Genomic DNA, 43,226 nt, shown 5'->3' with positions numbered 1-43,226 from the left:
CGAACACTTCGCTCTTGTTGCTCCACTCCCAGATCGAGACATTCCGTACCGGATCGATCACCACGCGCGGCGTGCCCAGATGATCTGGTTGGACGTAGGCCAACTCCGGCACGCCGGTGCCAGGCACGTTGATCAGCGCCACCGGGTAGTTGTCCAGCCAGATGGCCTGCTGTTGCGCCTGGCCCGTGGCCGAGTAGTTGCCCAGCCACTGTCCTGCCTCGTCGTACAGCGTGATCTGCGCCGCGCCACCGGCCGGGGTGCGCAGCACGCGCTCACCGCGATGGTTGTAACCGTAGCTTTCCAGCACGGCATCACCCTGCCTCACCGCGTTCATGCGGTTCGCATCGTTGTAGATGAACGTCTTGCTGCCGATGCTGGTGGTATTCCCCGCTGCGTCATGGTTGCGCACCTCGCCATCCACCGCAGCCAGGCGATGGCTGGTTGGGGGATAGGTGTAGCTGGCGGTGCCTGCCGAAGTGGTCAGCGGGGTGCGATTACCGGTGGAGTCAAAATTCTCAAGCCCCCTCTTCGAAGAGGGGGCTGAGAAGGCACGCTACTCTTGTGATCCACCAGCCAAATGCTGCTTTCTCCTCAAGGCAACGAGAAAGAAGGCTGTCGCAGCTAGCAACGCGCCACACGCATCCCAGATTCGGTCAAGCCACAGCATCAAAGTGAAAATGGCCAGCCACATTACAGATAGTGCAAGAAACCATCCGCGCGTCAGCTTCATAGGGCTCAATACACAGTTTGAATTCCAACCATAGCGCAGACGATACCCAATGCAACCTAATAGATTGCCGGCATCCCTTCCTCCAACTGCTGCAACGCCGGCGACAAAGGGCAAAAGCAGCGTCAGATCCGACGCACCAGATGCCGGCAAGGTCAGCCGCGTTGATGGGGGGGGGCGGAAGAACCAGCAGCGCAGGCGCAGCGACCTCATGCACCATGACTTCCTGCACAGGGAGTAGGTGTTATACCTCACTACATTACCAGCACGACCCGTCGCGAGGTCGGCAGGCTGTGGCACTCCGCTGCAGACCTGACCCATCGGAAGGGCTGGCACGCGCACGGCCCAGGGGAACGGCAATGAAGAGCAGCCGAGTGACGTTGTGGGCGCTGGCCGCGATGATGGCCGCAGTGGGCACCGCGCACGCAGGGGAAATCCAGGTGGATCGAGGCGCTTACGCACTGCAGGCCGAAGAAACGGGGTCAGGCCCGATCACCGTGGTCTTTGAATCCGGTTTCGGCCAGGGCGCGGGCGCCTGGAAGGAGGTGGTTGCGGGTCTGGGGCGCGACTACCACAGCATCACGTACGCCCGTGTGGGACTCGGCAAGTCCGGCAGCGACGGTCACCCCAAGCGCATCGATGCGCATCTGGCCGACCTCACGGCCGTGATCGATACGCTCGCCCCCGGTCGCCGCGTGGTGCTGGTGGGTCATTCCTATGGCGGCCTGCTGGCCACGGAGTTTGCACGCCGCCATCCGGAGCGCCTGCAGGGCCTGGTGCTGGTGGACCCGGCCACGATGGGGCAGCGCCATGCGTTCAAGCAGGCCGACAGTGCACGCGTGCAGGCAGACGATGCCCAGCTGCGGGCGATGCTGCCGCCAGCCATGGCCGCCGACTACGCCGTGCTGACCGAACAACTGGATGCACCCGGTGCGGAAACCCCGCGCACGATGCCGGACGTGCCGGTGGCGCTGCTGACTGCAACGCGGCTGGCTGCCGAGCCGCTGTTCTTCGAGGAAACCGCAGGGGGCAAGGCGCTCTGGAAGGCACAGCACGCCCTGCTCTTCTCGGGGTTCACGCGCGGCACGCATCGCTACCTGGCGACCGGGCACACCCTCCAGCGCGAGGATCCTGCTGCGGTGGTGGCCGCGATTCAATCCGTCTCCGGCACCTTGAAGTAGCCGTTCCAGGCAACGGCCTTCCGGGTTGTCCCGGCTACTGCCCCCGCAGGCGCACCGCAAAATAGCGCGCCGGGGAAAGGCCAAGCGCCTTCTTGAACATCGTGATGAAGGCCGTCACCGACTCATAGCCCAGCGTCTCGGAAACGCGTTGTACCGGTGCGCCCGTGGCAAGTTCCCGAATGGCGATGAGCAGGTGCAGCTGCTGCCGCCAGCGCCCGAAGGACAAGCCCGTTTCCCGTTCGATGAGCCGGGTCAATGTGCGCTCGCCCAGGGCCAGGCGCACCGCCCACTGGCTGATGGTGCTGCGATCTGCCGGATCCGCCGACAGCGCCGCCGCCAGCGCACGCACCTTCGGGTGATGGCTGACCGGCAACGACAGATGCTCGGCCGGCATCTGCACCAGTTCGTCCAGCAGCACCCGCGCCAACCGGTCGGTGTGGCTGCCATGCGGGTAGTCCAGCGGCGCGTCGGCCAGGTGCAGGATCATCTCGCGCAGCATCGGCGAGATCGCCAGCGTCACGCACTGCGCCGGCAGGTCGACGACGCCGGGCTCGACGAACAGGTAGCACAGGCGCGCGTTGGCGGTGGCGCGATTGCTGTGCGGCATGCCACCCGGAATCCAGACGCCACACTGGGGCGGCACGATCCACAGCGCATTGGCCACTTCGCAGGTCACCGCGCCATGCAGCGCAAGAATCAGTTGACCCTTGCGGTGCTCATGCACGGGAATCTCTGCGTCGTGCTCGGCCACCTGCAGGCGGCTGGCAACCGCCGGGCGATCGGTCTCGTCCGGGTCGAGGTCAAAGCCGGGGAGCGAAATGCGAGCCATTCTCACATTGACCGGTTTTAGCGATTGATTGTCATTGTAGCGAAATTCGCCATGGCGGCCGATCACTAGCATGAGCCGCATGCCCTCCCCTACCCCTTTCCGTCCCCATGTGTTCCAGGCATTCGCCCGGTTGAAAAGCCCTGCCCTCAGGACCGACCAGGAAGCAGTGCTGTTCTCGCTCAAATGCCTGCTCGCCACGTCGCTGGGGCTGTATGTCTCTCTGCGGATCGGCCTGAATCGCCCGTTCTGGGTGATCGGCACGGTCTATCTGGTGTCGCAGCCCCTTTCCGGGGCGACACTGAGCCGCGGCCTGTTTCGCCTGCTCGGTACCGTGGGCGGGGCCGTCGCCACCGTCGCGCTGGTGCCACGCTTCGCCAATGCACCCCTGGTGCTGAGCGCCGCGCTCGCCACCTGGATGTCGCTTTGCCTGTATCTGGCAATGCTCGACCGCACGCCGCGTGCCTATGCGTTTCTGCTGGCCGGCTATACCACCAGCCTGATCGGGTTTCCTGCGGTGATGGTGCCGGCAGACGTGTTCACCATTGCCATCACGCGGGTGCAGGAAATCGCCATCGGCATCCTGGCCGCAACGCTGGTCCATGGGCTGGTGCTGCCGCGCCGGGTTTCGTCGCGCGTGCACGCACGGGTCGCTGCCGTGCTGGATGACGCGGAACGATGGACGAGGGACATGCGCGCCGGCGCATCGGACACGGTGCTGGCGACGGACCGCTCGAAAGTGGCAGCCGACCTGCTCGAGTTGCATGTGCTGTCGATCCACCTGCCCTTCGACAGCGCCCACGGCGTGGCCCAGGTACGGATCCTGCGTGCCGTGCATGACCGGATGCTGGACGTACTGATGCTCTCCAGCGCGGTGGAAGATTCCATCGACCGGCTGCGTTCACCACAGGCCGGCGCGATGGATGCAACGGGCTGGCGCGATCTGCTGCAGGCCGGCCTCGCCGCGCAACAGACCGAGCTCGACCTCGCCCACGCCGACTGCCGCGTGCTGCAGGCACAACTATGCGCTGCCCGGCCCGACTGGCGCCGGCATGTACCTGCTCGCCTTGCGCGATATGCGCAGGGTGCGGTACTTCACCGGGATCATCGGCTTGCCCTGCGCAGCGCGCTGGGCGCGTTCGTCGGCATCCTGCTGAGCTGCGTTCTGTGGATCGTTACCGGCTGGTCGGACGGCGCCACGGCGGTGTCCATCATCGGCACGGCGTGCGTGCTGTTCGGCACGATCGAAGCGCCTGCGCCGCATGTCATGCGCTATCTGGTGGGGTCGTTGATTGGCGTTGCCGTCGGCCTGCTCTACGGTCTGCTGATCTTCCCCGCGTTGTCCGATATCACCGGCCTGATTGCCGCGCTCGCGCCGGTGCTGCTGCTGTGCGGATCGTTCCTGGCCCGGCCGCCCTACATCATGGCCGCGCTGGGCGTGGTGCTGACCTTCCCACTCATCGCCGGTCTGGGTGCGACCAATGCGATCAACATCGTCGGCGCACTCAACAACAGCGTTGCGTTGTTCGTCGGTACGACGGTGGCACTGTGCAGCATGCAGCTGTTCCAGACCGCCGATGCGGGCCGCAACCGCGCACGGCTGGAGCGTTCGATCCGTCGGGATATCGCACGACACGCCGCCGGACAAGGTGGCGTGACCCGCGCTTGGCTCAGCCGCATGCTGGATCGAATCGGGCTGCTCGCTCCCAGGCTGCAGGGCCTTTCCAGCGCCGCGCACGACGTGCGGGCATTGTTTGCGGATGTTCGTGCGGCACGTGCATCCAGCCAACTCCGCGCACTGGAAAGCTGCCTGGACAATCCGCAGGTCCGGGCGCTTCAAGCACTGCTGATCGAACGCCTCGCCGAGCATTTCAGGGTTCGTGCTCACCCGCCGCGCCCTATCGACACCCATCTTCTGGAACTGCTGGACCGAATGCGCGAAGCAGTGGTGACCAGCAGCGGGGCTGATCGGGAGCATCTGTCGCACCTGCTCTGCGGGTTGCACCGCGACCTTCTCGTACCTTTGTTCACCCACCGGCGCTGACCTCATGCTTCCTGATCTTTCGATTGATGGCGTGCTGATCCCCGGCCTTCTCGCCGTGGCCGCCGCCGCGCTGGCGCTGTCGATGCTGACCTCGCGCCTGCTCGCCAGTCTCGGCCTGTACCGCTTGTTCGCCGCGCGACCACTGGTGGGCCTGTCCCTGTTCGTGATCCTGGCGGAGCTGATGATCCGGCTCGCGCCCCTGTTCGAGAAATGAGATGAAACACACGCTTGCTGTCATCGGGCGCTGGAGCGCAACCCTGGTTGTATTCGCGATTGCTGTCGTTGCCGCACTGTCCATCTGGAAGCGTTACGAAACACGCCCGTGGACGCGGGATGGACGGGTGCGCGCCGACGTGGTGCGCGTTGCATCAGACATGGGGGGGCTGGTCACCCAGGTGCTGGTGCACGACAACCAGCGGGTGAGCGCCGGACAGCTGCTGCTGGTGCTGGACCAGCCGCGCTTCGCTGCCGCACTTGAGAAGGCCGACGCAGCGGCCAGCAGCGCACGCGCCACGCTGGCGCTGGCCCGCCGCGAATCGACGCGGGACAACGCACTGGGCAACCTGGTCGCTTCGGAAACCCGCGAACGCAATGCCGCCAAGGTCGATACCGAGCTGGCAGCGCTGGCGCAGGCACGGGCCGAACAGCGCGTTGCCCAGCTCAACGTGCAACGCACCGAGGTGCGTGCGACCACCGATGGCATCGTCACCAACCTGGACCTGCACGCGGGCGACTACCTGCAGCCGGGGGCACAGGCGCTGGCGCTGATCGACACCCGCAGCCTGCGCATCGAGGGCTATTTCGAGGAAACCAAGCTGGCCTGCATCACCGAGGGCGATGCCGCCGTGGCCCGGCTGATGGGCGACGACCACGACGTGCGCGGGCACGTGGATACCATCGCCGCCGGCATTGCCGACGATCAGCGCTCAAGCACCCACAACCTGCTGCCGGCGGTGGCACCGACCTACACCTGGGTGAGGCTGGCACAGCGGATCCCGGTACGCATCCGCATTGACGATGCGCGGCCGGATACCCGCCTGATCGTCGGTCGCACTGCGAGTGTGACCATCACGCCCTCGGCACAGGGAACCTGCAAGTGAGCCTGCGAACACTACGCGGTGGGCTGCTTGCCCTGCTGCTGCCGATGACGGCCTGCGTCTCCGGCCCCGACTATCACCTGCCTGCGAATGCCGTCGCTGCCTCCACACGCGCGGCGCAGGCGTTCGTCTCGGGCAAAGAGGCATCGTTCAGCCACGACCCACCACCGGATCGGTGGTGGGAACTGTATGGCGACCCCCAGCTTGACGCCTACGTACACGATGCACTGGCGGCCAATACCGACCTGCGCGCCGCCGATGCCAACCTTCGGCGCGCCAGCGCTGCCGTGCTGGAGTATCGCGCGCGCGGTGCCCTGCAGGCCGACGTGGATGTATCGGGCACGCTCACCCATGCCGGTGGTTACACCCTGGCGTCGGCCGCGCCGCAGTCCTATGCGCTGGGCCTTCACCTCTCCTATCCACTGGATCTTGCAGGCGGCATCCGCCGCGGCATCGAAGCCGCCAACGCCGACGCGCAGGCCATCGCTGCGGCACGGGACCAGGTCCGCGTGGTCGTCGCTGCGGCTGTCACCCGTGCCTATCTCCAGATCTGCACAAGCAATCACACGCTCGCTGCGACCCGGCATGTGCTGGCGATACAGCGCGCCACGCTGGAGGCAACCCGTCGCCTGGCTGCAGGCGGGCGTGGAACGGACTTCGATGTCAGCCGTGCCGGAGCCGCGGTCAACCGCAGCGCGGCGGCGGTACCGCACCTGCTGGCAGAACGCCAGGCCGCACTGTTCGAACTGGCCGCACTGATGGGCAGGGTCCCGGCAGACTATCCCAGGGAGGCCGAAGCCTGCCCCCAGCCCCCTGAGCTGGAGCAGGCGCTGCCGGTCGGTGACGGCTGGCAGCTGCTCCAGCGGCGCCCCGACATACGTGCCGCGGAGCGTAGCCTTGCCGCGGCCACAGCGATGATCGGCGTAGAGACTGCGGAACTTTATCCGCGGGTCACCCTGGGCGCGTCCCTGGGCACGGCGGGCATGCGACGGCAGCTGCTTTCCGCCGACAGTTTCGGGGCGAGCGCCGGGCCGCTGCTGTCATGGCACTGGCCCAACCGCCGCGTGGCCAAGGCCCGCATCGCAGCGGCCGGTGCCAATGCAGATACGGCTCTTGCTTCCTTTGACGGCGCGGTGCTGCAGGCACTTCGCCAGACCGAGACAGCGCTTTCTGCCTGCACCCAGGCGCTTGAACGCGAGCGCAGCCTGGCACAGGCGCGTGGGGACGCAGCGCGGGCCGCGGGACAGGCGCAGCAGCTCTACCGTTTCGGCAGGATCGATTTTCTCGATGTGCTTTCGGCCCAGGCCGCGCTGGCAGATGCGGAGTCCGCATTGGCCGCATCGCGCGCGGACCGGATCGATCGCCAGATGGATCTGTTCCTGTCACTGGGCGGCGGCTGGGGCGCATTGGGTCCGGCCCCGGACGGGGCCCGTTGATCCGTTCCGGGGCGGCGACTGCACGTCACGCTGTGTGTTCAGGAAAGTGCCACGCACACCCGTATTCATTCACACTGACTGCCCTATATTCCCGCCACAGCGCCGCATGCTGCGGCCATGACGGAGGCATCCCCATGAAGACCACACGTTTGCTTGCCATCGCATTGAGCGCAGCCACCGCGTTGGCCGCGGCCCCCGCCTTCGCCGATCCGCCGCACCACGCCCGCGGCAACGGCCCGCCGCCGCATGCAGGTGGCCCGCACAACCGCGATGCGCCGCCGCCGGGCTGGCAGAAGAAGGCCTGGCGTCGTGGCGACCGCCTGCCTTGGGCCGAAGTGGACCGCCGCTACTGGGTGGACGACTACGCGCGCTATGACCTGCGCGAGCCGGGCCGCGACCGGCGCTGGGTCCGGCAGTCCGATAACGAGTACCTGTTGGTGGAGATCGCCACCGGGCTGATCATCGACGCGCTGCATCGCTGACACCTCGTGCGGTGTCCCTCCGCGCGGCAGAACGCCGCGCGGAGGGATACTTCACGACCTGGGCTGTGACGATCGGCGGCGCTTATGCCCCCGACGCTGTACCTGCCTTCGCGGCCGCCCGGCATGCATGCCCTCCCGCAGTGCGATATACGCGCACATCAGCGCTGTGGCAAACAGTCCCATCGCCACCAGCAGTTCGTATCCCCGATCACCGAAGAGCAGGCGGAGGGAGACCTCCAGTGAGCACAGCCTGCCACAGCGCAGGCCCTGCTCGTTGAAGCCATGGATGAGCACCAGCACGCCCATCAGCCCGCACAACGCCATCAGGGCCAGGCTTGCGATGAAGATGAAAGGTCGATGGATGCGCATGCGTTCGTCGCGGTCTTCTAGGGTGACGTCAAGCGCGACGTTGTGAGCACGCGATCGGAAGCATCCAGCTCCACCGACCAGGCTTCGGTATCCAGGCCCAGCCGGTTCTCATACCACCATCGCTGCGCACAGCGACCACTGCATCCACGGCTGGCATAGCGGGTAAAGGGAGCACCGGCGTGCTCCACCACGTCAGGTTGCCCCAGCGCCTGGAGTACTTCGGCCTTGCCCGCCCCGGCCGAACCGAGGCAAGCGCGCGGGAATGCCACGCCGAGATTGCCGAGCAACCGGCAACGTACGCCAGGAACAGGCCGGCAAGCCCCCACATCAATGTCCTCATTGACAGATCCCCTCCTGCGCCGCGCGCCCGCGCATCATCCGCGCAGACCTTCCTCAACGTCAAACCGGCCTGTTGCGGCGCCCGTCATCCGTGCTAGCGTGCGCCGACCGATGATTCAGGATGAACACAGGGACGCCCGTCGATGGCAGGCAAGGGCCGGAAGGACAGGATCGCGCAGGAGATCGGCCTGTTCATGCAGCAGTACGCGCGCAAGGCGCAGCGCCATGCAGAACCCTGCGACCGGCCGTACGACCGGGGCTGGAAGCGCGGCTCAAGCGCTTGCCGCCCTAAGAAGTGGGTAGGCTGCTTTCCGCAGAGCATGACGACGATGACCAGCCCCGTTGCATGGGCCAGGCGCGCCATTGTCGTGACGTTCTGTAGCGCGCTATGCGCCTGCGGTATGGTGATGGACAGTTCGTTCGACACCCTGCAGGAGGCGCTTGACTCCGACAGGGTGAACAAGGGGTGGATTCCCGGCTGGGTGCCGCAAGCGGCGACCGATCTGCGCGAGGTGCACGACCTCGACTCCAACACCAGCGCGCTGGCCTTCACCAAGCCCCCTGCGATACCACTGCAGCTGCCTGCGGATTGCCAGGCGACCACATTCAACAACAGTGATCCTGTTGCATTCAATCGATACTGGTGGCCTGGCAACGCGACGCTCAGTGCGTCGTACCGTGTCTTTCGCTGCGCGCCCGAATCCGGAAAATCCGTCTTCGTCGCCGTCAACACGGCCGAAGACCACGTGCTTTTCTGGCGAACCTACGCGCGCTGATGCGCGAGCGCCACCTCAATCCTCCCCAGGACCCCCATGATGCCCAACGCACGTGCACGCTTCGCCGCCCTCGTCCTTCTGCTCCCGGCGTGGCTGCCGGTCTTAGCCGCGCAGAACGCCCCTGCCGATGTCAAGGCCATCGAACAGGTGGTCGAATCGTTCCGCACCTCGCTGATCAACAAGGACAAGCCGACCTACATGAGCCTGTTCTTCTCTGACAAGCCGGAAGATATCGGCTGGCAGTTCGTTTCCGAGGACGCGCGCCTGCAGGACATCCGCAAGGCCAAGCCCGATGCGATCAAGGCGCGGCAGATTCCCGCCAACAACTTCATCGCGCTGATTGACGGGGCGGTGGCCTCGCCGAAGCTGAAAGAAGAGACATTCTCCAACACGAAGATCGAGACGGACGGCGATGTGGCCTCGGTAGCGTTTGACTACAGCTTTCACGACGATGGGGTGAAGACCAACTGGGGCAGGGAAATGTGGCAGCTGGTCCGCACCGAACAGGGCTGGAAGATCTTCTCGGTGATCTATTCGATCCGCGATTCACGCAGCCCGGCCGGCTGAACGTCTTGAGGACGCCGAGCGCGGATTGCGATCCATTCAGCCAGGGCATTGGCATCCGGCAAGGGATCGGGCAGAGTTCGGCCACGTGCAAGGACGCTCGCAATGACCCGCCTGCTGATCATCGAAGACAACCCCGAACTGGTTGCCAACCTGTACGCCTTCTTTGAGCCGCTCGGCTATGTGCTGGACGACGCCCGTGACGGCGCCAGTGGCCTGCGTCGGGCCACGCAGAACGACTACGATGCCATCCTGCTGGACCTGATGCTGCCACGCCTGGACGGGATGGCGCTGTGCCGGAAGCTGCGCCAGGAGTTCCAGAATCCGGTGCCGATCCTGATGCTGACGGCGCGCGATCCGGTCGAAGACCGCGTGCAGGGCCTGGCGCTGGGCGCGGATGACTATCTGGTCAAGCCCTTCTCGCTGAAGGAGCTGGATGCGCGGATCAAGGCCCTGGTGCGACGCGCCCAGGGCCGCCAGGTCGACAGCGTACTGGCGTGGAAGGACCTGCAGGTCGATACGCGGTCGCCGCAGGCCTGGCGGCAGGGACGCTGCATCGCGCTGACGCCCACCTCGCACAAGCTCCTGTTGTGCCTGGTACGCGCGGCACCCGCCGTGGTCCGCAAGCAGGAGATGGAATACCTGGTCTGGGGCGACGAGCCACCGGACGGCGGCGCGCTGCGTACCCACATCCATGAGCTGCGCCTGCAGGTGGACCGCAGTTTCGACACCACGCTGATCGCCACGGTGCACAGCGTCGGCTGGCGCATGCCGGCGTGACCCCCGCCGCTCTCTACCGGCGCCTGACCCTGCGCACCCGCATCACGATTTCGTTCGTGCTGCTGATGGCCGGCGCCATGGGCTTCATCGTTCTGGCCGAACAGGTGGACTACGACCAGGTACGGGCCGCCGTCGTTGGACGCACCCAGGACAGCCAAGTACGCCGCCTGCAGGACGAGCTGGCTCGTGGCCAACGCCCCGCCCTGCCCTCCGGCAGCGCACTGTACGATGCCCGGAACGTACCTGTGGTGCTGCGCCAGTATGGCCTGGGCTACCACGGCGAAGCAGCACCCAACGAGTGGCACCTGCGCGTGTTCGACAGTGGCGGACAGCGCTACTACCTGCTGCAGGACGCGGCGCCTTATGGCTATCTGGAATACCTGATCAACGCCTTTGCAGCGCTGGTCATTTCGATCTGCGTGCTCGGCGCCTTCCTGATCGGTCGCAAGGTGGCGTCGCACGTCATCGCGCCCATCACGCAGTTGGCCGATGCCGTGCAGAGCGGGCGGAAGCCCTTTCCCTGCCAGGACGCACGCGACGAGATCGGTGTTCTGGCCCGCGCCTTTGCCCGGCACAGTGATGAACTCGAGCGTTTCCTTCACCGCGAGCAATGCTTCAGCGGCGATGCCAGCCATGAGCTGCGTACGCCGCTGGCCATCATCGGCGGCGCTGCGGAAACCCTTGCCTGCCAGCTTCCTCCTGACAGCCATCTGGTTCCCAGCGCGGAGCGCATCCTGCGTACCACCCAGGAGATGCAGCGCCAGTTGTCCTGCCTGCTGTTGCTCTCACGTTCCCCCGGCTCAGTCCCGCGCAGCGAGGTGGCTTTGCGTCCGTTGATCGAGTCCTGCGTGGAGCGCTGCCAGCCCTGGCTGGCCGGCAAGCCGGTCGGCATCACCGTTGATCCCGGTCGCGAGGTAACGATGCACACCAGTCCGGACCTGGTACACAGCGTGATCTGGAACCTGACGCGCAACGCCTGCCAATACACCGAACAGGGCAAGGTCCGGATCACCCTGGACACCACCGCACTGATCATCGCAGACACCGGCCCCGGCCTGCCCTCCAGCATCGACCCGCAGCAGTTCCAACGATTCGTGCCCGGGGTACCGCACAGCGGCGAAGGATTGGGACTGTCCATCGTGCAGCGCATCGTCGAACACCTTGGCTGGACAATGACGGTACAGTCCTCGGAGCGCGGCTGCCGGTTCGCCCTGCACTGGCCTGCGGCCCGCATCTGACGTATTCCTGACAGTGGCCTGCACATGCTCGGGGTTGTCCCAACCTCGAGAACGGCATGCAGCACCCCAAGCACAGCGGCAAGTATCCGCACGGCAAGACCGGCCTGCGCCGCATCTTGCACACCCTGGTCCATTCGCGCGATGGCTTCATCGCGACCTTCCGCGGCGAGGCCGCCTTTCGCCAGCTGCTGCTGCTGCACGCGCTGTTGATCACTGCGGCGTTCGTGCTGGACATCAGTACAACCGAGCGCGCGTTGGTGCTGGCGGTCTGCTTCATCAGCCTGCTGGTGGAACTGCTCAACTCGGCAATCGAGGCCGTGGTTGATCGCATCTCGCTGGAGCAGCACCCGCTGTCGAAGAACGCCAAGGACATGGGCAGCGCCGCACAGACCACCGCGTTGTTGATGGTCGGCGCGGTGTGGGGCGTGATCCTGCTGGGCTAGGCCGGCAATCCTGACAACTTCCTGATAACGCCGTTTCGATACTGCGCGCACTCCTGTTCCGCGGACCCTGCTCGTGCGTCAATGCCTCCGTTTTCCACGGCCCCATCCGATCATCCTGGTCTGGGCCGCAGCGTTTTTCTTCACCACGATTGGAAACATCGCCCTCTGGAAGTCGCTGTGGGAACTGATCGATCTCAACGGTGTGCGCAGCATCCTGTTCCTGGCCAGCCTGCCGCTGGTGTTGTTCTGCCTGTTCAATCTGCTGCTGACGCCATTGCTGGCACTACCCTTCGTGCGCAAGCCGCTGCTGGCCGTACTCATCGTCACCAGCGCCGGCTGCAGCTATTTCATGCTGCACTACAACGTGCTGATCGATCGCAGCATGGTGCAGAACGTGTTCGAGACCAATCAGGCCGAACTGAACGCCTATCTCTCGCTGCCGCTGCTGTTGACCCTGCTGGCGCTGGGCGCGATGCCCGCTGCAGGGCTTGCCCTGGTGCGCACCGCCAGCGGAGCGGGTTCGATACGGTCGCTGCTGGTGTGGCCGGCCAACGTTCTGGCGTCACTGGTAATGCTGCTGGTGATCGGCTTTGCGTTCTACAAGGACTACTCCTCACTGCTGCGAAATAACCGCTACATCCGCGACCAGGTACTGCCGTTGAACGTGATGCGCCATACCCACGGTTACCTGAAAAGCCTCCATAGCCCCCGCCAGCAACCGCTGCGCCCGATCGGCACGGACGCGCGGCGCATACCCGGCCCGCGCCCGAAGCTGGTGGTCATGGTCGTCGGCGAGACCGCGCGGTCACAGAACTTCCAGCTCAACGGCTACCCACGCGCAACCAATCCCCGGCTCTCACGCACGGAAGGCGTCATCAGCTTCAGTGATGTCTCCTCGTGCGGAACCGCAACGGCCATCTCGGTGCCGTGCATGTTCTCGCAGATGACCCGCCAGCAATACGACGACGTTCGCGCGGCGACCGAGGAGAACGTGCTCGACATCCTGCAGCGTACCGGCGTCAGCGTGCTCTGGCGCAACAACAACAATGGCGGCTGCAAGGGCGTGTGCGAGCGCGTGCCGACCGAGGACATGCCTGCGCTGAAGGTGGCGGGCCAGTGCGTCAACACCGACAGCACCTGCTACGACGACGTGCTGCTGCACCAGCTTGGCACACGCATCGACGCGATCAACGGCGACGGCCTGGTCGTACTGCATCAGCTGGGCAGCCACGGCCCGACCTACTTCGAGCGCTATCCGGCTGCCTCGCGGGCCTTCAGCCCGACCTGCGACAGCAACCAGATCCAGCATTGCAGCAACGAGGCGCTGGTCAACACCTATGACAACACCCTGGTGCATATCGACCGGGTACTGGCGGAGACCATCGACCTGCTGCAAGGCTACTCGGACCGGCGCGACGTTGCGCTGATCTATGTGTCCGACCACGGCGAGTCGCTCGGCGAACGCGGCATGTACCTGCATGGCACGCCCTACTTCATCGCCCCGCGCGAACAGACCCAGGTGCCGATGGTGATGTGGCTCTCAACGGAGTTCAGCCGCAACGCGGGCCTGGACATGGCCTGCCTGCGTGGGAATGCGCTGCACCGGGCGCACAGCCACGACAACATCTTCCACTCGCTGCTGGGCCTGTTCGGGGTCAGCAGCACGGTGTACCAGCGTAATCTGGATGTGTTTGCCGGATGCCGCCCGTCGGGTTCGCCGGCTGTGGCCGCCACGCCGGCGAAGAAGCGGCACCGGCTGATGCCGGTCACCGCCCGCAACGTGGCGCGCTACTGCGCCGCCAGGGCGAAATCCAGGCCCGCACACACCGCCGCCACCTGGGCGTCGTTGCATTCCTGCGGGTTGGTGCGCGGGCTGTCCGGGTAGACCTCGGTGGTGGTGGCAAAGCGTGCGTCGGTGAAGCCGGCGCAGGCGCCGATCGAACGCGACTCGCCCCAGACCACGCCCGGCGACTGCAGCGGCAGGCCGACCAGGTTGCCGTCGGCATCGGCCGGGGCGATGTGGGTGATGGGCGCCACTGCGGCAATCAGGGCCTTCTGGAACTCGGCCTGCGGATCTTCGCTGTTGCCGATCACATAGAAGCCATCGGGAATCGTGTCGCGCTCGAACGGCTTGCCGTCGCGCGCGCAGCGCGCCGGATCGAACTCGTTCAGGTCGCTGTCGGTGGTCTCGTGCAGGTCCAGGTGCACCAGCAGGTTCGCCTTGCGCTCGCCCACCCAGGCCATCAGTGCGGCGGCTTCCTTGATCTGGCCGCCGTCACGGAAGCTGCGGTTCGGATCGATCGCATCCGGGTTCCAGCGCTGGATGCGCTCGTAGCCCCACGGGCTGACGCACGGCGCGACGATCAGGTTCAGCCGGCCCAGGTAACCCTCGGCCTGCTGTTCCAGGAACTGCAGGGCGCCGTGCACGCCGCTGGTTTCGTAGCCATGCACGCCGCCGGTGATCAGCGCGGTCGGCAGCGCCGGGTTCCAGTCGTGGTTGACCACGGCGAACAGCGGGTAATGGTCCGGTGCATAGTCCAGCTGGCCGTACTGGATCACGTCGAAAACGCTGTCGTCCAGGCGCTCAAGGGCGGCCACCACGTCATCGTGGTAGCTGCGCTGGCGCTGCTGGCGGGCCCGCCACTGTGCGCGTTCCGCGTCGCCCCAGGGCTGTCCGGGGGTGCCGATCGGGTAGAACTGCGCAACAGTCATGGGGGTACTCCAGGGGTCGAACGGGTGGATGCAGCCGGACATTCTAAGCCTTGTCGCGTCTGCGGGTACCGCCACCCAGGCCCCGCCTTCATCCAGCCAGGGTCATCTGGTTGTAAAATCAACGGTTTTTGGCCCCTCACCCCTTGATGGCGAACGCAGCGCAGCCGGTCCTGGGTGGACCGGAGTTCCTCCGCCTGCTCGCCCGTCTCAGCGACGGCGCGATGCCGGCCAGCAGTCCCGCCCTGACCGATCGCCTCGGCCAGTGGGTGGACTGGAGCCGTGCCGTGGCCCTGTCCGGCGCGTTGGGCGGACGCCTGCCCGAGCCCGGCGAAGCTGCCGAGGGGTCCGAGGATGTACTGGCCGACTGCGCCCAGGCCCATGCCAGCCTGCTGGCCTCGATCCGCGAGGACGCCGAGGCCGAGCGCCTGCTGGACCTGGCCGAGGCCGCTGCCGCACCCAACTTCGCTTCGCTGCGCCAGCGCTACCGGGTGCTGCAGCAGGCCATCCAGACCGCCACCGGGCGCCTGCGCGGCCGCCTGCGCGACCAGCTGGTACAGGTCTCGCCGGAGCTGGCGCGACTGGCCGAGGTTGATGCGGTGATGGAACAGACACTCACCCCGCGCGAGCACAGCCTGCTGGCCACCGCGCCGGCGGTGCTCGGCGCCCGTTTTGAACGCGTGCATGGCCAGCCCGGCTGGCGCGCGGCCTTCCGCCATGACATGCGCACGCTGCTGCTCGCCGAGCTGCAGCTGCGCTTCCACCCGATCGAAGGGCTGCAAGACGCCCTGCGCTCCCACTGACCGGAACACCATGTCCAGAACTGCTCTCCATGTCGTTGTTTTCCTTGTCGGCCTGCTGGCCGTGTGCTGGATCGGCATTGGCTACGTTTCGGTGCATCCGCTGGGTGCAGCGGTGGCGGCAATCATCGCGGCCTGCTACATCGCCGGCGGCGTGGAGCTGTACCGCTACCGCCAGGCCAGCAACGGCCTGCGCGCCGCACTGAATGACCTGTCCAGCGCGAAGGAAAGCCTCGCCCCATGGCTGGAGCGCGTGCCGGTAGGCCTGCGCAACGCCGTGCGCCTGCGCGTGGAAGGCGAGCGCACCGCCCTGCCCGCACCGGTGCTGACCCCGTACCTGGTCGGCCTGCTGGTGCTGCTGGGCATGCTCGGTACCCTGCTGGGCATGATGGACACGCTGCGTGGCACCGGCCTGGCCCTGCAGAGCGCGACCGACATGGCCGCGATCCGCGGCTCGCTGGCCTCGCCGGTGCAGGGCCTGGCGGTGGCCTTCGGTACCTCGATCGCCGGCGTGGCCAGCTCGGCGATGCTCGGCCTGTTGGCTGCGCTGCTGCGCCGCGACCGCCTGCAGGCCGTGCAGCAGCTTGACCGCGCCATTGCCGGCGACCTGCACCCGTATTCGCAGGCCTGGCAGCGCGCCGAATCGCTGCGCCTGCTGCAGGCACAGTCCGCCGCGCTGCCGGCGCTGGTCGACCGCCTGCAGGCGATGACCAGCACCTTTGAACAGCACAGTGCGGCCGCCAATGAGCGCCTGCTGGCTGGCCAGGCCGAGTTCCTGACCCAGAGCCAAGCGCTGCAGGAACGCCTGGCCCTGTCGCTGCAGCAGTCGCTGCGCGAAGGTGCCGAAGCCAGTGCCGCGGCCATCGGTGGCGCGCTGCAGCCGATGGCTGAAACCACCCTGGCCGGTCTGGCTCACCATGGCGAAGCGTTGCATGCCCGTGTCGAGCGCGCCGTGCAACAGCAGCTGGCGGGCCTGAGCGACGGTTTCGAACGCAGCCGGGTCGCCACCGAAGCCAGCTGGGCCAAGGTGGTGAGTGAACAGACCCAGGCGCAGCAGGCGCTGGTGAGTGATCTGCGCCAGCACCTGCAGGCCTTCAGCGATGGCCAGGGCACGCACGCCGAAGCACTCGTCGCGCGTATCGGCGAGCGCCTGCAGGCCGATGCCAACGGCAACGCCGAGGCCTGGCGCGCCGCCATCGAGCAGCAGCAGGCACTGAACAGCGCGCTGGTCGAGCGCCAGCAGCAGGCGCTGCTGGCGGCCGGCCAGCAGCTGGACGAGCGTGCGCAGGCATTGCTGCAGGCACTGGAGCAGCGCCACGACGCCAGCCAGTCGCTGCTGCAGGACCACGAACAGCAGCGCTCGCAGCAGTGGCAAGCCGCCCAGGCTGCCGCCGCGACTGCGCACGCCGAACTGCAGGCCAGCCTGGACAGCCGCGAACAGCAGCGCCAAGCGCGCTGGGACGCGGTCAGCGCCGAACTCCAGCAGGCCCACGCCACCCTGCATGCGCAGCTGCAGGCTGGCGACGAACAGCGCCTGCAGCGCTGGAGTGATGCCCTGCAGCACGTTTCCACCGAGCTGGCCGAGCGCCTGCAGGCCAATGGCGAACGCCTGGCTGCACAGCAGCAACAGGTCTGCGACACGCTGGCGGCGACCGCACAGCAGATCGGCGAGAACGGTCGCGCGCAGGCCAGCGCCACGCTGGCCGAAGTGTCCACCCTGCTGCAGACCGCGGCAGCGGCACCGAAAGCTGCTGCCGACGTCATCAACGAGCTGCGCAGCACGCTCTCTGAAAGCCTGGTGCGTGACAACGCGATGCTGGAAGAACGCGGTCGCCTGCTGGCCACCGTGCAGACCCTGCTCGATGCGATCAACCACGCATCGCACGAACAGCGCACCGCGGTGGACGCACTGGTTGGCGGTTCGGCCGAGCTGCTGGAACGCGTCGGCAACCGCTTCACCGACCATATCGCCGCCGAGACCGGCAAGCTGGATGGCATTGCGGCAGCACTCACCGGCAGCGCGGGTGACGTCGGCCAGCTGGCCGGCGCCTTCGGTGAAGCGGTCGCGCAGTTCGGCAGTGCCGCCACCGCGCTTTCCGGCCGCCTGGAACAGATCGGTGGCGCACTGGATGCCTCGCTGGCCCGTAGCGATGAGCAGCTGGCTTATTACGTGGCGCAGGCGCGCGAGGTGGTCGACCTCAGCCTGCTGTCGCAGAAGCAGGTGATGGAAGAACTGCAGCAGCTGGCCACGCGCCGCGGCAAGGCCGGTAGCGCATGAGCGACGAGCTGGAGGTCGATGGCGGCTCGCACGCACCGATCTGGGCCGCCTTCGGCGACCTGATGTCGGTGCTGCTGGGTGCGTTCGTGCTGATCCTGGTGGGTGTGGTCGCGGTGCAGCTGGAGCTGTCGCAGCGGCTGGACCAGGAAATGAAGCAGCGCCAGGCCGAAGCCAAGCGCCTGCAGACCCTGGAACAGGCGCTGGCCGGCCCACTGGCCGCCGGTCGCGTAACCCTGGTCGATGGCCGCATCGGCATCAGCGGCAGCGTGCTGTTCGCACTGAACTCGGACCAGCTGCAGCCGGAAGGCCAGGAGCTGCTGCGCAGCCTGGCCGCACCGCTGGCCGCCTATCTGGGCAGCCGCGAAGAGATCCTGATGGTCAGCGGCTTTACCGATGATGCGCCGGTGCGCGAAGGCAACCGCCGCTTCGCCGACAACTGGGAGCTGTCCGCGCAGCGTTCGCTGACCGTGACCCGCACCCTGATCGCCGATGGCGTACCGGCTGACGCCGTGTTCGCCGCCGCGTTCGGCAGCGAGCAGCCGGTCAGTTCCAACGCCAATGAGGAAGGCCGCGCGCGCAATCGCCGTGTGGAAATCGCGCCGATGCCCAAGCCCAAGGCAGCGGATGGCAAGTAAGCCGCCCGCGCTGGAAGGCCTGCGCGCATTGGTGCGTGACCTCGATGCGGGGTCGCGCTCGCTGCCGCATTACCCACAGGTGCCGATGCTGCAGCAGGTGCAGCGCGAATGGTCGGAGCTGCGCAGCGAACTGCAGGTGCGCCGCTCGCTGCGCGCCGAGGCCCCGGCCGATGGCGGCCCACTGAACTCGGCAGTGCTGGTGCAACGCATGCTCGACACGATGCAGGCCACCAGCCCCGGCTACCTGCGCCACTTCATCGACTATGTGGACACGTTGTCCTGGCTGCAGGCGCTGCAGGACAGCGCCGCCAGCGGCGGTGATACCGCAAAGCCGAAACGGACACGCAAGCCGCGCAGCGCGGGTTGAACACGTTACGCCGACCTCGTTCGGCGCCCCTTGGACACGACAATCCTGATCCACGCTGCTGGTTACGCCAACATTGCTTGGCGCTTATCGACTCCCAGCAGCGCTGCTGTCCAATCGCTACCGCGAGCCAACCACGTCAATGGTTGACCAACTTGAACAGACTGAGGCGACTGTAATTGACGTGGAAGGAAGAATTCCCCAGTGTTTGACTGCCCCCATTGCACTTGAATTCAATCCCAGCAAATGCAGCTTTCAGTAGAAGCCAGACTTCTCAAGCTTCGCGCGAATCTCAACGAAGCCGAGATGTACCTTGGCCCTCCAATTGAACGTCCTGACATCGACGCACTCCAGAGCTCGGCGCTTTCTACCCTAGGCATCGTCCTGCCAGAGTCCTATCTGGGCTTTCTTTCACGCCACGATGGCCTGGCAGCAGCGGGAGTCTTCCTCTACTCGAGTACTTCACGCTCATACTGCGATGGTGGGTCAGCCCTTGCCCTGGTGGAAATGAACCTTATCGCTCGCGGCCAGGGATCCCTGGGCGGCTATGTAGAACTCGGAGAGAGCGATATGGATTGCTACGTCTTTGAATTCGCAACAGGGCGGTACCAGGTCCGTGACAAAGTAGCGTTCGATAATGTCTACGAAGAATTCACTTCATTGGATGGCCTACTCGGTCACATCATCGGTCTGATCGAACAGCATTGCTGAACAAACAGATTCAAGAATGCCCATGCCACGCCGGGTTGGCATTCACAGCTACACCGGTTGCCTTCTGAATCAGCCGAGTCATGGGTTCGGCTCTGAGGGGCTCAGCCGCGCAGGGTGGCGCCGCCGTCGACATACAGATCGGTCATCGCCACGTGCCCGGCCTGCTCGGAGAGCAGGAACATCGCCGAGTGCGCGATGTCTTCCGGGGTGGCCAGCTTGCGCAGTGGGATGCCGGCCTTGTAGGTCTCAAGGTTGCCGGCGATCACCCGTTCGGCGCCGTGCTCGTCCTGCCACATGCCGGTCTGCATCGGGGTCAGCGTGGACCCCGGGGCGACGATGTTGCAGCGGATGCCCAACGGCGCCAGCTCCAGCCCGAGGCAGCGGGTGAACATCGTGGCGGCGGCCTTGGATGCCGCATAGGCGGCCATGCCATGCCTTGGCACACCGGCCGCATTCGAGCTGACGGTAACCATCGCGCCCTGCCCGCGCGGCGACATCACCCGCGCCAGGGCACGCCCGACATGGAACACCCCGTCGGTGTTCACCGCGAACACCCGGCGCCAGTCGTCATCGCCGGTCTCGGTCACGCCGCCCACATGCAGCACACCGGCTACGCTGGCGGCCAGCATGATCGGCCCGATGCTGGACTCGACCTGATCCACCAGGCCATCCACGGCGGCACTGTCGGTCACGTCGAGCGCAAAGGTGTGCACACGCACATCTGCCGTAACAGGCGCCTCGCGATCGGTCGCCACTACGGTGCAACCGGCCTCGGCCAGCAACCGCACCAGTGTCTCGCCGATGCCACCGGCAGCGCCGGTCACCAACGCCACGCGGCCTTTGAAACCGGTCAACTGCATGTTGCGATCTCCTGTTGTTCGTCCCATTGGTGCAAGCGTGCCGACAACCACGGCGCCAGCTGCGCCACCGCATCGCGTCCGGTCAGCTCTGCGTGCAGGAATGGCAGTTCCAACGACTGCACCCTGCGCGCGTGTGCCCGCCACAACGCCGACCGCAACTGTGGCCGCGCCTGGTGATCTCGACCGGCACGCACATGCACCAGCGTGCCATCGAACGGCCGGTGGATATGTTCACGGATCAGTCGATTGGTGCCGGTCACGGCGCGCACCACGCCATCCAGCACGACATCCGGCAGGCTACCCAGCGCACTTCCGCCACGACGCAGGAACGCGAGAATGCGTTCCCGGCTGTCCAGTTCCGGATGCGCATCCGGGTCATGACCGGCAATCGCCAGCAGTGCCCGCAATGCGGCGATGGCATCGGGCTCCGGCTCGGCCCGCCAGCACTCGCTGGGATAGGCGTCCAGCAGTACAAGTTCGCCGACCTCGCGCCCGATCTCATGCAGTCGCACCGCCATCGCCTGGGCGAGGATGCCACCCACCGACCAGCCCAGCAGATGCACCGCCCCCGTCGGCTGCAATGCGACCACGCGCTGTACATAGTCGTTGGCCATCGCCTCGATGCTGCTCGGCAGCGGCTGTCGTGCGTCCAGTGCCGGCGATTGCAGGCCATACACCGGGCGTGCCGGCTGCAGTGCCCGAGCCAGGGTGCGGTAGTTCCAGGCGATACCGCCGGCCGGGTGCAGCACGAACAGTGGCGTAGGCCCGGCAGCGTCGGACGCGGCCAGCGCGATCACCGGCCCCAGTGCGTGATCGGCCAGCGCCGGCGGCTCGGCAATACGAACCGCCAGCGCGGCCACGGTGGGCTGGGCAAACAAGGCACCCAGACCCAGATCACAGCGCCAGCGCTGTTCGATCGCCAGCAGCAGGTGCACCGCCGACAGTGAGTCACCGCCGAGACTGAAGAAATCCGCATCCACCGCCACCGGCGCTTCTCGCCCGAGTGCCTGGGCAAACAGCGACGCCAGCTCCTGTTCCAACGGCGTGCGCGGCGCCAGCCCGGCGATCTCCTGCCGCGGTGGTACGGGCAGCGCGTTGCGATCCAACTTGCCGTTGGCGGTCACCGGCCAGTGATCCACGCCAACGAAGGCGGACGGCACCATGTAATCCGGCACGCGTGTGGCCAGATGACTGCGCAGCATGCTGGCGTCGGCCAGTGCCGACGGCACATAGGCTACCAGCCGGGCATCGCCGGGTGCGTCGTGGCGCAGGAGCACTTCCACCCGCTCCATGCCCGGCAGTTCGCGCAAAGCCGCCTCGATCTCGCCCAACTCGATGCGCAGGCCGCGCAGTTTCACCTGATGGTCGCTGCGGCCCAGGTACTCCACCGCGCCATCGCTGCGCCAGCGCGCTATGTCGCCGGTGCGGTAGATGCGCTCGCCCGCCAGGAAAGGATCGGCAAGGAAGCGTTCGGCAGTCAGGTCCTCGCGACCGAGATAGCCACGCGCCAGCTGCACACCGCCCAGATAAAGGTCACCGGCCACACCGACCGGCACCGGCTGCATCCGCGCGTCCAGCACGTAAAGGCGGGTATTCCAGACCGGGAAGCCGATCGGCACCGGCCGCGATCGATCCTGCGCCGACGCCGGCCAGTAGCTGACGTCCACCGCGGCTTCGGTCGGGCCGTACAGGTTGTGCAGTTCGGCGTGCATGCGCGCGTGGAAGCGGTCGCGCAACGCGGCATCCAGCGCCTCGCCACTGGTGAATACCCGTCGCAGCTGCAGGCCTTCGGAGGCCGGTGCAGCGAGGAAGGCATCGAGCATCGACGGCACGAAATGCGCCGTGGTGATGCCATGCCTGCGGATCAGCCGCGCCAGTTCGGTGGGGTCGCGATGCGCATCGGGCCCGGCAACCACCAGCGTGGCCCCGCACAGCAACGGCAGGAAGAACTCCCAGACCGAGACATCGAAGGTGGCCGGGGTTTTCTGCAGCACGCGGTCATCGGCGTGGATGCCGTAGTGCTCGCGCATCCACAGCAGGCGGTTGACGATGGCACGGTGTTCGACGACCACGCCCTTCGGTTCCCCGGTCGAACCGGAGGTATAGATCACATAGGCCGCATCGCTGGGCGCCGGATCGGCCCACGGCGCGGCGAAGCTCAGCGCGGTCCACTGCTCCGGCGCGAGCACCGGTACGCCGGCCATGCGCGCCGAAACCTCCGCCGCAGCCAGAACGCACACCGGCTGCGCCGAGGCGAAGATGCGCGCCAGCCGCTCGTCGGGATGGGCAAGGTCCAGCGGCAGGTAGGCCGCGCCTGCGCGCAGCACCGCCACCAGCGCGATCACCAGCGCCAGCGAGCGCGGCAATGCCACCGCCACCACGCTGCCCGGGCCGACACCCATCGCCCGCAGCTGGGCCGCCAGCGCGAAACTGCGCGCTTCCAGCGTTGCGTAATCCATGGCAGCATCGCCGAACACCAGCGCAGGCGCGTGCGGGTCCCGATCCATGCCCTGCTGCAGCAATTCAACCAGGGTGGTCTCAGGAAGCGCGTGCGCGGTGGCGTTGAAACCCTGCAGCACCTCTTGCGCCTCCATGGGCGTGGCCAAGGGTACGGCTTCGATATCGTCAGCCTGCAGCGCCGCCGACACGAAATTCAGCAGCCGCGCCGCGTGCGCCTCGACATCCTCGCGACTGTACAGCGCGGGATTGGCCTCGATCTCCAGATCCAGCAGGTGCTGGCCATCGCCACGGAAACCCAGCGCCAGGTCATCCACCGGCCCGGTGCACAGCACCTCCAGCGCCGCCTGCACGCCGGGCAGGGCCGGCGGCCTGTAGAACGGCTGCACATTCACCAGCGGGCCGTGCAGGCGCTGCTGCGTGCCGACCAGGCCCAGGTCCCGGCGCAGCTGCTCGCCCCGGTAGCGGCCGTGCCTGCGGCCCTGGCTGAGCTGGCGACCCAGGCCCCGGGCAAAGGCCTCGACGCTGCCCTCGCCGGCCGCCACGCGCAGCGGCAACACATTCATGACCATCGCCGGCACCCGCGCCGACGCGTTGCCCAGCCGCCCCATGTAGGGCACGCCCAGCACCACTTCATCGGCGGCACTCATCCGCCGCAGGTACTCGGCCGCCAGCGCGGCCAGCACATCCGGCCAGGGCTGCAGCCAACGCACCGAAGCCTGCAGCAACTGCTCACGGAATGCCGCATCGAGCGGCTGTACCCAGCGCAGCGCGTCGACACTGGCCGCGAGCGTGCCGGCCAGGCCTGCGCCTGCCGGTGCGCCCTGCATGTGCTCACGCCACCACTGCCCGGCCTGCACGCGGCGCGGATCGGCACGGTAGGCGGCATCATCGGCCAGCACAGCGGACAGTCCTGGCAGTGGCTCACCCTTGCGGCCGGCGTACAACGCGCACACGCGATCGGTGAACAGCGCCATGCCGTAGCCATCGGCAGCCAGATGATGCACCCGCAGGTACCAGACCCAGCGCTGCCCACCCAGTTCAAGCAGCACCTGCTGGCTGATCCGGTCGCGGGTGGGATCGACCGGGCTCAGCCGGTCAGCGTGCATCAGGCTGCGTGCCGCAGCGGCGGGATCCGCCTCGGCGGACACACCGCGTACCGAAATCAGCGGCACGTGTACCGGGTCATGCCACTGTAGTGGCTGGCCATCGGCACCTTCGGCAAAGCGCAATGCGAAAGCCTCGGCCTCGCGCGCAGCCTGGTCTGCCGCTGCGACGAACGCGGCCACGTCCAGCGGGCCGTCGATCCATACCGCGTGCGCGGTATTGAATGACGGATTGTCCGGTGCCAGCCGCTGTGCAAACCACAGCCCAGCCTGGGCCTCGGTCAACGCCACCGGCGTGGCCAGCGCTGCGGCGTTCATGCGTTCTGCGCGGCCTGCAGTTGCTGCACCACACCCCACCACTGGCGCAGCGTGGTGTGCTCGGCCAACTGCGAGAACTCCAGCGGAAGGCCAGTGTTGCCCCAGGCCAGGACCAGGCCGAGCATGCGCATTGAATCCAGGTCCAGGTCGATCAGGTTGTCGTCGTCACCGATCTCGGCCGGCGTGCACTCCAGGACACGCGCCACGTCGGCACGCATCCGCTCCAGATCCAGCGCCTCACCCATGGCAGCCATCACAGCACCTCCAGCAGCTGATCGGTGGTCATCGGCACACCACAGGTGCGCGCGATCCAGTGCAGCGCCTGATCGTGATCGGCACGCGAGAAGTCGGCCACCGCATCAGCGGCGATGAAGGCCTCGATATCACGCTGGAAGGCATCGACCACGGTCGCGGTGCAGCCGATATGGGCGTACACGCCGGTCACCAGCAACTGGTCGCGCCCACGCACCCGCATCAGCGTCTCCAGGTTGCTGCGCTGGAATGCGCTGTAGCGGTGCTTCACCAGCACGTGCTCGCCCGGTTGCGGTGCCAGCGCCTCGATGATCGGCTCATGGTCGGCGCTGCGACGCATGCCCGGCCCCCACAGGTCGGCCTGCAGGCCACGGTCGCGACGGTCCTGGTCACCATGCTGGGCGGTGTAGAACACCGGAATGCCCTGCGCACGGCAATGCGCCAGCAGGCGCACGATGTTGTCCACCGCAGGCCGCAAGGGCGTACTGCCGGCGTCGAATGCGGCCAGGAAGTAACGCTGCATGTCGTGCACCAGCAGCGCGACACGATCGCGCCGGGGACGCCACGGTCCGCGCGCCTGCGGTAGCTCAGCGGCGGTCGGCAAGGGGTAATCGGTGATACGGGGCAGCGCCATCAGCGCGTTCCTCCTGTCTGTTGCAGATGACGCGCACGCAGCTGCGCACGCAGTTCGCGGCGGCTGATCTTGCCGACCGCAGTGGTATCGAAGCTGTCGACGAACACGACCTGATCGGGCACCTTGAACGCCGCCAGGCCGCGCCCGCGCATCCAGGCCTTCAGTGCCGGCGCCTTGAACGGTTCGCCCTGCGCGATCACAAAGGCGCAGCTGCGCTCGCCCAGATACTCATCGGGAATGGAGACCACGGCGGCATCAAACACGCCGGGGTGCGCCAGCAGATGATCTTCGATCTCTTCGGCGGAGATTTTCTCCCCGGCACGGTTGATGTGGTCACCGGCGCGGCCCTGCACCACCAGGTAGCCTCCGGGCAGCTGCTGCACACGGTCGCCGGTGCGATAGAAGCCGTCGTCGGTGAACGAGCGCGCATTGGCCACCGCATCGTTGTGGTAGCCACGGATGGTATACGGGCCACGGGTGAGCAGATGCCCCACCTCGCCTTCGGCCACCGGCTGGTCATGGTCATCGACCACGCGCACTTCGTCGTCCGGACTGATCGGCCGGCCCTGGCAGGCCACGATCAGGTCCTCCGGATCATCCAGCCGTGTGTAGTTGACCAGGCCTTCGGCCATGCCGAACACCTGCTGCAGCGTGCAGCCAAGGCCGTCGATCACCCGCCGTGCGGCTTCCGGCACCAGTTTGGCGCCGCCCACCTGCAGTACCCGCAGGCTCGACAGGTCATGCTTGCCGGTCGCGGCGGCCTGCGCCCACAGCAGCGCCAGCGGCGGCACCAGGCCGCAGCAGGTCACCTTTTCGCGGGCGATCAGCGGGAATGCGGCATCCGGCCCGGGGCCGGGGCTGAGCACCACGCGGGCGCCGGCGTACAACGCGCCGAAGAAGCCAGGCGAGCTCATCGGGAAATTGTGCGCGGCCGGCAGCGCGACCAGGTAGACGCTGTCGCGGTCGATGCCGCAGATTCCATTGCTGGCACGGAATGAATAGATGTAGTCGTCGTGCGTGCGTGGAATCAGCTTGGACAGCCCGGTGCTCCCACCGGAAATCTGCAGGAACGCCACAGACTGCGGGTCCGGATCGGCCGGCAACCGGCTGCGATCGCCCTGCAGTGCCTCCAGCCCAATGAACTCCGCCGCATCGCCGTCGATCACTACATGGCGAACCGCCGGCACGTCGGCCTGCAGCGCCCACGCCAGTCCGCGATGGTCGAAGCCATCATGCAGCCCGGTGGTGATGTAGGCACTGGCTTCGGCCTTGCTGGCGAAGTGCACCAGCTCGGTGATGCGGTGTGCCGGCAACGCGTACACCGGCACCAGTCCGGCGCGGAACAGGCCACAGACAGTTGTGACGAAGCCTGCCGTGTTGCCCAGCTGCACCAGCACCCGCTCCCCTGGCTGCAGGCCGAGCGTCAGCAGGCCGGCACCGATCCGCCCGGCCTCGTGCCACAGCTGCGCATAGCTCAGGCGCACGTCGCCGGCGACCACCGCAATGTCATCGGCATAGCGTTCTGCACGTTCGCGCAGGAACCCCGGGAAGGTCTCGCCACGCCAATGCCCAGCCTCGCGATAGCGCGCCATCAGGTCATCCGGCCACACCTGCTGCAGTGGCAGGCGGGAAGCGTCAGTGGAGGTAGTCATGCGGCAGGCTCGATCGCAGGCGCGGATTCATGGACACCCAGCGCATTCAGCAGGGCGGCGAACTTCGCAGCGGTCTCGGCCACCTCGGCCTCGGGCTGCGAGTCGGCAACGATGCCGGCGCCGGCGAACAGGCGCAGCTGCATTCCCTGCAGGCGTGCGCAGCGGATTGCCACATACCAGTCGCCGTCACCCTGCGCATCCAACCAGCCCACGGCGCCGGCATAGAAGCCGCGCGGCACCGTTTCCAGCTCGCGGATGCGCTGCAGCGCCGCCATCCGCGGCGTACCGCAGACCGCCGGCGTAGGGTGCAGCTGCGCCAGCAGCTCGGCGGCCGACGTGTGCGGATCCTTCAGCGTGGCATGGATGCGTGTGCCCAGATGCCACATGCTGGCAGTGGCATGCAGCGCCGGCCGCGGCTGTGCATCGATGTGGCTGCAATACGGCGCCAGACCCTCGACGATCGCCTCGACCACATGACGGTGCTCGTCATGGTCCTTGGTCGAGGCCAGCAGGTCCTGCGCGGCGCGCTCGTCCTCGGCCGCATCGGCGCAGCGCCGCGCAGACCCAGCCAGCGGGTGCGACAACAGCTCGGCGCCACGCTTGTGCAGGAGCAGTTCCGGCGTCGCGCCCACCAGCCACGCTGGCGCCTGACCCACTTCCACCGGCAGCGGAACCGCATAGGTCGCCACCGAAGGATCCGCGCCCAGCCGTGCCAGCAGCACGTCCGGAGACAGCGCCCGGTGGGTGCGTGCCACCAGGCTGCGCGCCAGCACCACCTTCTGGAGGTCCAGTTCGGGCGCGCGCAGTGCCTGCACCGCCGCAGCCACCGACGCCGCGTACGCCTGCGCCGAAGGCTCGGCCTGCAGGGCACCCTCCAGCGCTGGCGCGGCCTGTGGCTGTAGTGCCAGCGCTGGCAGCAGGCGCTCGGGCTGGTACAACGCGTCGTCGGCACGGGGTTCGAATGGGACTGCGCCGACCAGCAGGCCCGGGCCGCCGCGCTGCTGGGCAAAGAACACCGAAACGCGTTCGGCCAATGTCGCCAGCGCACCGGCCGGCAGCGTGGCGCGGCAACCGCGTGCGTGCACGTGCTGGCCAGCGTGCTGCAGCAGGAACAGCGTCGCGTCGTCGCTGCTCTCCTGCGGCGCTGGCGCAGCCTCCGCCCACGCGCCCTGCATCAGCGAATCGTTCATGGGGTCTCCTTCATCCGATGCACTGCGGCCAGCGCGCACAGCAACAGCAGCAACGCGCCGACCAGGAGGTATGGCAGGCTGGGCCCGCCGCGGTACAACAGCGTGCCGAGCATCGGCCCGGCCACCATGCCCAGTCCCTGCGCGGCAGCGACAGTACCGGCGGCGGCGCCCTGCTCGTGCGCCTCCACCGCGTCGGCGGCCAACGCCTGGAACGAAGGGAATACGAAGCCCATGCCGAATGCAGCCAGTGCGTAGGCCGCAGGCAGTTGCCAGGCCTGCTGCACGCCCGCCACCGAAGCAAAGCCGATGCCTGAGATCACGGCGCCGAGGACGATCCAGCGCCGCGGATGAACCTCCAGCTTCATCACCAGCGCCTGCGCCAGGATCAGGCCAACGCCGACCGCCGTCAGCGCGATGCCGGCCATGCGCGCACCGGCCGCCGCATCCAGGCCCAGGCGATCAATCGCGAAGAAGCCAACCGTGACCTGCGCGATGGTCACGGAAACCATGGCGATGAACGCCGCCAGCTGCGGCAGGCGCAGGCGCGGGTCGAGGCGGCTCATCGGCGCGCGGCGCTGGGCGGAAACGCCCATTACAGGCGGTGTGGCCGGCAGTCGCCAGGCCAGCAGCGCCAACGCCAGCAGTGGCAACAGTGCGGCCACGTACAGCGCCAGCGACAGGTTCGTATAGGCCAGCCAACCCGCGGCAGCCGGGCCCAGCACCATGCCCAATGCGTTGGCGCTGCCCAGGCGGGCGAGGAACTTCGCACGCTGCCCGGTCGGCGCCTTGTCGGCGATCAGCGCAGCTGCGGTAGGAGGCACCGCTGCGTAGAACAGGCCGATCAGGCCGCGCGCAGCGACCAGCACCAGCACTGACACCAGCACCGGCGGCACCGCCTGCAGGGCCACGTCGATGAACACCGCCAGCGCGATGTAGACCACGGTGTAGGCACTCATCGCCAGCATCAGCACGCGCTTGCGGCCGATGCGGTCGCTGAGCTGGCCCCAAGGGCGCGCGGCCAGCATCCACAACACGCCTGCGGCGGTGACTGACAGCCCGGCATGCCACTCGTACAAACCGAGCATGCGGACCACCGGGCCGATCACGGCGACGAAGGACATCATCGCCATGGTGCCAATCAGGGCAGCCAACACCAGCGCTGGCAAGCCGGGAACGACGGGACGTGCGTGCATGAAACACCAGCCGTAACAGGAGAGGATTGGCCGGGCGCGCCTGCGCGCCCCACCCGGCACCGACCCTGCTCAGGGCCAGATGCCACCCTCAAATGATAACGGCTCGTATTTGCATTTGATACCCATTCTCTTGAATGGGCGCGCAACACTGGGTTCAGCGCATTGCACGCAGGCCGAGCAGGCCACGGCGCTTGAACCACCACTCCAACGGCAGCGTCACCAGCGGCGGGATCGCTGCCAGCAGGGCCAGGGCACTGGCCCACCACGGCCAGCGCAGGCGCACCGCCGCGAGCAGCGTCACCGCCACATACACGAGGAAAGCCACGCCGTGCAGCGGCCCGAACACCTTCACCAGGGCCACGTTGGCCATCGGGCCGTACTTCATCCACATGCCGATGAGCAGGCCGGCCCAGGTCACGGCCTCGATGAAAGCGACCGCAGCGAACAGGCGTCCGGTCGGGTGCATGGGGGAACGTTGGGTCACGTGGGGCTCCGGCATCGGGGTATCAAATGCGAATGATACGCAGATGCACGCCGCGGCAGGTAGCGCCGGGCCATGCCCGGCGGGCGCACCGTCATCAGCAACACGGCGTGTCCACCAAGGTGGACACCTACCCGGGCATATCCGGCAGAACCTGCTCCCCGATCTCGCGCAGCACGTCATCCATCGTCCGCCCGTTATCGATCAGGTTGAACATCACATGCGCCACGCCCTGCGCATGCACGCGCAGCAGATACTCACGCAGGCCATCGCGGCCGACCTTCAGGCCCAGCGGCAGCGGCTCGGGCGGCGCCTGCGGATCTGCCTGCAGGTCCAGCAGCATCGACTGCACGAACGGCTTGCCTGGACCGCCGCGCTGCGCCAGCGCCTGCTGCCACAGGCCGATGCGCCCTTCCTGTGCGGCCTCTTCGCGGTGATAGGTGGCCCAGCCTTCGGCCTCACGCGCTATCCACTGCAGGCTCTGCCGCGCGGTACCCACCACCAGCATCGGAATGCGGGTTGCCGGCGCTGGCAGCACGTCGAAGCCACCAGTGGCCTGCAATACGGCGGTGCGCTCATCGGCGGCCGGTGACAGCGCCGCCCGCAACAACGTCCAACGCTCACGGAAGGTCGCCGCCCTGCCCTCCAGATCCTCGCCGAATGCGGCGAACTCTTCCGGGCGGTCACCCGAACCCAGGCCCAGTACGAAGCGTCCGCCGCTGATCCGGTCCAGGCTCAACGCCGACTTCGCCACCTGCAGCGGCTGGCGCAATGGCAGCACGATGGCCGCGCTGCCGACCACGATGTGCCCCGTCGCGGCCGCCAGCATGCTCAACCACAGGAACGGATCGTCCAGCGCACTTGCTGTCGCGTCCGGACCCTGGGGCACCATCAGCGGCACATCGCGCGCCCACAACGCGGCGAAACCAAGATCGTCGGCCAACCGCGCGATGCGCCGCGCCTGATGCGGATCGGCCAGCCCCTGCGACGCCACCGGCGTCATCAGGCCCAGGCTCAAGCCCTGCCCTGGAAACAACGCAGCGTACGCGCGATTGAAATCACTCATGCCTGCAGCTTAGCGTGCAGGCACGGGGCAGCGATGACGCGCAGCCCGCCACGGGAAGAACACTGCATGCCGACGATCCGCCCTGCCCGCGTCGATGACCTGCCCGCGATCAGCGCGGTGTGCCTGGCCGCGTTCACTGCGGCGGTGGCGCCCTCGCTCAGCGCAACCGGCATCGCCACGTTCGGCAATGTCGCCGCCGCCGATGCGTTCGGTGAACGCCTGCACGGCGACAACCATATCCTGGTGGCCGAGCAGGACGGCCGTATCGTCGGCGTGGTCGAGCTGAAGGAAGGTCGCCACCTGGCGATGCTGTTCGTCGATCCCGGCTGCCAGGGACAGGGCATCGGCCATGCACTGTTCGAGGTGGTGCTGCCGCAGGTACGCGAGCCGGCCCTGACCGTACGCGCATCGCTCAACGCTGTGCCGACCTATCTGCGCTATGGCTTCGTGATTGACGGTGAGGCCTGCGAGTTCAACGGACTGGTCTACCAGCAGATGGTGCGGGCAGCCGCCTGAAGGCACGGCCCCGGCCAATGCCCGGGGCGTCATGCCCCGGCGCATGTCCGTCATGAGCAAACTGAATCAGCGGGTTCCCTGCGCGTTCCTACAATGCCCTGTCACCCTGCCCTTCGAGATCCTGCCGATGCGCGTCGCGCTTTCCGTGTTGCTGCTGGCTTCGGCGCTGAGTGCCTGCGCCCCGGCCCCGGTTTCCACCGCCAACTCCGCCGAGGCACCTGCGCCGGTCAAGGGAATCGCGTGGCGCCAGGGTGACGTCGATGATGCCTTCGCCGAAGCCGCAGACAGCGGCAAGCCGGTGCTGCTGTACTGGGGCGCGGTCTGGTGCCCGCCGTGCAACCAGCTCAAGGCCGGCCTGTTCAAGGACCCGGCCTTCATCGCCTTGACCGGCAAGTTCGTGCCGGTCTACCTGGATGGCGACGAGGAAGGTGCGCAGGCCTGGGGCGAACGCTTCGGGGTGCGCGGCTACCCGACCCTGATCGTGCTGGACCCACAGCGCAATGAACTTACACGCGTGGCCGGTGGCAACGACGCCGCCGAACTGACCCGGGCATTGACCGTCGCCGCCGGGCGCCGCAGTGCAATCGCTGCCACTCTGGCCACCGCCCTGGCCACGCCGGAGAAGTTGGCTGCAGAAGACTGGCAGGTACTGGGCGACTACGGCTGGGAAGTCGACGCCAACCGTCTGGCCGGCGAGCGCAAGAGTCAGGACGTGTTGCGCCAGCTGTCCAGGTCGGCACCGGATGCCGCCCTGCAACGCCGCTTCGCCCTGCTGGCCTTGGCCACCGCCGACACGCCCGCCAGCTCGCCTACCGAAGTACGCGAGCTGCTGCAGGCCGTGCTGGCGCAGCCGGCCGAAGTCCGCCGCAACCGTGCGTTGCTGGGCTATGCAGGCGCACAGTTGGTCAAGCAGGCCAGCGCCGGCCCGGCCACCCGCAACACGCTGGGGCAGCAGCTGCTGGTCGCGCTGGAGCGCGCAGATGCCGAGCGCGGCGACCGCGCCGACGACGCATTGTCGCGCGCACTGACGGAAGTATCGCTGGCCCGCCAGCAGCAGCCGAAGGGCGCACTGCCCGCGCCGCTGGTTGATCGGGTCAAGCAGCGCGTGGCCGCGGCCGATGCCACCGCCACTGATGCGCATGCACGCCAGGCCACGATCAGCAGCGCGGTCTACGCACTGCGCCAGGTCGGTGACGACGCCGGTGCCGAGGCGTTGTTGCTGGCGGAGCTGAAGCGCAGCGAGCAGCCCTACTACTATATGCCCGAGCTGGCCGAACTGGCCGAGCAGCGCGGCGACACTGCCGGTGCGCTGGAGTGGTTGAAGCGTGCCTACGACGGTGCGCAGGGCCCGGCCACCCGCGTGCAATGGGGCGTGCTGTACGTGGAAGGGTTGCTGAAGCTGGCGCCGAACGACGCGCCGCGCATCGAGCAGGCCACCGCCTCGCTGATCGCCGAACTGGAGGCGCAGCCGTCGGGTTACCACCAGCGCACCCGCCAGCGTTTCGAGCGCCTGGCCGGGCAGCTGAAGGCGTGGAGCGGGAAGCACCAGGGTGCCGAGACGCTGGCGCGGTTGCAGCAGAGGATGCAGCAGGCGTGCGGTGAACAGGTGGATGGCGCGTGCAAGGACTGGTTGAGTTGAGTTGAGTTGATGAAAACGCGGGCGGCTGGTTCGCCTGCCGGCGCCTTTGTTGATACCGGTTGTGGCCGGGGGAGGGGCTGGCCGGGACACGCCGTAAACCCATCCTTGGGGGCTCGATGGCGCCATCCATGGCGCCAACGGTCCCGGCCACCACCGGACGGTTTCCTGCGAGCGCGGGCAGCACTTCAGCGCGCCGGTGAGGTTCGAAAAGCGGGTTCTGGTAGTGCCGGCCGCTGGCCGGCAACCCGACCTTGCCGGCATGCCGGCCAGCGGCCGGCACTACCACTCCGCTCGTGCTGTCCTGCAGGAAGAATCAAAGCGATGAACGCGCACGCACCTCAATCCCGCCCCTTGACCTCAACCAATGTTGAGGTGCGATAACGATCTCCCCACGGCCAGCCCCTGGCCTTCCCCACGGAGATTGCTTCGATGTCGTACTCGCTTCCCCCGCTCCCCTACGCCTACGACGCCCTCGAGCCGCACTTCGATGCGCGCACGATGGAGATCCACCACAGCAAGCACCACCAGACCTACGTCAACAACCTCAATGCCGCCATCGAGCAGGCCGGCATCGCCGAGCAACCGGTCGAGGCGCTGATCGCCAACCTCGATGCCGTGCCCGAGGCGCAGCGTGGCGCGGTGCGCAACAACGGCGGCGGCCACGCCAACCACAGCCTGTTCTGGACCGTGCTCAGCCCCACCGGTGGTGCATCCGATGATGAACTGGCCGCCGCCATCGACCGTGACCTTGGCGGCTTCGATGCCTTCAAGGATGCCTTCAGCAAGGCCGCGCAGACCCGCTTCGGCAGTGGCTGGGCCTGGCTGACCAGCGATCGCGATGGTCGCCTGCAGGTGGAAAGCAGCGCCAACCAGGACAGCCCGCTGATGGGTGCAGCCGTGGGCCTGTCCGGCCACACCCCGATCCTCGCACTGGATGTCTGGGAACACGCCTACTACCTGCACTACCAGAACCGCCGCCCGGACTACATCGGCGCCTTCTTCAACATCATCAACTGGGCCGAGGTCGGCCGGCGCTACCACCAGGCCCGGGCCTCATGAGCGGCGAGACACTACCCTACGCCGGGCCGTGGGCAGGGGTGTTCCCCGCCCCGGCCCCGGTGCCATCGGTCGAGATGCCGCCGCGTGCCCTGCGGCGGCTGCTCGGCCATTTCCCGACCGGCGTGGCCATCGTCTGCGCGCGCGATGCACAGGGCAAGCCGGTCGGCCTGACCATCAACTCGTTCGTACCGGTCTCACTGCAGCCGCCGTTGGTGCTGTGGAACCTGGCGTTGCACGCACAGAGCCTGTCCACCTTCCAGCGCGCCACGCGCTTTGCGCTCAGCGTGCTGGCGGCCGACCAGGAAGCACTGGCCCGGCGCTTCGCCGATCCGCAGGTCCGCAACCGCTTCGACGGCCTGGCATTGCTGGATGACGACGAGGACGCCCCACCCCGCATCACCGGTGCGGTCGCCCATCTCACCTGCACCCGCCACGCGCAGTGGCCGGTGGGCGATCACCTGCTGCTGGCCGGCCGCATCATCGAAGTGCACGAGAACGGCGGCGCGCCACTGCTGTTTCATCGCGGCCGCTTCCAGCCCGGCCCGGCCGAGCTGCTGGCGGAGGTACGCGGATGAACATCGAAGCTCTGGAATGCATGCTTGCCGCAGGCAAGGACGGCGCGCTGCTGCGCTTCGGCCTGGGCAAGGGCTGGCTGGATGCCGGCAACCCGGTACGCGCGGCAACCCACCTGGGCCGTTGCGTGGTGCTTGATCCGCAGTACTCGGCGGCCTGGAAGCTGCTGGGCAAAGCCTGGCTGGCCAGTGGCCAGCCACAGGCGGCCCGTGAGGCGTGGCAGCGCGGCTTGAGCGTGGCCGGCAGCAAGGGCGACCAGCAGGCACGCAAGGAAATGCAGGTGTTCCTACGACGCCTGGACCGCGAGCAGGCGGCCCTGGCGAAGGCGGGCTGAGTCGATCAGCCCGCGTTGGCAGATGCCGGTGCGGACATGATGTCCGGCATCGGCAGGCGGCGCGGCTTGCTCGGGAATGCGTGGCGCAGGATGCGCCAGACCACCTGGCCGAACTGGCGCGGCAGCGAGCCGTTGTTGTAGTGCTGGCCGTAGCGGCGGCAGATGTCCTTCACTTCCTTGGCGATGGCCGCATAGCGGTTGGCCGGCAGATCCGGGTAGAAATGGTGCTCGATCTGGTGGCTGAGGTTGCCCGACAGCACGTTGATCAGGAAGCCACCACTGATGTTGGACGAACCGCGCAGCTGGCGCAGGTACCAGTGGCCGCGCGACTCATTGCGCAGGCACTCCTTGGGGAAGGTTTCCGATTCGGCGGTGAAGTGCCCGCAGAAGATGATCACGTAGGTCCAGATGTTGCGCAGGCCGTTGGCGACCAGGTTGCCCAGCATCACGGTGAGGAAGAACGGACCCGCCAGCAGCGGGAAGAACACGTAGTCCTTCAGCACCTGGCGCAGCATCTTGCGCGCCACCGGCCGGGTCTGCAGCCACATCGCACGGGCACTCATGCGGCCCTTCAGCCAGCGGCCAAGGCGAAGGTCCTGCGCAGCCACACCCCACTGGAACAGCAGTGCGAAGATCGGCGCGATGATCGGCTGCAGCAGGTAGAACGGCTTCCAGCGCTGTTCGGGGAAGATGCGCAGCAGGCCATAGCCGATGTCATCGTCCATGCCACGCACATTGGTGTAGGTGTGGTGGCGGAAATTGTGGGTCTTGCGCCAGTTGTCGGCGGTGGCAACGATGTCCCACTCGTAGGTGTTGCCATTGAGCTTGGGATCACCGGTCCAGTCGAACTGGCCGTGCATCACGTTGTGGCCCAGCTCCATGTTCTCCAGGATCTTCGACAGCGCCAGCAGCAGCGTGCCGGTGATCGCGGCCGGCCACAGCAGCGGCATCCAGAACAGCGGCGAAAACGCTGCCAGGAACAGCAGGCCACGGCCACCCACGCCGAACCAGCGCACGGCGGCGGCCACGCGGCGGATGTAGCGGGTATCGGAGGCGCCGAGGCTGCCGATCACACGGTCGCGGATCGCGTCGAGTTCCTCGCCGAAGGCATGCATCTCGGCAGTACTCAGGGCACGGTCGGTGGCGCGGGTCATGGCAGGCGTCCTCAGAGATCCAGGGTCAGGTCGGTGGTCGGTGCGCTCACGCAGATCCGCACCGGCTGTGCCGATTCGGACTGCAGGTCGCCGGTGCGCAGGTGGCGGGTGGCGCCACTGACGCGGTCACAGCTACAGGTATTGCAGATGCCCATGCGGCAACCGTGCTTGGGCTTGATGCCATGCGCTTCCAGGCTTTCCAGCAGCGAGCGGCCTCGCGGCACGCTCAGCTGGCGGCCACTGCGGGCAAGGGTCAGCGACACTTCGCCTTCGCTGCTGGCGTCACGCAACGGCGCCGGCGGAGTGAACGCTTCCGCCTGGAAACCCGCGACCTGGTGCGCCAGGCGTTCGCGCGCAGCGGCAACGAATCCATCCGGGCCACAGGCCAGCACGTGGCGCTGAGCCAACGGGGTGTCATCGCCGGCGACCTGCAGATCGTGAGTATCGATGCGTGCGGCAGGCACATCACCTTCGCGGGTGGTCAGCAGGTGCACACGCAGGTTCGGCTGGCGCGCGGCCAGCGCCTGCAGCTCATCACGGAACTGCAGCTGGGCGGCACTGCGCTCCCAGTAGAACAGGTCCACCGGCGCGGCCAGCGGGCGCTGGCAGGCGTCGCGCAGCAGGCTGCGCATCGGCGTGATGCCACTACCGGCCGCCAGCAGCAATACCGGAGCCGCGGCCGGCAACTGGAATTCTCCGAACGCAGCCTCCAGGCGGAACAGCTCACCCAGTTGTGCGTGGTTGACCAGATGCTGGCTGACCCGGCCGCCCTCGACCGCCTTGACGGTGATCGCCAGTTCGCGCGGTCCCAGCGCGGTGGGGCTGTAGCTGCGCTGCCACAGGCGTCCTTCAATCTCCACGCCGAGGGTGACGTGCTGGCCCGCGCGCATGCCGGCCCAGTGCCGGTTGGTGCGCAGGACCAGGGTCGCCGCGCCCTCGCCGGCCGGCTCGCGCCGGACCAGGCGGGCCACCGGCTCGCGCAGGGTCCACAGGGGATTGAGCTGGCCCGCCCAGAAATCGAACAGCGACGGCGAGACCCAGCGGTACGGAGAGAACAGGGATGGACGGACGACAGCGCTCATGGGCGCACTATACGGGCGCACATACACCTGTGTATACATGTGTATATTGAACCGGATTGGGTATGATTCAGCCTCGCCCCACCGGAACCGTCATGGCCGCCGCCACCGTCTTGTCGACGCCTGAAGATGCCAACAGCCCGGCCCGCCGTACGGTGAGCCGCGAAGATCTGCTGGCCGCCGCCCTGAAGCTGATCGGGCCGCACCGCAGCCTGTCCACGCTCAGCCTGCGCGAAGTGGCACGCGAGGCCGGCATCGCGCCGAACAGCTTCTACCGGCAGTTCCGCGACATGGACGAACTGGCCGTAGCGCTGATCGACGCAGCCGGCCGCTCGCTGCGCACCATCATCGGCGAGGCCCGCCAGCGCGCCACCTCCACCGCCACCAGCGTGGTGCGGGTCTCGGTGGAGACCTTCATGGAACAGCTGCGCGCCGACGACAAGCTGCTGCACGTGCTGTTGCGCGAAGGCGCGGTCGGCTCGGACGACTTCAAGCACGCAGTCGAACGCGAGCTGCATTATTTCGAGGAAGAGCTGCAGCACGACCTGGTGCGCCTGGCCGCACTGGACGGCGCGGTGCTGCACGCTCCGGAACTGGTAGCCAAGGCCATCACCCGGCTGGTGTTCGCGATGGGCGCCACCGCCATGGACCTGCCCCCGGAGAAGGATCCGGAGCTGGTCGAACAGATCTCCACGATGATCCGCATGATCATCGTCGGCGCCCGCACGCCCGCCGCATTCCGCCGCGGCTGACGATCGCGCCCTGGGGTCGGATCCCTTTCCAAAGGAAAGGGCTCTGACCCCAACCTCCCTGCCCACACGGCAACTCCATCCTCCGGACATGACCACCGGCAGGTTTGTGGTTGTTTTATGTAATGTTATAACACTCCTGTGATCTGACCGGGCCGGCGCTCCACTCGGAATTGCTGCGGCTTCGTTATATAGCACTTGCTATATTGATAAGCCACTGCTTTCATATGCATCAGCCAGGTCGCCCTCGCCGCCTTTCTTCCCCCAAGGACGACGCCCTCATGCCCGTTGCCACGCCCCTCTTCCATCGGCTGCCCCTGGCCGCCGCCATTGCCCTGGCCCTGCCGCTGCCTGCACTGGCTGACACTCCGAAACCGACCGAACTGGACCGTGTGCAGGTCAAGGTCAGCACCGCCACACGCAGTGAACGCCTGCTGTCGGACGTGCCGATCCGCACGGAAGTGCTGCGCAAGGAAGACATCGCGCTGCGCGCCGCCACCGACTTCTCGCGCGCCGCCGAGCTGATCAACGGCCTGCGCGTGGAGAGCAACTGCCAGAACTGCAACACCAGCGAAGTACAGCTGCTGGGCCTGCCCGGCGCCTACAACCAGCTCCTGTTCGATGGCATCCCGCTGCTGTCCACGCTGGGCAGCGTGTACGGCCTGGAACAGATCCCGGCCGGGTTCGTCGACCGCATCGAAGTGGTCAAGGGCGGTGGCTCGGCGCTGTACGGACCGGGCGCGGTTGCCGGTGTGATCAACCTGATTCCGCCGCTGCCGGCGCGCAGCGGTGGCCATGTGCAGGCCGGCGTGGATGTGCTGGAGGGTACACCTCAGAAGAACGCCGACGTTCGACTGGACCTGGTCGCCAAAGACGCAGACGCCGGCCTGTCGGTGATTGCCCAGCGCAACTGGAACAACGGCATCGACTACAACGGTGACGGCTACACCGAGATCACCCGCAAGAACCTCAAGGTCGGCGGGCTGCAGGCCTGGTACGCGCCCACGCCGGGCACGCGGCTGCGCCTGGACCTGCAGGTGACCGATGAAACCCGCCGCGGCGGCAATCGCCTGGACCAGCCAGAGTACCTGGCCAACATCGCCGAATCGCTGGATACGAAATACCGCCGCGGCAGTGTGTCGTGGGACCAGGAGATCACCGCTGACGTCGATTTCCGCCTGGCCTACGCCTTCGCCGACATCGACCGCGACAGCTTCTACGGCGGCCTGGGCGACGTGGTCACCGATCCCTCGGCGCCCGGCCATGACCCGTTGCAGCTTGACCGCAACCTGGCCGGCAGCGCGGCCTCGCGTTCATGGCGCCAGTACGGCCACACGCACAACCCGCTGCACTACATCGACAGCCAGTTGAACTGGCGGCTGGGCGCGCATGCACTGGCCTTCGGTGTGCAGTACAAGCACGAGGCGCTGCGCGACGACAACCGTACCGGTGACGGGCAGCGTCTTGCGGTACTGGAGGATGCGACCTTCCACAACCTGGGCGCCTTCATCCAGGACGAGTGGAGCCTGCGCGACAACGTCGACCTGGTGCTGGGCGCACGCGTGGACAAGAGCTCGGAGCTGGACAACGCGGTGTTCTCACCACGCATCGCGCTGGCCTGGCAGGCCACGCCGAACCTGAAGTGGCGCGCCGGTATCGCCACCGGCTTCCGTGCGCCGGAGATCTTCGTCGAGGATGTGCACGTCGATACGCTGGGCGGCGAACAGGTGCGCGTGCGCAACACGGACGGTCTGAAAGAGGAACGCGCGTTGACCACCCTGTTCGGCTTCGACTGGCGTTCGGACCCGGCCAATCCGGTGTGGAGCTGGGATGCCACCGCCTCCTATGCACGCATCCGCGACACCTTCGCGCTGGGCGAGATCCAGCGCGGCGATGACGGCCAGCTGAGCCAGCTGCGCTACAACGCCTCCGGCTCCAACGTGCTGGGTGCGGAAACCAACCTCGGCTGGCAACCCTCGCCGCAGTGGCGCCTGACCGCAGGTGCCTCATGGTACCGCTCGCGCTTCCGCGAGCCGCAACGCATCTTCGACGACAGTGGCGACGGTGGCGACACCGTGATCGAAAGCCGCGATTACCTGAAGACACCCCGCTGGACCGGCCTGGCGCAGCTCAGCTGGATGCCGGCCGAACCGTGGGAAACCTTCGTCGCGCTGCGCCATACCGGGCCGATGTCGGTGCTGAACAACCGGCTGGGCGAGCTGCACCGCACACGTTCGTTCCTGGTCACCGACCTTGGTGCGCGCTGGCACCGGCATCTCGGCGCACAGGCGCAGCAGGAAGTGTCGGTAGCTGCGGGCGTCAAGAACGTATTCGACCAGCGCCAGAAAGACCTCGAAGTGGGGGCGCTGCGGGACAGCGACTATGTCTACGGGCCGCGCTTCGCGCGCTCGTGGTACGTCAACCTGCGCTATGCGTTCTGAAGCACTGCGGACGCTGTTGCTGACCGGCGCGCTCCTGCTGGCCGTACCGGCGATGGCGGCAGACCTGCACGCGCAGGTCGCCGCCTCGTTGATGCGGCCAGAACAGCGATCACTGCGGCCCATGCAATGGTCGCCGCCGCCGAAGCTGGTGGCGCTGTACTTCGGCGCCGACTGGTGTGCACCGTGCCATGCCTTCGTACCCACGCTGCGCAGTGTGCGCGACGCGTTGCGCGAGGCCGGCGCCGATACCGAAGTGGTGTACGTCAGCCTGGATGAGAGCGAGGCTGCATTGCGGCGCTACATGCACGCGCAGGACATGCCGTGGCCGGTACTGGACCCGCGCCGCGCCGCGCGCATGCCCGCACTGCAGGCACTGGCCGGGCTGGGACCACCCAACCTGGTGCTGATCGATGCGGATGGGAAGGTGCTGGCCAACGGATGGCAGGGCCGGCGCTATGAAGGCCTGCAGCCAGTGTTGAAGGAATGGACGAAACGCGCGTGCGCGCAACAGCAGGCGAGTTGCCCGTCCGGATTGTAGAGTCGAGCCATGCTCGACTCATTGCGCACCGCGCGAACGGCAGCCGAGCATGGCTCGGCTCTACAGAAAGCAGATTCTGCCATCACGCGGACATGCGCCGGGCACCGTCCGATGCCCCCGCGCCGCTCAACCGCCCTCGGCCTTGCGCACGAATGCCTCGAACAACGCCAGCGTCTGTTCGCTGACATGGTGCTCGATGCCCTCCGCATCGCGCCGCGCGGTGTCTGGGTCCACGCCCAGCGCCAGCAGGAAACGCTCCACGGTCTGGTGCCGCTGGCGGCTGGCATGGGCCAGCGCCTCGCCTTCCGGGGTCAGGAACACGCCGCGGTACGGCCGCTGCACCACCCAACCATCACGGGCCAAGCGCCGCAGCATCTTCGCCACGGTGGGCTGGGCCACACCCAGGCGCGTGGCAATGTCGACCTGGCGGGCCTCGCCGCCGTCGGCCAGCAGGTCCGAAATCAGCTCGACATAGTCCTCCACCAGTTCCATCCGGTGCGCCTCGCGCACTTGCCGGAAGCTCTCGACCTGGCGCTCGGCCTCAATCAAGGGGGTGCTTTTCAGCGATGTCGAATCGTCGGTCTTGCCCACGCCTGCGCCTGTCCTTCCGGGGTGATCCGGTGTTGAACCTGAATTCTGGACCAGTAACGCGATAAAGACGATTGTTTCACGTTGCTATTGACTATAGCAGGAGCTATATTCGGACCCATGAACACCCTGGCGCCCCGCGACCCTTCGGCCTCCACTCCGGCCAGCCTGGGTGCGCTCAACGCCTCGGTCGCCGTGCCCGACAAAGGCCATTGGTGGTTCCGCCTGCTGGCCTTCCTTGGCCCGGGCTACATGATCTCGGTCGGATACATGGATCCAGGCAACTGGGCCACCGACCTCGCCGGCGGTTCGCGCTTCGGCTACCTGCTGCTGTCGGTCATCCTCATTTCCAACCTGATGGCGGTGATCCTGCAGGCGCTGTCGGCGCGGCTCGGCATCGCCACCGGCATGGACTTGGCGCAGGCCTGCCGCGCCCGCTACCCCAAGCCGGTGAACCTGGCGCTGTGGGCGCTGTGCGAGGCGGCGATCATCGCCTGCGACCTGGCCGAGGTGATCGGCACCGCGATCGCGCTGAAGCTGCTGTTCGACCTGCCTCTGCTGTGGGGCGCGGTGATCACTGCGCTGGATACGCTGTTGGTTCTGCTGCTGATGAACCGCGGCTTCCGTGCGCTGGAAGCCTTCGTGATCGCGCTGCTGATGGTGATCTTCGCCTGCTTCGTGGTGCAGATCGCGATGGCTGCGCCGCCAGTGATGGCGGTGCTGGGCGGCTTCATTCCGCGCGCGCAGGTGGTGACCGATCCGCACGCGCTGTACATCGCGATCGGCATCATCGGTGCCACGGTGATGCCGCACAATCTCTACCTGCATTCGTCCATCGTGCAGACCCGCGCCTACCCGCGTACCAATGAAGGCCGCCGCAGTGCGCTGCGCTGGGCGGTTACCGATAGCACTCTCGCGTTGACACTCGCATTGTTCATCAACGCCAGCATCCTGATCCTGGCGGCGGCGGTGTTCCATGCCAATGGTCGTTTCGACGTGGAAGACATCGAGCAGGCGCACCAGCTGCTGGCGCCGATGCTGGGCGTGGGCGCGGCGGCGACGTTGTTTGCGATCGCGTTGCTGGCCTCCGGCCTGAACTCGACGGTGACCGCGACGCTGGCCGGCCAGATCGTGATGGAAGGTTTCCTGCACCTGCGAATGCCGCCGTGGCTGCGACGGCTGATCACCCGCGCACTGGCGATCATTCCGGTGGTGGTGGTGATCCTGCTGTTCGGCGACCAGGGCGCGGTGAAGCTGCTGGTGCTGAGCCAGGTGGTGCTGTCAATGCAGCTGCCGTTCGCGATCATCCCGCTGGTGCGGATCGTGACCGACAAGGTGACGATGGGGGCGCTGGTGGCTCCGCGCTGGCTGGGCGCGATCGCCTGGGTGATCGCGCTGGTGATCGTGGTGTTGAACGTGAAGCTGCTGGTGGATACCTTCAACGGCGCCTGATGCCGAACCACGGACCCTACCCCGGTAGATCCACGCCATGCGTGGATGGCTTCTCGCATCGCGCGGAGAGCAGCCGAGCATGGCTCGGCTCTACAG

General features: G+C 67.2%; 43 protein-coding genes and 1 pseudogene. 26 read left to right on the top strand and 18 right to left on the bottom strand.

Annotated features, from left to right (window positions below; translation table 11 throughout):
• Together HMPREF3114_RS00445 and HMPREF3114_RS20820 are read right to left on the bottom strand one after the other, a co-directional pair.
• Nucleotides 1-511 (bottom strand): annotated as a pseudogene (locus HMPREF3114_RS00445) (RHS repeat protein); the annotation flags it as partial.
• A 42-nt stretch (nt 512-553) separates the two neighbouring features.
• Complete coding sequence (locus HMPREF3114_RS20820) at nt 554-940, bottom strand: hypothetical protein (protein WP_141750760.1); 387 nt, start codon at nt 938-940, stop codon at nt 554-556.
• A gap of 146 nt (nt 941-1,086) precedes the next feature.
• Between HMPREF3114_RS20820 and HMPREF3114_RS00440 the strand changes: the two genes are divergently transcribed.
• Nucleotides 1,087-1,908: an alpha/beta fold hydrolase gene (locus HMPREF3114_RS00440; protein WP_070488723.1), complete on the top strand. Its 822-nt coding sequence runs from the start codon at nt 1,087-1,089 to the stop codon at nt 1,906-1,908.
• A 34-nt stretch (nt 1,909-1,942) separates the two neighbouring features.
• On the opposite strand, the gene HMPREF3114_RS00435 is transcribed toward HMPREF3114_RS00440, so the two are convergent.
• Entirely contained in the window at nt 1,943-2,737 is a 795-nt protein-coding gene (locus HMPREF3114_RS00435) for an AraC family transcriptional regulator (protein WP_070488720.1), read from the bottom strand.
• A 70-nt stretch (nt 2,738-2,807) separates the two neighbouring features.
• Here HMPREF3114_RS00435 and HMPREF3114_RS00430 point away from each other — a divergent pair, with 70 nt between their 5' ends.
• The 5 genes from HMPREF3114_RS00430 (at nt 2,808) to HMPREF3114_RS00410 (ending at nt 7,793) form a co-directional block, all read left to right on the top strand.
• Nucleotides 2,808-4,778 (top strand): FUSC family protein, encoded by a 1,971-nt coding sequence (locus HMPREF3114_RS00430; RefSeq protein ID WP_235643040.1) that lies wholly within the window; start codon nt 2,808-2,810, stop codon nt 4,776-4,778.
• Nucleotides 4,779-4,782: 4 nt separating this feature from the next.
• Complete coding sequence (locus tag HMPREF3114_RS00425; RefSeq protein WP_053498584.1) at nt 4,783-4,992, top strand: DUF1656 domain-containing protein; 210 nt, start codon at nt 4,783-4,785, stop codon at nt 4,990-4,992.
• 1 nt (nt 4,993) lies between these two features.
• Nucleotides 4,994-5,878, top strand: a complete 885-nt coding sequence (locus tag HMPREF3114_RS00420; protein ID WP_053498582.1) for an HlyD family secretion protein — start codon at nt 4,994-4,996, stop codon at nt 5,876-5,878.
• Nucleotides 5,875-7,311, top strand: a complete 1,437-nt coding sequence (locus HMPREF3114_RS00415; RefSeq protein ID WP_053498580.1) for an efflux transporter outer membrane subunit — start codon at nt 5,875-5,877, stop codon at nt 7,309-7,311. The genes HMPREF3114_RS00420 and HMPREF3114_RS00415 overlap by 4 nt, the downstream gene beginning before the upstream one ends.
• Before the next feature lie 134 nt (nt 7,312-7,445).
• Nucleotides 7,446-7,793 carry an RcnB family protein gene (locus HMPREF3114_RS00410; protein ID WP_053498578.1) on the top strand — a complete coding sequence of 116 codons (348 nt, stop codon included), beginning with the start codon at nt 7,446-7,448 and terminating at the stop codon, nt 7,791-7,793.
• A gap of 51 nt (nt 7,794-7,844) precedes the next feature.
• Here the strand turns inward: HMPREF3114_RS00410 and HMPREF3114_RS00405 are convergent, their stop codons facing one another.
• Together HMPREF3114_RS00405 and HMPREF3114_RS20415 are read right to left on the bottom strand one after the other, a co-directional pair.
• Entirely contained in the window at nt 7,845-8,162 is a 318-nt protein-coding gene (locus HMPREF3114_RS00405) for a hypothetical protein (protein ID WP_053498576.1), read from the bottom strand.
• Nucleotides 8,163-8,179: 17 nt separating this feature from the next.
• Complete coding sequence (locus HMPREF3114_RS20415; RefSeq protein ID WP_235643041.1) at nt 8,180-8,431, bottom strand: hypothetical protein; 252 nt, start codon at nt 8,429-8,431, stop codon at nt 8,180-8,182.
• A gap of 213 nt (nt 8,432-8,644) precedes the next feature.
• On the opposite strand from HMPREF3114_RS20415, the gene HMPREF3114_RS00400 reads away from it, so the two are divergent.
• From HMPREF3114_RS00400 to HMPREF3114_RS00375, 6 genes are all read left to right on the top strand, one after another.
• Nucleotides 8,645-9,277, top strand: a complete 633-nt coding sequence (locus HMPREF3114_RS00400) for a YbbD-related protein (RefSeq protein ID WP_229766023.1) — start codon at nt 8,645-8,647, stop codon at nt 9,275-9,277.
• A 36-nt stretch (nt 9,278-9,313) separates the two neighbouring features.
• Complete coding sequence (locus HMPREF3114_RS00395; RefSeq protein ID WP_053498572.1) at nt 9,314-9,844, top strand: Cif family virulence factor; 531 nt, start codon at nt 9,314-9,316, stop codon at nt 9,842-9,844.
• Nucleotides 9,845-9,946: 102 nt separating this feature from the next.
• A complete protein-coding gene (locus tag HMPREF3114_RS00390; RefSeq protein WP_005416896.1) occupies nt 9,947-10,621 on the top strand; it encodes a response regulator transcription factor in 675 nt (224 codons plus the stop codon).
• Nucleotides 10,618-11,859 carry a sensor histidine kinase gene (locus HMPREF3114_RS00385; RefSeq protein WP_053498570.1) on the top strand — a complete coding sequence of 414 codons (1,242 nt, stop codon included), beginning with the start codon at nt 10,618-10,620 and terminating at the stop codon, nt 11,857-11,859. The genes HMPREF3114_RS00390 and HMPREF3114_RS00385 overlap by 4 nt, the downstream gene beginning before the upstream one ends.
• A 56-nt stretch (nt 11,860-11,915) precedes the next feature.
• A complete protein-coding gene (locus tag HMPREF3114_RS00380; RefSeq protein WP_053498569.1) occupies nt 11,916-12,302 on the top strand; it encodes a diacylglycerol kinase in 387 nt (128 codons plus the stop codon).
• Nucleotides 12,303-12,375: 73 nt separating this feature from the next.
• Entirely contained in the window at nt 12,376-14,187 is a 1,812-nt protein-coding gene (locus HMPREF3114_RS00375; protein ID WP_070488717.1) for a phosphoethanolamine transferase, read from the top strand.
• Here the strand turns inward: HMPREF3114_RS00375 and HMPREF3114_RS00370 are convergent.
• Nucleotides 14,091-15,014 (bottom strand): M14 family metallopeptidase, encoded by a 924-nt coding sequence (locus HMPREF3114_RS00370; RefSeq protein WP_053498566.1) that lies wholly within the window; start codon nt 15,012-15,014, stop codon nt 14,091-14,093. The two genes, HMPREF3114_RS00375 and HMPREF3114_RS00370, sit on opposite strands and share 97 nt — an antisense overlap.
• A gap of 146 nt (nt 15,015-15,160) precedes the next feature.
• On the opposite strand from HMPREF3114_RS00370, the gene HMPREF3114_RS00365 reads away from it, so the two are divergent.
• The 5 genes from HMPREF3114_RS00365 to HMPREF3114_RS00345 all read left to right on the top strand — a co-directional run bounded on the left by HMPREF3114_RS00365 (nt 15,161) and on the right by HMPREF3114_RS00345 (nt 19,799).
• Nucleotides 15,161-15,814: a DUF3348 family protein gene (locus tag HMPREF3114_RS00365; RefSeq protein WP_053498564.1), complete on the top strand. Its 654-nt coding sequence runs from the start codon at nt 15,161-15,163 to the stop codon at nt 15,812-15,814.
• Between the two features lie 10 nt (nt 15,815-15,824).
• Complete coding sequence (locus HMPREF3114_RS00360) at nt 15,825-18,089, top strand: DUF802 domain-containing protein (RefSeq protein WP_053498562.1); 2,265 nt, start codon at nt 15,825-15,827, stop codon at nt 18,087-18,089.
• On the top strand, nt 18,086-18,724 hold the full coding sequence (locus tag HMPREF3114_RS00355; protein ID WP_053498561.1) for an OmpA family protein: 639 nt from the start codon (nt 18,086-18,088) through the stop codon (nt 18,722-18,724). The genes HMPREF3114_RS00360 and HMPREF3114_RS00355 overlap by 4 nt, the downstream gene beginning before the upstream one ends.
• The gene (locus tag HMPREF3114_RS00350; protein WP_053498559.1) at nt 18,714-19,091 is read left to right on the top strand and encodes a DUF2894 domain-containing protein; all 378 of its coding nucleotides are present in this window, start codon (nt 18,714-18,716) and stop codon (nt 19,089-19,091) included. The genes HMPREF3114_RS00355 and HMPREF3114_RS00350 overlap by 11 nt, the downstream gene beginning before the upstream one ends.
• Nucleotides 19,092-19,334: 243 nt before the next feature.
• On the top strand, nt 19,335-19,799 hold the full coding sequence (locus tag HMPREF3114_RS00345; RefSeq protein ID WP_053498557.1) for a YrhA family protein: 465 nt from the start codon (nt 19,335-19,337) through the stop codon (nt 19,797-19,799).
• 101 nt (nt 19,800-19,900) lie between these two features.
• On the opposite strand, the gene HMPREF3114_RS00340 is transcribed toward HMPREF3114_RS00345, so the two are convergent.
• The 9 genes from HMPREF3114_RS00340 to HMPREF3114_RS00300 all read right to left on the bottom strand — a co-directional run bounded on the left by HMPREF3114_RS00340 (nt 19,901) and on the right by HMPREF3114_RS00300 (nt 31,008).
• Nucleotides 19,901-20,659: a 2,3-dihydro-2,3-dihydroxybenzoate dehydrogenase gene (locus tag HMPREF3114_RS00340; RefSeq protein WP_053498555.1), complete on the bottom strand. Its 759-nt coding sequence runs from the start codon at nt 20,657-20,659 to the stop codon at nt 19,901-19,903.
• Nucleotides 20,650-24,540 (bottom strand): non-ribosomal peptide synthetase, encoded by a 3,891-nt coding sequence (locus HMPREF3114_RS00335; RefSeq protein WP_053498553.1) that lies wholly within the window; start codon nt 24,538-24,540, stop codon nt 20,650-20,652. Before HMPREF3114_RS00335 ends, HMPREF3114_RS00340 begins: the two co-directional genes overlap by 10 nt.
• A complete protein-coding gene (locus HMPREF3114_RS00330) occupies nt 24,537-24,794 on the bottom strand; it encodes a phosphopantetheine-binding protein (protein WP_019659922.1) in 258 nt (85 codons plus the stop codon). The genes HMPREF3114_RS00335 and HMPREF3114_RS00330 overlap by 4 nt, the downstream gene beginning before the upstream one ends.
• A complete protein-coding gene (locus tag HMPREF3114_RS00325) occupies nt 24,794-25,426 on the bottom strand; it encodes an isochorismatase family protein (protein WP_005416909.1) in 633 nt (210 codons plus the stop codon). The genes HMPREF3114_RS00330 and HMPREF3114_RS00325 overlap by 1 nt, the downstream gene beginning before the upstream one ends.
• A complete protein-coding gene (locus HMPREF3114_RS00320) occupies nt 25,426-27,078 on the bottom strand; it encodes a (2,3-dihydroxybenzoyl)adenylate synthase (protein WP_053498551.1) in 1,653 nt (550 codons plus the stop codon). Before HMPREF3114_RS00320 ends, HMPREF3114_RS00325 begins: the two co-directional genes overlap by 1 nt.
• On the bottom strand, nt 27,075-28,268 hold the full coding sequence (locus HMPREF3114_RS00315) for an isochorismate synthase (protein WP_053498550.1): 1,194 nt from the start codon (nt 28,266-28,268) through the stop codon (nt 27,075-27,077). Before HMPREF3114_RS00315 ends, HMPREF3114_RS00320 begins: the two co-directional genes overlap by 4 nt.
• Nucleotides 28,265-29,461 carry an MFS transporter gene (locus HMPREF3114_RS00310; RefSeq protein ID WP_053498548.1) on the bottom strand — a complete coding sequence of 399 codons (1,197 nt, stop codon included), beginning with the start codon at nt 29,459-29,461 and terminating at the stop codon, nt 28,265-28,267. Before HMPREF3114_RS00310 ends, HMPREF3114_RS00315 begins: the two co-directional genes overlap by 4 nt.
• A 154-nt stretch (nt 29,462-29,615) precedes the next feature.
• Nucleotides 29,616-29,927: a DUF3817 domain-containing protein gene (locus HMPREF3114_RS00305; RefSeq protein ID WP_005416915.1), complete on the bottom strand. Its 312-nt coding sequence runs from the start codon at nt 29,925-29,927 to the stop codon at nt 29,616-29,618.
• A gap of 145 nt (nt 29,928-30,072) precedes the next feature.
• Nucleotides 30,073-31,008, bottom strand: coding sequence for a TIGR03571 family LLM class oxidoreductase (locus tag HMPREF3114_RS00300; protein WP_053498546.1), 936 nt, complete (start codon nt 31,006-31,008; stop codon nt 30,073-30,075).
• A gap of 66 nt (nt 31,009-31,074) precedes the next feature.
• On the opposite strand from HMPREF3114_RS00300, the gene HMPREF3114_RS00295 reads away from it, so the two are divergent.
• The 5 genes from HMPREF3114_RS00295 to HMPREF3114_RS00275 all read left to right on the top strand — a co-directional run bounded on the left by HMPREF3114_RS00295 (nt 31,075) and on the right by HMPREF3114_RS00275 (nt 35,129).
• Entirely contained in the window at nt 31,075-31,524 is a 450-nt protein-coding gene (locus HMPREF3114_RS00295) for a GNAT family N-acetyltransferase (protein WP_053498593.1), read from the top strand.
• Between the two features lie 127 nt (nt 31,525-31,651).
• Entirely contained in the window at nt 31,652-33,163 is a 1,512-nt protein-coding gene (locus tag HMPREF3114_RS00290; RefSeq protein WP_053498544.1) for a thioredoxin family protein, read from the top strand.
• A 429-nt stretch (nt 33,164-33,592) separates the two neighbouring features.
• Nucleotides 33,593-34,222: a superoxide dismutase gene (locus tag HMPREF3114_RS00285; RefSeq protein ID WP_053498542.1), complete on the top strand. Its 630-nt coding sequence runs from the start codon at nt 33,593-33,595 to the stop codon at nt 34,220-34,222.
• A complete protein-coding gene (locus tag HMPREF3114_RS00280) occupies nt 34,219-34,797 on the top strand; it encodes a flavin reductase family protein (RefSeq protein ID WP_053498541.1) in 579 nt (192 codons plus the stop codon). The genes HMPREF3114_RS00285 and HMPREF3114_RS00280 overlap by 4 nt, the downstream gene beginning before the upstream one ends.
• Nucleotides 34,794-35,129 (top strand): tetratricopeptide repeat protein, encoded by a 336-nt coding sequence (locus tag HMPREF3114_RS00275; protein WP_053498539.1) that lies wholly within the window; start codon nt 34,794-34,796, stop codon nt 35,127-35,129. Before HMPREF3114_RS00280 ends, HMPREF3114_RS00275 begins: the two co-directional genes overlap by 4 nt.
• Before the next feature lie 5 nt (nt 35,130-35,134).
• Here the strand turns inward: HMPREF3114_RS00275 and HMPREF3114_RS00270 are convergent, their stop codons facing one another.
• Both HMPREF3114_RS00270 and HMPREF3114_RS00265 read right to left on the bottom strand, forming a co-directional pair.
• A complete protein-coding gene (locus HMPREF3114_RS00270) occupies nt 35,135-36,283 on the bottom strand; it encodes a fatty acid desaturase family protein (protein ID WP_005416924.1) in 1,149 nt (382 codons plus the stop codon).
• 11 nt (nt 36,284-36,294) lie between these two features.
• Nucleotides 36,295-37,365 (bottom strand): ferredoxin reductase, encoded by a 1,071-nt coding sequence (locus HMPREF3114_RS00265; protein WP_053498537.1) that lies wholly within the window; start codon nt 37,363-37,365, stop codon nt 36,295-36,297.
• 92 nt (nt 37,366-37,457) lie between these two features.
• On the opposite strand from HMPREF3114_RS00265, the gene fabR reads away from it, so the two are divergent.
• The 3 genes from fabR (at nt 37,458) to HMPREF3114_RS00250 (ending at nt 41,090) form a co-directional block, all read left to right on the top strand.
• Entirely contained in the window at nt 37,458-38,114 is a 657-nt protein-coding gene (gene fabR, locus HMPREF3114_RS00260) for an HTH-type transcriptional repressor FabR (protein ID WP_005416927.1), read from the top strand.
• Between the two features lie 278 nt (nt 38,115-38,392).
• Nucleotides 38,393-40,552: a TonB-dependent receptor plug domain-containing protein gene (locus tag HMPREF3114_RS00255; RefSeq protein ID WP_070488714.1), complete on the top strand. Its 2,160-nt coding sequence runs from the start codon at nt 38,393-38,395 to the stop codon at nt 40,550-40,552.
• Nucleotides 40,542-41,090: a thioredoxin-like domain-containing protein gene (locus HMPREF3114_RS00250; protein ID WP_053500924.1), complete on the top strand. Its 549-nt coding sequence runs from the start codon at nt 40,542-40,544 to the stop codon at nt 41,088-41,090. Before HMPREF3114_RS00255 ends, HMPREF3114_RS00250 begins: the two co-directional genes overlap by 11 nt.
• A gap of 126 nt (nt 41,091-41,216) precedes the next feature.
• Here HMPREF3114_RS00250 and mntR read toward each other — a convergent pair whose 3' ends face one another.
• Complete coding sequence (mntR, locus tag HMPREF3114_RS00245; RefSeq protein ID WP_019659934.1) at nt 41,217-41,681, bottom strand: manganese-binding transcriptional regulator MntR; 465 nt, start codon at nt 41,679-41,681, stop codon at nt 41,217-41,219.
• Between the two features lie 117 nt (nt 41,682-41,798).
• Here mntR and HMPREF3114_RS00240 point away from each other — a divergent pair, with 117 nt between their 5' ends.
• Nucleotides 41,799-43,130 carry an Nramp family divalent metal transporter gene (locus HMPREF3114_RS00240; RefSeq protein ID WP_053500922.1) on the top strand — a complete coding sequence of 444 codons (1,332 nt, stop codon included), beginning with the start codon at nt 41,799-41,801 and terminating at the stop codon, nt 43,128-43,130.
• Nucleotides 43,131-43,226 lie beyond the last annotated feature (96 nt).

The sequence above is a fragment of the Stenotrophomonas sp. HMSC10F07 genome, from assembly GCF_001807895.1.
GTDB lineage: Bacteria > Pseudomonadota > Gammaproteobacteria > Xanthomonadales > Xanthomonadaceae > Stenotrophomonas > Stenotrophomonas sepilia.
The sequence above is the reverse complement of the archived record's forward strand: the minus strand, read 5'-3'. Positions and strand labels throughout refer to the sequence as shown.

Excerpts from the sequence above, each read along its gene's own strand:
- HMPREF3114_RS00380 (WP_053498569.1), top strand. The coding sequence starts at position 11,916 with ATGCAGCACCCCAAGCACAGCGGCAAGTATCCGCACGGCAAGACCGGC.
- HMPREF3114_RS00295 (WP_053498593.1), top strand. The coding sequence starts at position 31,075 with ATGCCGACGATCCGCCCTGCCCGCGTCGATGACCTGCCCGCGATCAGC.
- HMPREF3114_RS00410 (WP_053498578.1), top strand. The coding sequence starts at position 7,446 with ATGAAGACCACACGTTTGCTTGCCATCGCATTGAGCGCAGCCACCGCG.
- HMPREF3114_RS00365 (WP_053498564.1), top strand. The coding sequence starts at position 15,161 with ATGGCGAACGCAGCGCAGCCGGTCCTGGGTGGACCGGAGTTCCTCCGC.
- HMPREF3114_RS00305 (WP_005416915.1), bottom strand. The coding sequence starts at position 29,927 with ATGCACCCGACCGGACGCCTGTTCGCTGCGGTCGCTTTCATCGAGGCC.
- HMPREF3114_RS00280 (WP_053498541.1), top strand. The coding sequence starts at position 34,219 with ATGAGCGGCGAGACACTACCCTACGCCGGGCCGTGGGCAGGGGTGTTC.
- HMPREF3114_RS20820 (WP_141750760.1), bottom strand. The coding sequence starts at position 940 with ATGAGGTCGCTGCGCCTGCGCTGCTGGTTCTTCCGCCCCCCCCCATCA.
- HMPREF3114_RS00240 (WP_053500922.1), top strand. The coding sequence starts at position 41,799 with ATGAACACCCTGGCGCCCCGCGACCCTTCGGCCTCCACTCCGGCCAGC.
- HMPREF3114_RS00405 (WP_053498576.1), bottom strand. The coding sequence starts at position 8,162 with ATGCGCATCCATCGACCTTTCATCTTCATCGCAAGCCTGGCCCTGATG.
- HMPREF3114_RS00300 (WP_053498546.1), bottom strand. The coding sequence starts at position 31,008 with ATGAGTGATTTCAATCGCGCGTACGCTGCGTTGTTTCCAGGGCAGGGC.
- HMPREF3114_RS00315 (WP_053498550.1), bottom strand. The coding sequence starts at position 28,268 with ATGAACGATTCGCTGATGCAGGGCGCGTGGGCGGAGGCTGCGCCAGCG.
- HMPREF3114_RS00275 (WP_053498539.1), top strand. The coding sequence starts at position 34,794 with ATGAACATCGAAGCTCTGGAATGCATGCTTGCCGCAGGCAAGGACGGC.
- HMPREF3114_RS00440 (WP_070488723.1), top strand. The coding sequence starts at position 1,087 with ATGAAGAGCAGCCGAGTGACGTTGTGGGCGCTGGCCGCGATGATGGCC.
- HMPREF3114_RS00435 (WP_070488720.1), bottom strand. The coding sequence starts at position 2,737 with ATGGCTCGCATTTCGCTCCCCGGCTTTGACCTCGACCCGGACGAGACC.
- HMPREF3114_RS00255 (WP_070488714.1), top strand. The coding sequence starts at position 38,393 with ATGCCCGTTGCCACGCCCCTCTTCCATCGGCTGCCCCTGGCCGCCGCC.
- HMPREF3114_RS00390 (WP_005416896.1), top strand. The coding sequence starts at position 9,947 with ATGACCCGCCTGCTGATCATCGAAGACAACCCCGAACTGGTTGCCAAC.
- HMPREF3114_RS00290 (WP_053498544.1), top strand. The coding sequence starts at position 31,652 with ATGCGCGTCGCGCTTTCCGTGTTGCTGCTGGCTTCGGCGCTGAGTGCC.
- HMPREF3114_RS00325 (WP_005416909.1), bottom strand. The coding sequence starts at position 25,426 with ATGGCGCTGCCCCGTATCACCGATTACCCCTTGCCGACCGCCGCTGAG.
- HMPREF3114_RS00340 (WP_053498555.1), bottom strand. The coding sequence starts at position 20,659 with ATGCAGTTGACCGGTTTCAAAGGCCGCGTGGCGTTGGTGACCGGCGCT.
- fabR (WP_005416927.1), top strand. The coding sequence starts at position 37,458 with ATGGCCGCCGCCACCGTCTTGTCGACGCCTGAAGATGCCAACAGCCCG.
- HMPREF3114_RS00350 (WP_053498559.1), top strand. The coding sequence starts at position 18,714 with ATGGCAAGTAAGCCGCCCGCGCTGGAAGGCCTGCGCGCATTGGTGCGT.
- HMPREF3114_RS00425 (WP_053498584.1), top strand. The coding sequence starts at position 4,783 with ATGCTTCCTGATCTTTCGATTGATGGCGTGCTGATCCCCGGCCTTCTC.
- HMPREF3114_RS00370 (WP_053498566.1), bottom strand. The coding sequence starts at position 15,014 with ATGACTGTTGCGCAGTTCTACCCGATCGGCACCCCCGGACAGCCCTGG.
- HMPREF3114_RS00270 (WP_005416924.1), bottom strand. The coding sequence starts at position 36,283 with ATGACCCGCGCCACCGACCGTGCCCTGAGTACTGCCGAGATGCATGCC.
- HMPREF3114_RS00400 (WP_229766023.1), top strand. The coding sequence starts at position 8,645 with ATGGCAGGCAAGGGCCGGAAGGACAGGATCGCGCAGGAGATCGGCCTG.
- HMPREF3114_RS00330 (WP_019659922.1), bottom strand. The coding sequence starts at position 24,794 with ATGGCTGCCATGGGTGAGGCGCTGGATCTGGAGCGGATGCGTGCCGAC.
- HMPREF3114_RS00285 (WP_053498542.1), top strand. The coding sequence starts at position 33,593 with ATGTCGTACTCGCTTCCCCCGCTCCCCTACGCCTACGACGCCCTCGAG.
- HMPREF3114_RS00360 (WP_053498562.1), top strand. The coding sequence starts at position 15,825 with ATGTCCAGAACTGCTCTCCATGTCGTTGTTTTCCTTGTCGGCCTGCTG.
- HMPREF3114_RS00355 (WP_053498561.1), top strand. The coding sequence starts at position 18,086 with ATGAGCGACGAGCTGGAGGTCGATGGCGGCTCGCACGCACCGATCTGG.
- HMPREF3114_RS00320 (WP_053498551.1), bottom strand. The coding sequence starts at position 27,078 with ATGACTACCTCCACTGACGCTTCCCGCCTGCCACTGCAGCAGGTGTGG.
- HMPREF3114_RS00430 (WP_235643040.1), top strand. The coding sequence starts at position 2,808 with ATGAGCCGCATGCCCTCCCCTACCCCTTTCCGTCCCCATGTGTTCCAG.
- HMPREF3114_RS00265 (WP_053498537.1), bottom strand. The coding sequence starts at position 37,365 with ATGAGCGCTGTCGTCCGTCCATCCCTGTTCTCTCCGTACCGCTGGGTC.
- HMPREF3114_RS00310 (WP_053498548.1), bottom strand. The coding sequence starts at position 29,461 with ATGCACGCACGTCCCGTCGTTCCCGGCTTGCCAGCGCTGGTGTTGGCT.
- HMPREF3114_RS00250 (WP_053500924.1), top strand. The coding sequence starts at position 40,542 with ATGCGTTCTGAAGCACTGCGGACGCTGTTGCTGACCGGCGCGCTCCTG.
- HMPREF3114_RS00335 (WP_053498553.1), bottom strand. The coding sequence starts at position 24,540 with ATGAACGCCGCAGCGCTGGCCACGCCGGTGGCGTTGACCGAGGCCCAG.
- HMPREF3114_RS00420 (WP_053498582.1), top strand. The coding sequence starts at position 4,994 with ATGAAACACACGCTTGCTGTCATCGGGCGCTGGAGCGCAACCCTGGTT.
- HMPREF3114_RS00345 (WP_053498557.1), top strand. The coding sequence starts at position 19,335 with ATGCAGCTTTCAGTAGAAGCCAGACTTCTCAAGCTTCGCGCGAATCTC.
- HMPREF3114_RS00395 (WP_053498572.1), top strand. The coding sequence starts at position 9,314 with ATGATGCCCAACGCACGTGCACGCTTCGCCGCCCTCGTCCTTCTGCTC.